The sequence below is a fragment of the Streptococcus infantis SPAR10 genome (assembly GCF_000279535.1).
Classification (GTDB): Bacteria; Bacillota; Bacilli; order Lactobacillales; family Streptococcaceae; genus Streptococcus; species Streptococcus infantis_I.
This window is the reverse complement of the sequence record NZ_ALCH01000004.1, coordinates 409,768-467,438: the sequence shown is the minus strand read 5'-3', so window position 1 is coordinate 467,438 and position 57,671 is coordinate 409,768. Positions and strand designations below refer to the sequence as shown.

Sequence of the window (57,671 nt, the reverse complement as noted above, 5' to 3'; positions counted from 1 at the left end):
ACACCTGTTGGGAATACATATGCTCCATATTCGTTCACTTCATATGAACTGTATACAGGTAAGATAAAGTAAGCTTGGTGTGTGTCGCCCACTTTAATTGCATCATCTCCACTTGTTTTCCACTCGATACCTGAAGCATCATTGAATTCTAACTCAACAGTTGAACCAACTTTCATACCTTCACTTCCACGAACTTGGAATTGTGTAGACGTTTCATATGAGCCATCTGCATTGAACTTAATTGTATTTCCAGAAGGTGTAAAGTTAATTGAATTTGTCTCAGTAGCAAATTGTTCTACTTTCGGAATATCTACTGTACTTGTCACAGAAGAAGATCCCACTTTAATCACTTGGTTTAAAGTGTAGTCTTTATTTGCGATTACAGCTCCATTATAAGCGTTATCTGATTTAATTTGGAACTTGACTTGTTTCAATACATCTGGTTTTTCAGCTTCAATAGCTTTCGTAAATGTAACTTTTAGTGTAGCACGTGTTGATTCTAATTGAGCTTGTTCCATTTGAGCTTTGTCGTTAGAACCTTGACGTGCTTTATTGACGTTTTCAAACGAAACAATTGAAATTTTACCAATTGTCTTACCTTCGTAAGTGACATCCTTACCATTTAATTGATTTAAGATAGCAACGTTTTCTAATGTAACTGTAACATAGTCGCCTTCTTTCACATCATCTTCTGTAATTGAAAAAGAAAGGTCTACATCTGTATAGTATTCATAATATTTAATGTCATGATTTTTAATAGTACCAGTCACTTCTGCAGCTACTTCTCTAGCTTCACGTGCAGGAGTTTCTGTAGTTGTTACAGCTTCGGCAGTAGTTGTTGCTTCAGCACTTGTTGTAGAAATTTGCTCAGCTGTCGTTGCTTCTTCAGCAGTAATAATTTCTTGACTTTGAAGTGCAGCCAAAAGCACTCCAGTAGACAACAAAGTGATCAATAATTTTCCAAACCTTTTCTGGTTTTTCATCCCCATTTACCTCCGTGTAAAATTACACCATTTTAATATGATTTTACTATATTTGTCTATTTAATTCAACTAAAATATATAATTTATTTTATAACTAAAATAAAAAGATTTTTTACTATTAAGTTTGAACTTTTTCCAATTCATAAATAATCATTGAAACATGTAAAATTATTCGGGTCTTAAGAATACAAAAAAGACTAGACAAGTCTAGCCTTTCATTTTAAATTAGAATTTTTTACGTTTACGAGCTGCTTCTGATTTACGTTTACGTTTTACAGAAGGTTTTTCATAGAATTCACGTTTGCGTGTTTCTTGAAGAGTACCAGCTTTAGTAACCGCACGTTTGAAACGACGAAGTGCATCGTCAAGAGATTCATTCTTACGTACTACTGTTTTAGACATTTTTTTCACTCCCTTCAAGTTCAAGATCTATTCTATTTTACATGGATAAGAGCAATTTGTCAAGACCAAAATGCTTTATTCCATGAATTTCCACTATTAATTTCAAACTTGCTATTATCACTTTTTTATAAAAAATAATTTATTAAGTAGGAAGATTTATATACACTCATTAAATTGAAAAGAGAGCCTTTCGGCTCTCTTTAAGATAGTGTAGATTTTCTAAAAATTATTATTTAGTAAATTTACGTTTCATAACAACTGTTCCTGACATGATTACCACACCAGTTAATACAAGTACTAGGCTTGTAGACTCACCAGTAAATGGCAGACTTGGTCGCTCTTCTGTAGTAGTTGTTGTATCTGCAGGTTTTGGAGCTTCAGTCGTTGTTGTATCTGCAGGTTTTGGAGCTTCAGTCGTTTTTGGAGCTTCAGTTGTTGCTGGAGCTTCAGTCGTTGTTGGAGCTTCAGTTGTTGTTGGAGCTTCAGTTGTTGCTGGAGCTTCAGTTGTTGTTGGAGCTTCAGTCGTGGTTGGAGCTTCAGTCGTTGTTGGAGCTTCAGTTGTTGTTGGAGCTTCAGTTGTTGTTGGAGCCTCTGTCGTGGTTGGAGCCTCTGTCGTGGTTGGAGCCTCTGTCGTGGTTGGGGCCTCTGTCGTGGTTGGAGCCTCTGTCGTGGTTGGAGCCTCTGTCGTGGTTGGAGCTTCTGTTGTGGTTGGAGCTTCAGTCGTGGTTGGAGCCTCTGTCGTGGTTGGAGCCTCTGTCGTGGTTGTGGTTTGTTCTTTTGGATTGACAATTGTTTTGGTAACTGACTTATCTGCTCCAAAATCTGTTGCATTTACTTCTGTATCTGCAGCTTTCATAACATAACCTTTTGGAGCTTCAACCTCTGTGAGAATATACTTATCTTTTAAAAGACCAGTTACTGTAATTTTTCCTTCAGCATCTGTAACGTATTCTCCAATAACTTGATTATTAGCTTGTCGTACGACTTTAAACTTAACACCAGCTACTGGTTGATTTTCATCATCAACTTTATGAATATTAATTGTAAATACGTAACCAACCCCTGAACCACCTGCTACTTGAACGACAGTGGATTGCTCAACATATTTAACAGCCTTTCCTTTACCTTTTAATACAGCATCATTATTTAATTTTTCTCCGTCTGCTGGTGAATAATTGGCTTGAACTTTATATTCAATTCGATATTGATCTGACTCTGTGATGTCACCAAGTTGTACAACAAATGATTGTCCATCTTCACTTACTGTAACAGTATGTTGGTCTGTTACATCTGTTCTATCAGTAAATTCCCAAAGTCCTTTAACATAGTCAAATTTACCTTTGATAATACGAATACTATCTTTAATATAAGATGCATTCGAAAACTTCAATGTGTCTTCTACTGTAGCATCTTGAAGACTTTCCTTAGTACGGTTGATTGAAATGGTATAAGAGAGTGTCTTTTGATCTTCACTACTTACCCATCCTGTTTTAGAAAACAACACAGGGTTTCCATCTCCAACACCGGTGAAGTTAACTTTTCCAACTACTTGTGCTTTCCCATTAATCGTTACCTCGACAGGGATTTCTCCTTCTTCAGGGTGTTTTTGGAAATCTACTCGAGTATAAACATAGAAAGAACCTTTGGTATCAGAGTGTTTTTCAACATAATCAGTATAGGTTAAGACGATATGTTTTTTTGTTTCATCAATCTGAGCATTTGCGATAATTTCATTTGTTTTCTCATCACGAATTTCAAAGTTTTGGGATTCTATATATAGAAAATCTGATAAATCAACTGTAGTTGTATCGCCAGCTTTAACATTTTTATCTGTTAAGTCATAATTTGCATTTAGCTTAAATGTAACCCACTGCTGCAAATCTTTATCAAGATTACCACCTTTTTCATTCGTAATATTGAGTGAAGTAATTGTGTCAACAGTCTTACTATTAGACGTAGTAGCCGATGTTTCAGCAGCAGCTTTTGTTAAGCTTAGTGAAACAAATACAGTTAATATACAAACAATGAAAAAGATAAACGATAGTTTTTTCTTATTCATTTTCATGTCTCCTTTAAATTATTAGTTTATTAAAACTAGTACAGTATACCAATATTTACATTCTATGTCTACTTTTATAACTAAAATAAACCAAAAAAATTATCAAGATTACTTTTAGATATTAAATATGTCTTTTAAATCTAATAATAATATAAATCTATTATTGAGAATCGTTTCTTACAACCTTTTCATTTAAAATAGATAATCATTGTTTGTAAATAAAAAGGAGAGAGCAATGCTCTCTCCTCTCTAAAGAAACTTATCTAATATTATTTAGAAAATTTACGTTTCATAACTACAGTTCCTGACATGATTACCACACCAGCCAATACAAGTACTAGGCTTGTAGCTTCACCAGTAAATGGAAGACCTGGTTTGTCTTCTGTTGTTGTAGAACGAGCTGGTTCTGGAGTCGTAGTTGAACGACTTGGTTCTGGTGTTGTAGTAGGACGACCTGGTTCTTCATTAGTCGTTGTTGTTGTAGTTGTTGTAGTGCCGCCGTTACCACCACCGTTTCCTGGGTAATATGGGATTGTCGTAGTTGTTGTAGTTGGTGTTGGGGCTTCAGTTGTTGTTGGAGCCTCAGTTGTTGTTGGAGCTTCAGTTGTTGTTGGAGCTTCAGTTATTGTTGGAGCCTCAGTTGTTGGAGCTTCAGTCGTTGTTGGAGCTTCAGTTGTTGTTGGAGCTTCAGTCGTTATTGGAGCTTCAGTCGTTGTTGGAGCTTCAGTCGTTGTTGGAGCTTCAGTCGTTGTTGGAGCTTCAGTCGTTGTTGGAGCTTCAGTCGTTGTTGGAGCTTCAGTTGTTGTTGGAGCTTCAGTTGTTGTAGTGTAAGTGTTTGTGAACTTACGAGTTGAATCTGCTTCTTTAACAGTTGCAACTAGTTTACCTTCGCCATTATCTACTACTAAGACATGGATTGTATAACTTTCAGTTGAGTATGTAACTCCTTCTTCTGAACCAGCTTTTTCTGTCAACACGTATTCGTGCTCGCCTGCTTCAGTGTATGAAAGTTTGAAGGCTACTTCGTTTGTTGCAACTTCAACACCCTCAACTTGTTTACCATTTGATGATGTTGCGATGACGTTTCCGCCTTCACTCAATTCAAACTCAAATTGTTCTTTAGCAAGTTCTTTACCAACTAATTCTTTAGTTGCTTTGATAACTGCTTCTGTTGGTGATACTTTATAAGTATTTGTAAACTTACGAGTTGAATCTTCTTCTGTTACAGTAGCAACTAGTTTACCTTCTCCATTATCTACTACTGAGACATGGATTGTGTAGCTTTCTTTAGAGTATGTGACTCCTGCTGCTGAACCAGCTTTTTCTGTCAACACGTACTCGTGCTCGCCTGCTTCAGTGTATGAAAGTTTGAAGGCTACTTCGTTTGTTGCAACTTCAACACCCTCAACTTCTTTACCATTTGATGATGTTGCGATGACATTTCCGCCTTCACTCAATTCAAACTCAAATTGTTCTTTAGCAAGTTCTTTACCAACTAATTCTTTAGTTGCTTTGATAACTGCTTCTGTTGGTGATACTTTATATTTGTTTGTAAACTTACGAGTTGAATCTGCTTCCTTAACAGTCGCAACTAGTTTGCCTTCACCGTTATCTGCTACTGAGACATGGATTATGTGGCTTTCAGTTGAGTATTCAACTCCTGCTACTGATCCGGCTTTTTCTGTCAACACGTATTCGTGCTCGCCTGCTTCAGTGTATGAAAGTTTGAAGGCTACTTCGTTTGTTGCAACTTCAACACCCTCAACTTCTTTACCGTTTGATGATGTTGCGATGACATTTCCGCCTTCGCTCAATTCAAACTCAAATTGTTCTTTAGCAAGTTCTTTACCAACTAATTCTTTAGTTGCTTTGATAACAGCTTCTGCTGGAGTTGCTTTATATGTGTTTGTAAACTTACGAGCTTCATCTGCTTCTGTAACAGTAGCTACGAGTTTACCTTCACCGTTATCTACAACTTTAACATGAACTGTATAGCTTTCTTTAGAGTATGTAACTCCTGCTACTGAACCAGCTTTTTCTGTAATGACATATTCGTGCTCTCCAGCTTCAGTGTAAAGAACTGAGAAGACTACTTCATTTGTTGCAGCTTCAACACCATTGACTGTCTTACCATTTGAAGACGTTGCAATGACTTGACCACCTTCGCTCAATTCAAACTCAAATTGTTCGTTAGCAAGTTCTTTACCAACCAATTCTTTAGTTGCTTTGAATGTCGCACGAGCTGGTGATGGCTCATATGTGTTTGTTAAAGTTGGTGCTTGAGTTGTAACCTCAGCTTTAAGTGTTCCACCTTCAGCTTTAACAACCACTGTTACTTCGTATGAGTTTTCATCAAATGTGATTCCTGGAACTTTAGTTTCAGTATTTTCTTTGATGACATAGTTGTAGGTACCAGGACCTTTAGCTTTCAAACCTTCAAATGTGATGCTTCCATCTGCTTTGTTTGTTGTTGAAGCAATTGGAGTAGTCAAGTTGTTTGCATTGTACAAATCAAACTTGAACTCACCATCTTTCAAGGCTACTGGACGATTTCCAGCAATTACTTTCTTAGCAGTAATTGAGAAATCAGCTGCGATTGGTTCGTCTTTAAGGTTAATCTTAGAACCTTCAGCTCCAAGAACTACCTTGTATTCTGTTTCATCAAGATTATATCCAGCAGGAGCTGTTTTTTCTTTGATGATGAATGTCTTACCGACATATTTTTGATCAAACTCATCAGAGATTGCCTCACCTTTTTCATTTGTAGTCAATTCTGTAGAGATAGTTCCGTCTTCTGACTTCACTGTATAAACAGCGCCTGCAACTGGAACCAATGTGAAGGCATTTGTCTTGTTGATCTTAATCTTGAAGGCTGTAGAAGCTTCGATTTGTCCTTTTACAAGAGATACACGTTCAACCGTGAAATCTAATTTTGCACGATTACTACGTTGAGTAAGTGCAGTTCCATCTGCTGTAGTCAACTGGATAACGTTTTGAACTTTGCTACCATCACCTGGTGTTGTTGTATGGTATTCTACCCAGTATGATTTAGAACCATCTGCAAAGATAAGTTTGAACTGAGTATAGTTCTCATTCCAAGCTACAGTATAGTCAGTACCTTCTACCATCTTCTTAGCATCTGATGGGACTTGAGAAGTCCCATCGTTCAATGTTGCAGAAGAATAAACTACCAATGATTCTGGAATATATTGAATAGCAGAAAACTCAGCTGTATTTGGAAGGAAGTCATTAAGAACTAGGTTTTTACCATAGTCTTGTCTTCCTGTATTGACACGGATTCTCCATGGAGAATAAATATCACCTTTTCCAACTGAACCGATAGCTGCTAACTTTTCTGAAGTCCATTCTTTACTTACTACATCGTTACCAACCTTAGCATAGTTTTCGAAACCTTCTTGCTTGCTGTCAACTGTCTTAGATGTAAAGGTATGTGTGATTGTTTTACTAACACCCTTGTTTTCAAAAGTTAGTGGTGTTGCTGTTTGGTCACTCTTGAACAAGAAAGTAATTGCATAATTTCCTTTTACGCCTTTAACGATATCCCCGCCTGTTTTAGCTTGGAACTCATCAAGGTTCTTCAAAGTAACACGTGCCTTACCACCTTGGTTATCACCATTAGCAGTAACAACTACTGTACCGATATTAACTTTTGTTTCTTTATCGTACAATTCAGTAGTCCCGTTATATACGGTTACTGGTGTAGGAATATCTACATCAAAGTAATCGCCATTGGTCAATTTTCCATCATATTGCTTGAGGTCAAATTGAACAAAGAACTGATTTGTACGATTGGTAATAATCTGATAAGTACCGTCACTATTCGGCTCCAATTTTGAATCCGACATGTTGAGGACACTTATATCAGTTACTACACCCGTTAGCTCTTTTCCATCTGCATAAGCGACATTGGTCGATAAGAACAATACGCTCAAGAAGGTCAGAACTGATACAAAAAATATTAATAACGGCTTTTTCTTAGACTTTTTCACCATTAAATATTTCCTTCTTTCCCTATTTTTTTAAATATATTGAATTATTGACTAACTCACCATCATAGTACTATAATATAATCTAAAAGTCAATAAAATCGAGGCTCAGAAGCCTCATTTTTAATAAATTACAAGTATAATTATTTTATTTCTTTACAATTATAAGTTTTAGAATCATAATGTACGTTTTTATTATAATTTTATTTTTTCATATATATTAATTTTCATAAAGTTACAAAAACCATTCGAAAATTTTTGAATGGTTTTCATTTATACGAGAACTATTTTTTCAACAAGCTAAGTGCTCCAGCATCCGCAATAATAGTTACATCTGGATGGTTCTGCAAACTACTTGCTGGAAGACTTTCAGTAACTGGACCTTCAACAGTTCCAGCGATGGCTTCTGCCTTAGATTCACCATAAGCAAAGAGAAGAATAGATTTTGCATCTAGAATATTTTTGATTCCCATTGAGATAGCTTGTGTTGGTACATCTTCAATCTTATCAAAGAAGCGAGCATTTGCTTCAATAGTAGACTGATCAAGATCTACAAGGTGGGTTTGACTATCAAATGGAGTTCCTGGCTCATTAAAGCCAATGTGACCATTTCGACCAATTCCCAAGATTTGTAAATCTACTGGATGATCTGCAAGAATTTGATTATAACGTTCTACTTCTTCTTCTGCATTATCTTTTACACCACGCGGTAAAAAGCTTTCTTTGAATGGCTTTTTATTGAATAGATTTTCTTGCATAAAGTAACGATAAGATTGTGGGTTATCTCCATCAAGTCCTACATATTCGTCCAAGTTAACACTTGTAAGATTTGAAAAATCAAGGTCACTCTTAACGATTTCTCCATAAAACTCAAGTGGACTGCTACCTGTCGCAAGTCCTAATGTTTGAGCACCGTTTGCTAGCTTTTCTTTTAAAATTTCAAAAGCTACTTTTCCACCTTCTTCAGGATTTTTTACTTGAATAACTTTCATAATTGTTCCTCCATATTTCTTTATTTCATTATATGGTATAGACCAATTTTTGTCAAGTGTAAACGGTTTAATATTTTAAGTTTTATAGGATAAAGTTAAGTAAAAAAAGAAGACTAAACTAGTCTTCTCTTTTTAAACTGTCAGAATGAATTAGTCTTCTTTTTTCTTTCTTGACAAAGCATAACCGGCAGTAGCTAAACCAATAAGTGCTGAATAAGTCATGAATGATTGTTCAACTGAACCAGTATTTGGCAATGATTTCTTAGATGATTCTGGTTTTGATTCTGGCTTAGGCTCTGGTTTTGGTTCTGGCTTAGGCTCTGGTTTTGGTTCTGGCTTAGGCTCTGGTTTTGGTTCTGGCTTAGGCTCTGGTTTTGGTTCTGGCTTAGGCTCTGGTTTTGGTTCTGGCTTAGGCTCTGGTTTTGGTTCTGGCTTAGGCTCTGGTTTTGGTTCTGGCTTAGGCTCTGGTTTTGGTTCTGGCTTAGGCTCTGGTTTTGGTTCTGGCTTAGGTTGTGGTTTTTCATTTTCCTTGATAAGCACAACATTTTTATTCCATTCAACAACTGGTTTTTCTGTTTCTTTCTTAACAGGATCCTTCACCAACTCAGGTGCTTCTGGTTTAACCGGTTCACTTGGTAAGACAGGTACAGTTTTATATTCTGGTTCTGTCGGTGGAACTGGTTTTTCTTTAACAGTTGGTACTTCTGTCAATTCTGGTTTTTCAGGTTTAACTGGAGGTGTTGGTTCTGTTGGTTTAACTGGCTCTTCACCTGGATCTTGAGGGAAGCCAACATTTGAGTTGATAGAGAACCAATAGAGAGTTGCTTCGCCTGTTGCGTTAGCACCTTTTGCTGTAAATTCAAGATGACCATCTTTCAAAATAACAGCAGCACCACCATAGTAAAGGTAAGGGCTCTTAGGATCATCCCAACCCTTAGTTTCACTTGAAGAGTCTGCATTAAATGTAGCACCTTGATCCATGTATTGGTTTTGTTCTTTAGCAGATACTTCTTTTGTCGATGAATCTTGGTCTACACTTGAATTTGGAAGTTTAATAAACTCTTTGTCACCAATGTTTACAGACTCAACGTGAGGAGTATCTTGGTGCTTCATTTTTGGTGTGTATCTCAAAACACCAGATGTAGCGTCTACAGTGTAAGAACCGATAACGTCTGATTTATCACCGAATGTGTAATCTTCAGTACCAACTGAGTGACCATTTCCGCCACCAGATGCGTTCACTGTTGTAGCATCAACTGCTGTTTCTCCAGTTACTTTGAAGGCATCATCAACCCATGTTGCTTTTTGAGCAACAATTTTCAAAGGATTATCAGCATTGATATCAACTTCTGCACTACCGAAGTCAGCCTTACCGCTTTTCACAACAACGTCTGCACCATCAAGTTTTGGTTCACTTCCATCTGAATATGGATCCCAAGTTCCACGAACTGTATTGCCTTCGCTATCTTTAGCTTCAACAACTAGAGGACGAGGTTTGTCATTTTCAACATAAGATGCACCATTCCAGTGGTTAAGTGAGTTAAGGGCAAGGATTGCATTGTGTTGTGACAAATCAATCAATTGGTCATTTTCATCATAAAACTCAATGTCAACACCAACTGTAACTGGGTTTTCAGTATCAGTTGAGCTACCAATTGTCATTGTAACCGCTGGATCGTTATAAATTTGAACGATTCCTTTTCCATCTGATGATGGAAGGCTCTTCACATCGTATTTATAAACAACTTTTGCAATACGTTTTTCTTCGCTACCTTTTACAATTTTAGCTTGAGTAAGTCCTGTGTATGTCACATCAAATTTATCTCCGACTTTTACAACTCCCCACTCAATTTCATTATTAGCATATGGGTTTGTAGTTGTCAAATCAGAATCTTGTAGATTCTTTGTTTCATACATTTTAGTAGCTTTACCATCACCGTACATACGAGATTGACCTTCTTTTGTCAAGTAAGTTGTTAATCCAGTTGTTTGGTGTGTGATTTTAGTTGTTTCGCCATCAGCAAGTTCTTCAGAGAGGAATGTCAAATCTTGTTTGTATTTCTCAGGATTTCCACCACGCTCTGCAACCATCTTATTGAAGGCATCTTTAGCATCATCGTATTGTGCTTTTTTCTTGTTGTAAATTTCGAGCTCAATCAAGTAAGCAGCTTGTGCTTCATCATAAGCAGCTTTTTTAGTCTTGTAGTCAGCTAATTTAGCTTCATATCCTGCTTGAGCTAATTTATTACTTTCAGTAGCTTCTTGATTTGCTTTTACAGATGCATTGTATGCTGCAAGTGCTGTGTTATATTCTTCAAGAGCTTTTTCATAAGCAACACGTGCTTCTTCATTACTCTTTTCTACTGCTGTTTTTTCTGCTGATTTTTCAGTCAATTCTTTTTTATAAGAAGTAAGTTTTTCGTTGTAAGCTTCAAGCTCTTTATCGTAGTTTGCTTTTGTAGCAGCATTTTTAGCATCAACTTCAGCTTTTTCTTTTTCGTAAGCTTCTTGATTTGCTGCAACTTCAGCTTTATAATCAGCTACAGTTTTATTAATATCAGTAACTTGTTTTTCGTAATCTTTAGCAGCAGCTTCCTCAGAATCTTGCTTTTTAGTCTCAGTTTCTTTAACTTCAAGACCTTCATTTGTGGCAGCAGTTTTAGCTTCTTCCAACTTCTCTGGAACCGCAACTTCTTTTGTTTCTTCTCCAGCTACTGTTGTAGTTGAAGTAACCGGTGTAGTTACTGATGAAGTTTCATCGGCAGATACAGTCGCAATACCTGCAGCAGCAATCACTGTTGCAACCGCAACAGAACCAAAAGCAATCGATGTTTTTCTCAAGGCATACTTAATCGTTTTATTATTCTTTAACGATGACATGACAAACTCCTTTTTAAATGTTTTTTATATATGCTTCTCAAGCAAAAAGAATTTTTGTTCTTCGAAGTCAGAAAAATCGTAACAAAAATAATTTAAAAAGTCAAGTATTTTTATATGTTTTTTTCAAACTTTTTTCACTTTGTTTTCAGGAGTTTTTCATTTTGATTTCAAAAATTTACGTTTTTGTTGACATTTTCCTATGATATGTCGTATAATTTCAACTAACAAAATTTAATGATTGGGGGATATAATGAAATCTTCAAATAACTTTTCTCAAGAAAAAGGTCACGGCTATTTCCGTAAGCGGAATAAAGTACTTGTATCTATGATTACGGTCTTTGGTTCTTTAATGTTAAGTTCTGTTGCTATGGCAGATGAAGTTGCTTCAACTTCAACTACAACTTCAACTTCAACTACAAACGTAACTACATCAAGTCAACCAGCCACTAGTACTGAGACCACTAGTGAGCAACCTACTACAACAACTAGTGAGGAAACTCCAAAGACTTCTTCAAGTGAAGAGACATCAACTTTGCCTCAAACTTCAAGTACAACTGAACCCACAACGGCTAGTACTTCATCTACAACAAGCACTTATAACACACCAAAAATCCAAAATGATGTAACATTTAACAAAGCTGCATATAAAAGTGGTGAGGATGTTAGCATCTCAATCAACAATCCTAACGTAACTTCGTCTGATTTGACAGTGTCTCATTTAGACAAAGTTATTTATGAGTTGAAAAATGCTCCAGGAAATTCACTTGTCATTCCAAACTCTGTTTTCTCTCCAAATTCTGGTTATCTCATTGACATCATCGGAAAGAATGCTGATGGAAAACAAGAACTTCACAAAGTAGCTGGTCTATCAGTCGAAGATGATTGGACTGTATATCCACGTTATGGTGTTGTTGCAGGTTCAAAAGACAATCACAATTCAATCACAAAAGATCAAGTGGAAGGATATAAAAATAGTATTGACCAATTGGCCAACATGCACGTCAATAACTACTTCTTCTACGACGTTTACAATACTCCTGGTAATCCATTCCCAGCTAATGTTGAACGATTCACTCAAGATTGGGCTACTTTCTTGATTCCGAAAGATGAAACAGATCCCGAAAAACGTAAAACATACTTACCGGTTATTGACACAGAAGCTGTAAAAGAGTTGGTTTCTCATGTCCATTCAACTGGCGCTAAAGCTATGCTTTATAATATGATTTACGCTGTGTCTCTTGATGAAAAAATCCCAGACCAAGTAAAAAGTGCCATCGTACGCAACTTACAAGATCATTTCAACTTTGGAAAGACTGGTGATGTTACAGCGACTGACATCCAACAATTTCTAGATCCAGGAGATCCAAACTGGCAAAACTTTATCATCAATGTGATGTTAAAAGCCATGAAAGAAGGTGGCTTCGATGGTTGGCAAGGAGACACTATGGGGACCAACTTGGTTGAAAAAGTAAACGAACCTGGAAAAGCTTTCTCCTTAAGTGATAACTATCCAAAACTAGCTGCAGCTGCAACAGAGGCCCTCAAAAAAGAAGGCTATGACTTCATGATCAACGATATCTCTACTGGAGATGCTGATCGATTAGGAAAAACAAATGTCTCTGCACCATACGCGGAAGTTTGGGGAGATAGCATCGCCCATGATTCTACCTACCAAGCCTTAACACGCTTGACTGAGCGTATGCGAGATTTATACAACGGAAAATCTCCAATTATCGCTGCTTATACACACCGTGAAAAAAATGCAACAAAACTCAGTAAAGATAATGAATTGCTAACAGATGCAATTATTGCAGCAAGTGGTGGTTATCATATGACCACTGCTGCTCTCAATACATCTCAAGATGAAAAAGGTTTTGGTGTTATTCAGGCTGAATGGTACCTCAATCAAAACTTACCAGTCAATGCTGATTTTGCTAATGCAGAATTCAACTACCAAGAATTTATCGTTGCCTACCAAGAACTCCTTCGTGGACGCGAAACTTTAGCACATGATACTCGCCGTATTGGAGACAATACAAATGTTCTTGTAGATGGTAACTTTATCGGCTCTAATCTTGATAATTCAGACGGTGTTCAACCAGGTACCGTTTATACCATCACAAAAGAAACTAAAACTGGTGACCGAATTGCTCATTTGATTAATTTAGTTGGAATTAATGAAAACAAATGGAATAGTGCTGTTAATTCCACTACGAAACTGAGTAACATCCAAGCTTTTGTACCACTCGGTAGAATTTCAAAAGATCAGGCCGAACATGCGAATATCTATTGGGCTACCCCAGATGCTGTAGAAGGAAAATATAATATTCAACTTCGTGAAACTACTGCCAATGTATATTATGACAGCGGGGCCGGTCAATGGATGGCTGCAATTGATGTTCCTAACCTAGATGTATGGGATATGCTCTATGTCAAACTTAATGAAGTTGCCCGTGTTCTTTATCAAGATGAAACTGGTAAAGAACTGGAACGTTCAAGCGACTTTGTTGGACATACTGATGAAAAGATTGACTACTCAACAAAAGATACGATTGCTAAATACCTAAAACAAGGTTATAAACTAGTTGAGAACGAATTTGATAAAAATGGACCAGCAAAATTTGACCGAGATGCTTCAAACATTAATGGTGATGGCATCCAGGAATTCATCGTTCGCTTTACACCAAAAATTGTAGATTTTTCTGAGACACAACCAATTCAAGTTGGCCAAGTTGTTCCAGGAGATACCGATGGTAGCCTCTATCCAACTCCTAAAGCTCCAAATGGAAAATCTATTAGTGATCTCAATCATTTATCAGAAAAAGTAACTCGTACTATCACCTATGTTACTGAAGATAAGAATGGTAACAATCGTCAAGAAGCTGACATCGTTTCAAAAACAGATAGTTTAAACTTTAGCCGAAAAGGAACTATCAATTTGGTAACTGGAGAAACAACACTTGAAGATTGGGTGTCTAAAGACGGTACTACTTTCGCAGATTATGAAAATCCAGTCAAAAATGGATATGTTGTCGTATCTAAAGAATCAAATGCAACAATCTCTCCTGATCTTAATAAATCTGGAGGTCATACTGGAATCCTAGCTGAATCTGATGACATTTCTGATATTGTTGTCTACCGACCAGTCGGTGTTTATACAATTAGTTATGCATCAGGAAAAGAACCATCAAATGCTATTAAAGAGATTGCATATTTAAATGATCCTTCTAATCCAACTGCTATTTCAGCGCCAACTGCAACTCTACCATATATTGAAGGGTTAGAACCAAAAGATGCAACTGGAAAAATCTTAACCTTTGTAGATCCACTTGATGAAACAAAGGGATACCTTCTTCCTACTGCAACTTCTGCTACTAATGATACAGTAATTACTTATACAATTTCTCAAGGATCAGTGACGGTACAATTCCTCATTATAGGCAGTGATACCGAATTACAAGACTCTCAAACAGTTTCTGAAAACGCAGACTTTGGTACGAACTATACTACAGATGCACCAAAAGTAATTACAAAAGACGGTCTAGTCTATAATTTAGTTGGTCATCGTGAGGGTTCTGCTGATGTTTCAGGAACAGTATCTAAGGGAAATAAAACAGTAATTTATGACTACAAACTTGCTTTAGGAAATGTAATAGCACGATTTGTCCTTCAAAACACCACAACTGAATTGCAACCAGCTATCGTTATTGCTTCAAATGCAGATAACGGTTCTGCCTACATTGCTGTTGCACCGGACGAAATTTCTTATAATGGTCAAACATACGAACGTATTAGCAGTGCACAACAATCAGGCCAAGTCGGAGTAGGAACTACAGATCTGATTTTTGAATACAAAGTCAAAGAATTACCAACTCCTCAACCTCAACCTCAGCCTAAACCTCAACCTCAACCTCAACCTCAGCCTAAACCTCAACCTCAACCTCAACCTCAGCCTAAACCTCAACCTCAGCCTAAACCTCAACCTCAAACTCAAACTCAAGTTCAACCTCAAACTCAAGTTCAAGTTCAAGGTTCTGAACGCCAAAAAGAGTCAATACAATCAGAAAGAACTTTGATTAAACCTGGTAGTCAGCTACCTGCAACAGGAGAGCAAAATTCCCAATTAGCATATCTTGGATTTGCTTTTCTCACTGGATTTGCAGGTCTTGTCGGTTATAAAAAGAAACAAGATTAAACTACTATAATTTTAAAAACCCAAGGAATAAGTCCTCGGGGTTTTTTTAAGAAAATAACAAAGAGGCCTTGCTCTTACGAGCAAAGCCTCTTCATTTTAGAGCTAAAATTGCTATTTCAATACCAAAATATTGATCTTATCTCAATCTTAGTCTTCACGTCTTTTTGGTTTTGCAATTAAACCAAGACCTACTAGACCAAGTGCTGCACCTAGAGCCACTAATCCAACTTTAGATTGCTCACCAGTATTTGGCAACTCACGACCTTTAGGTTTTTCCGGAGTTGGTGGTGCTACCGGCGTTGGCGGCGTTGGTGGTGTTGGCGGTGTTGGCGGTGTTGGCGGCGTTGGCGGTGTTGGCGGTGTTGGCGGCGTTGGCGGCGTTGGCGGCGTTGGCGGTGTTGGTGGTGTTGGTGGTGTTGGTGGTGTTGGTGGTGTTGGTGGTGTTGGTGGTGTTGGTGGTGTTGGTGGTGTTGGTGGTGTTGGTGGTGTTGGTGGTGTTGGTGGTGTTGGTGGTGTTGGTGGTGTTGGTGGTGTTGGTGGTGTTGGTGGTGTTGGTGGTGTTGGTGGTGTTGGTGGTGTTGGTGGTGTTGGTGGTGTTACCTTGTTGTTAAACTCAGTATCTTCAGGCATTTGTGAAGTAAGGGTCAACACTTTACCATCCTTAGTTACAGTAACTCCAACAGTCACTACCATATTGTCATACTCAACTCCAGCCTCTGTACCTTTCACTTCTTCTACATGATAGATATGAGTGCCTTCTTGACCACGTTTGAACTCAAGAGCTGAGAACTTAATCTTACCTTCTGCATCGTTGCTTACAGTTTCAATTACGTTGCCATCTTTGTCTTTCAATACGAAGCTGAATTCTCCAGCTTTCAACGCACGACCTTCCAATTTCTTTGTGAAGTTGAATTCAACTTTTACTGGGATATTAACAACACGTTTTTCAGTTGGTTTTTCTGGTTTTTCAACTGATTTCTTAGTTGGATCATATTGGTGAACAATTTGAGAAGCTGTATTTTCAATATCTACACCTTCCTTAGCAGTTTCCTTGATACGTGCAAGAATATCAAACTTGTAGTAACGTCCAAATGCTAATTTAGCAGTGTCGATTACTTGAGTATTTTCTGCATCTCCAAGAGACATAGTCAAGTCAGCCTTAGATGTAGCAGTAATGACACCATCCACAATTGAAATATCAAACTTAGCTGTTACATCTTCACCAGTTACTGAATCGTAAGCTTTAATATTAGCTACATTAACATCCAAGTTTTCACTGTCATATTTATCTGTAATTCCAACAGATTGAATATTGTGAGCTTCTGTAAATTTAGTTGTATCAAGCCATACTTGGTAAACAACCTTATCACCTTTATGGAGTGTTTGAGTATTGATATTTTGCGCTTCATTATTATCAACTTTGTCCGCATATGGATCTTTGTTGGTATCAGCTACTTTATCAGTTAACTCTTTATCATCATCCAGAAGTTTAGTTCCAGTAATGTCAAATTTCTCTTCTTTAAGAATATATTTTTCTGGGTTAAACTCAGGAGTTTCTGGAGGAGTCACAGTGTTATTGAACTCTTTATCTGGAGCATCAGTTAGTGTCTTCACAAGTGCTTTAGCTGTACCATCGTATTTAACTTCTACTGTGATTTCAGCCTTCATAGAGTCGTAAGTGACTGTCGCATCAGATCCTTTAACTTCTTCTACAGTGTACTTATGAGTTCCAACTTGGGCTTTAGTGAATTCAAGTTTAGCGAATTTCACCTTGCCATCTTTATCGTTCTGAACCGTTTCGATTTCAGTACCTTTAGAGTCTTTCAATACGAAGCTGAACTCACCAGCTTTCAATTCACGGCCTTCCAATTTCTTAGTGAAGTTGAATTCGACTTCAATTGGAACTGAGTTGACACGTTTTTCAGTTGGTTTTTCTGGTTTTTCAACTTTCTTCGTAGATGGGTTGTAGTAGTTTACAATTTGCGCTGCTGTATTTTCGATGTCTACTCCACCTTTAACGTCTGTTTTAACAGTGGCTGGGATATCGAATTTATAGTAGCGACCAAACTCGAATTTAGTTGTGTCGATGATTTGTGTATTGTCTGCGTCTCCAAGTGACTTCGTGAAACCAGCTTTAAGCGTTGCGGTCATAACACCAGCTTCAACTGTGATGTCGAACTTGTCAGTCACATCCGAACCAGTTACTGAATCGTAAGCCTTGATAGCTGAAGAGTCTACATTAACCTTCGTTTCATCGAAGTCATCAGAAATACTTACTGATTGGATGTTATCCTTGTTGTTAGCGTCGAATTTAGTTGTATCAAGCCATACTTGGTAAACCAATTTCGCACCAGGTTTCACAGTCTTAGTATTCAAGTTTTCTGCTTCGTTGTTGTCAGTCTTATCTGCGTATGGATCTTTATTGGTATCTCCGTACTTGTCTGCCAACTCAGAATCATCATCGAGAAGCTTGTTGTCAGTAATTGAGTATTTCTCTTCAGTTACAACGTATTTCTCTGGTTGGAACTTAGGTTCAGTTGGTGGTGTTACCACGTTGTTAAACTCTTTATCAGCGATATCGCCAAGTTTAGCTACTAAAGCTTTAGCTGTTCCGTCATGTTTAACTGTGATGGTTACAGTTGCTTTCATTGTGTCGTATGTCACAGTAGCATCTGTACCTGCAACCTCTTCAACAGTGTAGTTGTGTACGCCTTCTTGACCCTTCTTGAATGTAAGAGCTGAGAATTTCACATTACCATCTTTGTCGTTGGTTACAGTTTCAACTTCTTTACCATTTGAATCTTTCAATACAAAGCTGAATTCGTTCTCTTTCAATTCACGTCCTTCTAGACGTTTAGTGAAGTTGAATTCAATAGAGATTGGTACTGAGTTTACACGTTTTTCAGTTGGTTTGCTTGGTTTTTCAACTTTCTTCGTAGATGGGTTGTAGTAGTTCACTACTTGAGCCGCAGTATTTTCGATGTCTACTCCACCTGCAACGTCTGCTTTAACAGTTGCTGGGATATCAAATTTGTAGTAACGTTCAAATGCAAATTTTGTTGTGTCAATGATTTGAGTTTTTTCTGCATCACCCAATGACTTCGTGAAGCCAGATTTAAGAGTTGCAGTCATCACACCATTTTCAACCTTGATGTCGAATTTGTTTGTTACATCGTCACCAGTTACTGAATCGTAAGCTTTAATTTTAGAAGCAACGACATCAACCTTCGTTTCATCGAAGTCATCAGTGATTCCTACTGATTGAACGTTTTCTTTGTTAGTTGCTGAGAATTTAGTTGTATCCAACCATACTTGATAGTAGATCTTATCTCCGCGGTTAACAGTCTTGGTATTGATGTTTGCTGCTTCGTTGTTTGAAGTTCCATCAACATATGGATCAGTATTTGTTTCACCATATTTATCAGTCAACTCAGAATCATCATCAAGAAGTTTGTTATCAGTGATTGAGTATTTTGCTTCATTCAATACATACTTCTCTGGTTGGAACTTAGGTTCTGTTGGAGGAGTTACTGTATTGTTGAACTCTTTGTCAGTTGGTTCAGTTACGTTAGCAATCAATGCTTTTGCTGTTCCATCGTGTGATACTGTTACAGTTACTTCTGCCTTCATAGTATCGTAAGTGACAGTTGCGTCTGTACCTTTCACCTCTGTTACAGAGTAAGTATAAGTACCTTCTTGACCCTTCTTGTATTTAAGGGCAGTGACTTTTTCACCAGCTTTATTTGTGTACTCTACTGGAGAGAATTTAATCTTACCATCTGCATCGTTGGTTGCAGTCGCAATCACAACATCGTCGCTGTCTTTCAACTCAAATGTAAATTCGCCAGTTTTAAGCTCACGACCTTCCAAACGTTTTGTGAAGTTGAATTCTGCAGTAATTGGTACACTATTCACACGTTTTTGAGTTGGTTTTTCAGGTGTTTCTACAGATTTACTTACTGGGTTGTAAACATGAACGATTTGGTTGGCTTTATTTTCAATATCAGCTCCTGCCTTAACTGTGTCTTTAACAGTGGCTGGGATATCGAATTTATAGTAGCGACCAAACTCGAATTTAGTTGTGTCGATAACTTGAGTATTATCCGCATCACCTAAAGACTTGTTCATAGAAGACTTGGAAGTTGCTGTGATTACAGCATTTTCAACCTTAATGTCAAACTTATCAGTTACATCTTGGCCAGTTACACTGTCATAAGCTTTGATGTCAGCAGCGTTAACTGTTACTTTTTCAGCATCATATGTATCAGAAATACCAACAGATTGGATATTGTTCTTATCTGAGAAGTTTCTAGTATCTAACCATACTTGGTAAACTAATTTATCGCCACGTTCAACTGTCTTAGTATTGATGTTTTCTGCTTCGTTATTAGTAGTTTTATCAGCGTACGGATCAGCATTGGTTTCTGTATACTCATTAGTCAATTCGTTGTCATCATCGACTAATTTAGTACCAGTGATGTCATACTTTTCTTTGTTAAGTACAAATTTTTCTGGTTGGAATACAGGCGTTTCTGGAGGAGTAATCTTGTTGTTGAATACTTTATCTTCACTACCATCAGTTGATGCTCCATTATCGTCCACACCGCCAGCAGAAACTACGTTAGTTACTGTTGTTAATGTGTGACCTTTTTTAGAAACTTCTACAGTAATCGTAGCCTTCATAGAATCGTAAACCATTCCAGCTTCTTTAGCTGCAGGTACAACTTCTTCTACAGTATAGGTATGTGTGCCAACTTTAGAGTTGTCAAACGCTATTTCTGTGAATGTTACAGTTCCATCCTTTTTGTTGGCTACAGTCTCAACTTCTTGACCATCAGAATTTTTAAGAACGAAGTTGAATTCTCCATCTTTAAGATCGCGTCCAGCCAATTTTTTCGTGAAGTCAAATTTAACTTTTACTGGTGCTACAACATAGTTGTTGAAGATTTTATCATCATCACTTGATTTGAATCCACCTTCAGCACTGTATTTAACTGTAGCTCCTAGGTCACCTTTAGAATTCTCAGTTACAGTAACGGTCATGGTAACAGTCATTGCGTCGTAATCAACGTCTGTATCAGAACCCTTTTGTTCAGTGATCTTGTATTTATAAGTACCAGCTTTGTTAAAGGTAAGTTTGCTGAATGTAGCTTTTCCATCCTTGTTGGTAACAGTCTCTTCGTGCTTATCAGGAGTACTTTTCTCTTCTGTTAATTTGAAAGTAAACTCGCCGTCTGTCAAGACACGTCCGTCCAATTGTTTTTCAACTTCAGGAATTACTTCAGCTGGTTCTTGTTTCACGTAATAGTAAATAGGTTGTTTGTACGGTGTCAATGAGTTGAGCAAGTCAACGTTTGTACCGATACCATTTACTCCACGAACCAATTGTTCATTAGGAGAAAGGTGACCAATGTTATCTCCCAAGAATGGAACAAAGACAGTCTTATACGGTGTATATCCTGCAGCTTTTTGGAAGTCAAATGGAATTTCCTTACCATTTGCATAGTTTACACCTTTACTATCTGTGAAAGGAATGGTGTTAAGAGGTGATTTCTTAACATTCAATTCTTGTTTGTTATAATCACCAGGTTTAATCGGTTTCGTTTCTGCTAGCAACATGTAGCCATCAGTGCTCAAGCTACCGTCAGAACGTTTGCTTTGTTGTTTTGGATCTAGAAGATAAACACGAACGACTACTGATCCGTCTTCGTCTACAATTTCTTTAATCCGTTTAATTCCTGCACGCTCAGCGTCCATGAATTTGGTACCAACAGTATAAGGGCGGCTTACATAACCAGATGTTGAATCTGGATCTGCCGTTTGATACAATTTGTAGCCGTCAAATTGACGCTCACCAGATGCTGTGAAGTTTTGTCCTTCCATGGCTTTAGTGGTATATCTAGCCAAATCTTCTTCATTGCCATTTGGAACGTAGTCTTGAACAGTTTTATCTGTTTTATTGGCGTTAAATGTCGCATTGTTTTTGTCAACTACTCGATAGTAAGTTGTTTTATTAACAAAACGTGGGATCTTACTATTAGTATCCGTAATTGTACGACCATTATAAGCTGGTTCTACAACGTTAATAATGTCTGTTGATGTACGAGCAGCATATACAGCATCGTATAATTTTTGCTCATCTGGAGTAAGGTTGTGACCAGAAGCGACTAAAGCTTGGATACTTGCGCCAACTTCATAACCGTATTGCAGGAATGGTTGAGCTGGTTCAGCTTTACTAGCAGGTGTCCCTTTATCATAATCTACTTGATAAGTTAACTCTCCCCTCGATGCAGTCGCAGTAGTTGTAAATTTTTGAATACCACTTGATGCAGTAATCGTTCTAGTTTCTACTACATTACCAGTCGTTTTATCAATCAATTCAACAACTGTATCTGTAGAATCATCAAATCTCTTATAAGCACGAGAGTAATATTTTGTGTTGTAACGTTCGTTGAAGCGAGTAAGGTCTACGATACTATATGTATAGTAATCACCTTCTTTTCTTGCATATCCAGCTGGTACAGTTTGAGACCCAACCGTAGCTCCATTTGGATTTTGTATAGTTGGATCAACTGTTTCACCATCTTTTAGATATGTACTAACACTTACTGGTTTAGTGTTGTGATCTCCAGTAACTGCATCTTCCGTTGTAGCACGACGATTACGTACTCTTGGTTTGTTTGATTCGTCTGTAGCTGGTTTTACTTCAGTTGCTGCTGGTTTTGCTTCTTCTGCTTTTTCAACCGGCTTAGCAGTTTCCTTATTAGCAACCTCAGTCTCAGTTGAAGCAGGTTTTACTTCTTCTGCTTTTTCTGAAGACACTGGTTCAGATTTAGCTTCTTCTGTTTTAACTTCAGAAGCTGCTTTTACTTCTTCAAGCTTATTTGTCTCAACAAGCTCAGTTGTTGCAACATTTTCTACAATATTCTGTTCCTTTTTAGAGGAATCCTCGCTACTTTCCTTTTTCACCAACTCTGTTTTTTCTTCAGAACTTGGTTGTGTAGGAAGTTCAGAAGCTTTTACCGCACCTCCATTTGCTAACATAAAACTAAGAGTTGTTCCCAAAAATACGGATGCAACACCTACCTTATATTTCCTCAAAGAAAAACGTTGTTGTTCCTTTCTTATCATTTTGATAAGTTCTCCTTTTAAATTATTTTACTATCAGCAGAAGAATTATACTATATTTGAATCTAGAATACAATATTTTTCTCTAACTTTAGCCCTTATATCATACCATAAGTCTGACCTAACTTCAAATAATTATGTGCTCCTGAAATCGTTTACTTTATTATATTTTAGGCCATTTTAACACCCTGTGATTTGTTATATATAATTATATGTAAATGTGCACTATCCTATATTATGTCTATCTTTTAAAATTAATTAATTTAAAATTATACTATTTTTATATATTTAATTAGGTCCAGGTTTTGCATTTAATTATTTGTGAAAAATGATAGCAACGCTTTCATAATAAAAAAAGATTCTCAAATGAGAATCTTTTTTTATTAAATCGCTTCTGTAACAAAACTTCTGCTTTCTAGTACTTTTAACATTGCATCTGCTGTATCCAAAGCTGTAAAGAGAGGAACTCCATGTTCAATTGCTGAACGTCTGATTTGCTCACCATCTTCATCAGCTGTCCGTTTGGTACCAACTGTATTGATGATTGCTTGAATTTTTCCTTTGCGGACGTAGCTTGGAATATCGTGTTCATCATCACCAATCTTTCCAACGACTTGTGCCTGCAATCCATGACTTGCAAAGAACTCTGCAGTTCCTTCAGTAGCAAGGATTCCGTAGCCAATATTTTGGAAACGACGAGCCAAATCTAGTGCTTCTTCTTTTGCATCATCTGCGATAGTGAAGACAACATTACCGAAGGTTGGTAAGTGAAGATAAGAAGCTTCAAAGGCCTTGTAGAGAGCTTTTTCAAGAGTGGTATCAGAACCCATGACTTCCCCTGTTGACTTCATTTCAGGTCCGAGCAAGCTATCTACTTTCGCGAGCTTAGTAAAGGAGAAGACTGGCGCCTTGATATGAACACGACTGCTTTCTGGGTAAAGTCCATCTTGGTAACCAAGCTCTTCAAGACTTTGACCAAGAATCAACTTAGTCGCTACCTGTGCCATAGGGATGTTGGTTACTTTTGAAAGGAATGGAACAGTACGGCTGGCACGAGGGTTTACTTCGATAACGTAGACTTTCTCATCCTTGATAACAAACTGAATGTTCATCATACCAAGACAGTTGAGGCCGATTGCTAGGCGTTTGGTGTAGTCTGCAATCGTTTCTTGCACTTTTTGCGACAAGGTTTGAGGAGGATAAACCGCCATGGAGTCACCTGAATGGACACCAGCGCGTTCGATATGCTCCATGATACCAGGAATGAGGACATTTTGTCCGTCTGAAATAGCATCAACTTCGCACTCTTGCCCAACGATATAAGAGTCGACAAGAACTGGGTGGTCTGGACTAGCCTTAACAGCAGTTCGCATGTAAGATCGAAGATCATCTTCATTCTCAACGATTTCCATAGCACGTCCACCCAAGACATATGAAGGGCGAACGAGAACTGGGAAACCAATTTTACGTGCAGCAAGTACTGCTTCTTCTTCATTGGTTGCTGTTTGTCCAGGAGGTTGTGGAATATCCAATTCTTTGAGGGCTTGTTCGAAGAGGTCACGGTCTTCCGCACGATCCAAGTCCGCAACTTGAGTACCAAGGATAGTCACACCAGCTTTTGCTAATGGCTCAGCTAGGTTGATAGCTGTTTGACCACCGAACTGAACAATAACACCTTTTGGTTGCTCTAAGTCGATAACATTCATAACATCTTCGAACGTTAATGGTTCAAAGTAGAGTTTATCAGATACAGAGAAGTCTGTTGACACTGTCTCTGGGTTTGAGTTCATAATGATGGCTTCGTAGCCAGCAGCTTGGATTGCCTTAACAGAGTGAACAGTTGCGTAGTCAAACTCTACCCCTTGACCGATACGGATTGGACCAGAACCTAGGACAAGTACAGATTCCTTATCAGACTTGATTGATTCATTTTCCCAACCATACGTTGAGTAGAAGTACGGAGTTTCTGATTCAAATTCTGCGGCACAAGTATCTACCATCTTGTAAACCGGGACAATCTTGTTTTCTAAACGAAGTTGGCGAACTTGATCAGATGTAGTGTTCCAGAGTTCAGCGATTTTACAATCTGAGAAACCATTGAGTTTTGCTGTTTTTAGAGCTACTAGATCTTGTGGATGAGAACCTAATTCTTGCTCAATCTCAAAGATGTGTAATAGTTTATCCAGATAGAAGATATCAATCTTAGTCAAGTCAGCAATCTCTTCTGGTGTATAACCACGGCGAATAGCTTCTGATACGTAGAAGAGACGGTCATCTTGTGCCTTAACAACTTTTTCAATCAAGGCATCATCAGAAACATCTGAAAGCTCAGGCATTTCATTATGATGGACACCAATTTCTAGAGAGCGACAAGCTTTAAGGAGAGATTCCTCGATATTCCGGCCGATGGCCATAACTTCTCCAGTTGCCTTCATCTGGGTACCAAGACGACGTTCCCCTTTTTCAAACTTGTCAAATGGGAAACGTGGAATCTTAGCTACCACATAGTCAAGGGCTGGTTCAAACATAGCATAGGTTGAACCTGTAACTGGGTTAATAACTTCATCCAAGGTCAACCCTACCGCAATCTTCGCAGCCAATTTGGCGATTGGGTAACCAGTTGCCTTAGAAGCAAGGGCTGAAGAACGAGATACACGAGGATTTACTTCGATGACATAGTACTTAAAACTGTGTGGATCAAGCGCAAGCTGAACGTTACATCCGCCTTCAATCTTGAGAGCGCGGATAATGCTCAAACTAGCATCACGAAGCATTTGGTTTTCATAGTCGGACATGGTTTGCGCAGGGGCAAATACGATGGAGTCCCCTGTGTGAATCCCGACAGGGTCAAAGTTTTCCATGTTACAAACAACAAGGGCATTATCAGCTGAGTCACGCATGACCTCATACTCAATTTCCTTGAAGCCAGCAATGGAACGTTCAATCAAACACTGGGTAACAGGTGACAACTTCAAACCATTTTCAGCAATTTCACGCAATTCTTCCTCATTAGCACACATACCACCACCAGTACCACCTAGAGTAAAGGCTGGACGGACGATAACTGGGTAGCCAATAGTTGCTGCAAAGGAAACTGCTCCCTCAACTGTGTTGACAATTTCTGATTCTGGAATTGGTTGCTTGAGTTCTTCCATCAATTGTTTAAAGAGATCTCGGTCCTCCGCTTGGTCGATGGCAGACAGTTTAGTCCCGAGAAGTTCTACTCCAAGCTCATCCAAGATACCATTTTTTGACAATTCCATGGCCATATTAAGCCCCGTTTGACCTCCAAGTGTTGGAAGCAAGGCATCTGGACGTTCCTTACGGAGAATACGAGTCACAAACTCAAGTGTAATCGGTTCGATGTAGACCTTGTCTGCAATCTCTTTATCCGTCATGATGGTTGCAGGATTTGAGTTAACCAAGACAACCTCATACCCCTCTTCTTTCAAAGACAAGCAGGCCTGGGTTCCAGCATAGTCAAACTCAGCAGCCTGACCAATAATAATCGGACCAGAACCAATCACCATAATTTTTTGAATATCAGTACGTTTAGGCATTTATAAGATATTAAGGGCGTCAAGCGGACAAAGCTAAAATAGGAGTTATGACGAAGAACTGCTAGTTCTAGAAATAACTATCTTTTTAGCACCGTCCGTAGCCCGTATTCAGTTCAGCAAATACGGACCACCCTTCTCCTTTCTATTCGTCGCCTCACAGAGCGACATTAAATAAATTCTCCGACGATTTCTCACTCGTCATTAATTTGTTTGTTTGAATGCTTCCATCATTTCAATGAATTCATCAAATAGATAACTTGCATCGTGCGGACCTGGTGCAGCATCTGGGTGGAATTGCACAGAGAAACCTGGTAGATATCTGTGACGTACCCCTTCAACTGACTTGTCATTGATTTCTTCGTGGGTGATGATTAAGTGCTCTGGTAAATCCTCACGGCTAACTGCGTAACCATGATTTTGACTAGTGAAATCCACGCGCCCAGTTGCAATTTCACGAACAGCATGGTTAAAGCCACGGTGACCAAACTTCATTTTATAGGTCTTAGCACCATTTGCCATCGCAAAGAGCTGGTGACCCATACAGATACCAAAGATTGGAATTTTCCCGAGAATACCACGGATCATCTCAAGAGCTTCTGGTACATCTTCTGGATTCCCCGGACCATTTGACAACATAACTCCGTCAGGGTTTAAATGCAAGATTTCCTCAGCCGTAGTTGTGTATGGAACTACAGTTACGTTACAATCACGTTTAGATAGCTCTCGTAAAATAGAGTGTTTAAGGCCGAAATCTACTAAAACAACGCTCAAGCCAACTCCTGGAGCCGGATAAGCCGTCTTTGTAGAAACTTGTCTGATATTATCAGTCGGTAAGACAGTTGCTTGAAGTTGATCTGCAATGTGATCAATACTATCGCCAGCATGTGTTAGAGTCGCTCTCATGGTACCATGTTTACGAATAATCTTTGTAAGAGCTCGAGTGTCAATGCCTGAAATTCCAGGAATTTTCTTAGCCTTCAAGAATTCGTCCAGCGTCATTTGGTTACGCCAGTTGCTGGCTCTACGAGCCTCTTCGAAAACCACAACTCCCTTACAAGTAGGACTGATAGACTCGTAGTCGTCACGGTTAACTCCATAATTCCCTACTAGTGGATATGTGAAGGTCAAGATTTGTCCATTATAAGATTGGTCTGTAATGGATTCTTGATATCCTGTCATTCCAGTGTTAAAGACTATTTCCCCTGTTACATCAATATCTGCACCGAAGGCCTTACCTTCAAAAACTGTGCCATCTTCTAAAACTAGAAGTCGTTTTGTCATATTTTCACCTCTCGTGGACGCTCACTGGCGTCTTTTAACGTCTTGTGTATTATTTGGCTTTTCTACTTGCCAATACGGATTCTAAGATTGCCATTCGAACAAATACTCCATTGGTCATTTGTTGGACAATGCGTGATTTTGGTGCTTCAACAAGATGATCGGCAATTTCCACATCCCGATTAACAGGAGCCGGATGCATAATGATTGCTTCTTCTTTTAAACGATTATAGCGTTCTTGGTTCAAGCCATGTTGAGCGTGATACTCTTCTTTTGAGAAGACTGCTCCACTTTCGTGGCGTTCATGTTGAACTCGAAGCAACATCAGAACATCCACCTGGTCAACAATCTCGTCAATAGTTACGAACTGACCATAATCTGCAAACTCTTGACTTCTCCATTCCTCAGGTCCTGCAAAGTAAAGTTCAGCACCTAAACGTTTCAAAATCTGCATATTGGACTTGGCAACACGTGAATGGTCCAAGTCACCAGCAATGGCAACCTTGAGCCCTTCAAAACGGCCAAATTCCTCGTAAATTGTCATCAAATCAAGCAGACTCTGACTAGGATGTTGCCCTGAGCCATCACCACCATTGATAATCGATGTCGTAATGGTTGGGCTCGCAATCAATTCCCTGTAGTAATCAACCTCTGGGTGCCGAATAACACAGATATCTACACCAAGTGCAGACAAGGTCAGGATTGTATCATAGAGTGTCTCACCCTTGTTTACCGAGCTTGTATTCACATCAAAGTCAAGTCGTTCCAATCCCAGTTTAATCTCTGCAACTTCGAAGGATTTATGCGTTCTTGTCGAATTTTCAAAGAAAAGGTTGGAAACAATGGGATGGTCTTCGTAGGGCAACTGGGCTCCATTTTTAAACTCAATCCCTCGTTTAATCAATTTTATAACCTGATCTACAGTGAGATCTTCCATGGACACCACATGTTTTATTGCTTGTTGATTTTCTGACATGGCTACTCCTTTAGCTTTTAAGCTTCTTCAGTAATCAAAACTCTATCTTGGCCATCAAGTTCTGTCATCTCAACGATGATTTCTTCAGAACGACTAGTTGGAATATTTTTCCCAACGTAATCTGGACGAATTGGCAATTCTCTATGTCCACGGTCCACTAGTACTGCAAGACTCACACGGGCAGGGCGACCATGTCCGACAATGTTATCGATAGCGGCACGAATTGTACGACCTGTGTAAAGAACATCATCCACCAAGATAACTTCGCGGTCTGTCACATCAACAGAAATTAAGGAAGTATCTTCACCACTTTTGACATCGTCACGGTAAGGTTTGGTATCTAATTCTACAACGGGAACAGAGATATTTTCCAATTGTTCCAAGCGTTCTTGGATGCGGTGGGCGATAAAGACACCGCGTGTTTTAATTCCCGCTAAAATGATTTTGTTCAAATCTTTGTTGCGTTCGATAATCTCATAAGTGATACGCGTAATTGCTCGCTTGACGGTTAATTCGTCTACAACTTCTTTTGTCTTCATGACAAACCTCCAAAAAGAAAAGTCTCCTTAGACAAGGAGACTTGAGAATGTATCATTAAGCGAGCCATACTGGAAACAGCATAGACTTACCCTTCTACTTTATCGAGCTCCTTGCCTGCCTCACGGGACAGGTTTAAAGGAATATTTTATTGTTCTTACTATAACACAAAGCCCAGTTCAAAGCAAGTAAAAACATTCAATGTTTGACCTTATAATGAACTAAAATCATACAATTGTGGATAGTGTTCGCATTCTGGATTTTTCGGATGACAGATAGCACGACCAAAGTAAATCATGGCTTGATGCGCCGCCAACCACTTTTCTGGTGGCAAGACATCCATGACACGTTTTTCAACTTCAAGTGGAGTTGCCGATTTTTTAACAATATCATGGTGTTTGCAAATGCGCTCCACATGAGTATCTACCGCAAAAGCTGGAATTCCAAAGCCCACACTCATGACTACATTAGCTGTTTTACGCCCAACTCCCGCCAAACTTTCTAATTCTTCTCTAGTCTGAGGAACTTGACCATCAAAATCTTCTAATAACTGTTGCGCACATTTTTTAAGAAATTTTGCTTTATTTCGATACAGACCTAAACGAGAAATATGTTTTGCAATGTCCTTCTCACTAGCGTCTGCCATGGCTTGTGGTGTAGGGAAGGCTTCAAAAAGAGCTGGAGTCGCCTTGTTTACTGCCGCATCTGTCGTCTGAGCAGACAACATAACTGCAACTAAGAGTTCAAAATGATTGCGAAAATCTAGACTAGGTTTTGCATCTGGAAAAAGAGCTATGATTTCCTCAATGACATGACGGGCACGTTTCTTGGATAAAACCATCTATTCGTCTCCATCAAACAGCCCTTGTAAACCTGCAAAAGGACTACTTGCTTCTTTTTTGACTGCTTGTTGAGCTTGATATTCTTCCTCAGTCATGATTTGCCAGTCATTTCCAGAAACAAATCCCTGACCTGCTTCTTCTTCTGCCGTTAAGACCTTGATTGGAATGTTTAGCAAGATATTATCCGAAACACTTTCAGCCAGGTCGATTTCACCATTTTCGATAGATAAAACCAAGTCATCATCAAGAACTTCTTGATCCAGTTGATTGGTAGCACCTTCCATAAAGACTTCTGTCACTGGATAAGACTCTGCTAACTCAACAGGTTCCATACTACGACTAGAAGCAAGTACGATGGTATAAGACAGTTGATAATCTAGGAAAAACATACGGTCTTCATACTGAACCTTCCCAACTGCGACAATATCTTTTACGTCTAAAATTTCTTGGTTACGCTCACGTAAGTCAGCTGACATGTCTAGAGTTTGCTCAAAATACAAACCTTCAGGCTGCTTACGAACTTCTTGAATATTTAATTTCATACTTCCTCCATAAAAATTTACTTCCTTGATTATACTATGTAGTATAGATATATTGTACCATAGAACGCGTAAGCTTTATAGGGTTACGACCTCAAAAAGTAATTACATTGCCCTAGGTTCTCAATAATATAACTGTAACAATGTATCAAAGTCATCTCTATCCACTTTCTGACTGTTTTGTTTTATTTGTTTAATAATTTCATTCCTTGTTTTGATATCAAAAGGTAACTCTTGAAATACTTCCTCTTTAACTAAGAATTCCCCGTTTTCTCCTTGAAATTGTCTAGTGATTTTTCTAATATCTGTTTCAAGTTCAATAGATTGAATGATTTCATAATCGACATTATCTTCAATTGCGTCTAGCAACAAACTAATTGATATCTTAATCATCTTTACTCACTTTCGTAAACTTAATCGTAAACATCCTATCATTATATACTACTATCTAGAAGGCTAACAAAAATTTCTCCATTAAAAGGCGCTAATAATTAGTTGAATCATAAGAAATAACAATATTTTTTTTAACTCATTATCCTCTGTCAACGGATAAATGTCAAATATTTTTAAGAATTTTTTACCTCTGCTTCAAAATATTTCTAGACTTTAATTATGCTATCTAGAGAATTATTATTTTTTGATATATTTATTATGACAAATTTATTTTTTGTGCTATACTATAGGCATCAATACATGAGCAAAGGAGGACGCTCATATGGAAGACAAAGCTCTTTTAACAGAAGCCTATCAGCTCGTTTCAAAATTAAACCAAACAATACAAAGCTGTAAACAGGGATTACCTGATGATCTACGCTTACAGCAAAATATAGACGAAATTCTCAGAGCACTTAAAAAAGCTGAGAAAGTAGACAACGCCATCTTAATTGAACTGGAATCTTTTTACCAACGGACTAGTCTTTTGATCGGACTTGGTTCACTGAAATTAAATGACCAAGCCCGCACTGCTTGGAGAAACTATGACAAGTTTCACTACGATCACGTTAAACATACGTTGACACTCTATGGACCTGTTTTTGGGTTTTAAAATAGAGGATTATCTGGCTTAATCTTGACAAATTTTCTCAAAAAGAGTATGATGATTGCAACAATATTCGGAGGTAAGGGAGACATGAACAACTAAGTCTATCAAATAAAGAACCTTTATTTAGTAGATCTTGTTTCTGTCTCTTTTTTGTGTGCTCTTTTTCTGCTGGATTTTCAGCCCTTTTAAAAGAGTTTTTTTGACATAGACGATTGGCTCTACTAGGTAAAGTAGAGCTTTTTGTTATGCAATATGGACATTCTAGAAAGGGCAATAATATGATAAAAATCAATCATCTGACCATCACACAAAACAAAGATTTAAGAGAGCTTGTTTCCGATTTAAACATTACCATCCAAGACGGAGAAAAGATCGCTATTATAGGCGAAGAAGGAAATGGAAAATCAACCTTACTTCGAACTTTAATGGGAGAAAGATTAACTGATTTCTCTATCAGGGGAGAAATCCAATCTGACCTTCAGTCCCTGGCCTATATTCCCCAACATCTTCCTGAAGACCTGAAAAAGAAAACTTTACATGACTACTTCTTTTTAGAGTCTACAGATTTGGACTACAGCATTCTCTATCGCTTGTCTGATGAATTACACTTTGACAGCAGTCGTTTTGCAAGTGATCAAGAAATTGGTAGTCTCTCGGGTGGTGAAGCTTTGAAAATTCAGCTCATCCATGAATTGGCCAAACCCTTTGAGATTTTATTTTTAGATGAACCTTCAAATGACCTGGATATAGAGATGGTTGATTGGCTAAAAAATCAGATTCAAAAAATGAGGCAAACCGTTATTTTCATTTCTCATGATGAAGACTTTCTCTCTCAAACAGCAGACACCATTATCCACTTGCGACTGATCAAGCACCGGAAAGAAGCGGAAACGCTAGTAGAGCATTTAGACTACGATAGCTATAGTAACCAGAGAAAGGCTAATTTTGCCAGACAAAGCCAGCAAGCTGCTAACGACCAGAGAGCCTATGACAAAACCATGGAGAAGCATCGTCGCGTCAAGCAAAATGTAGAAACTGCACTTCGAGCTACCAAAGACAGTACTGCCGGTCGCCTATTAGCTAAAAAGATGAAAAATGTTCTTTCTCAAGAAAAACGTTACGAAAAAGCAGCTCAGTCCATGACCCAAAAGCCACTTGAAGAGGAACAAATCCAACTTTTCTTTTCAGATATAGAGCCATTAGCAGCTTCTAAAGTCTTACTTCGAATGGAAAAGGAGACTTTATCCGTTGACCAGCGAGTTTTGGCTCAGGAGCTACAACTGACTGTCCGCGGCCAAGACAAAATCGGCATCATCGGTTCCAATGGCATTGGCAAATCCACACTTTTAGCAAAGATACATCAACTACTAAGTGATAAAAGAGAAATCTCACTTGGATTTATGCCACAAGATTACCAAGAAACACTGCAATTGGATCTATCCCCAGTAGAATTTCTCAGCCAAACTGGACACAAAGAGGAAATACAGAAAATCCAATCTCACTTAGCCAGTCTTAATTTCAGCTATCCAGAGATGCACCACCAAATCCACTCCTTATCTGGAGGTCAACAGGGGAAACTCCTTCTTTTGAATTTAGTTCTGCGAAAACCAAACTTTCTCCTTCTGGATGAACCCACACGAAATTTTTCTCCAACTTCTCAACCAGAAATCAGAAAACTCTTTGCCAATTATCCTTGTGGCCTCATCACTGTTTCGCATGACAGGCGTTTTTTAAAAGAAGTCTGTAGGAGTATCTATCGTTTGACAAAAAATGGTTTAGAAGTAGTTGATTTACAAGATCTTTAACTTTTTAAAATAAAACATCCAGAGGAAAACCCCTGGATGTTTTTTACATATGTTTCAAACGCTCAATTCGTTCTGAAATAGGTGGATGCGTATAAAATAGTTTTTTCAAGAAACCTGGTTTTTGAGGATCGTTAATATAAAGTGCACTACTAGCATCATCCACATGATGACTCATGGGTTGACTATTTTCTAATTTTTGTAAAGCATTGATCATCCCTTGCGGATTGCGTGTTAATTCCACACTTGAAGCATCCGCTAAAAATTCTCGTTGGCGAGAAATGGCTAACTGTACCAAAGTTGCTGCAAGAGGTGCCAAAACTATGGCTAGGAGAGAAATGACTAACATAATCACTTCAAGTCCTCCACTGTCACGGTCACTATTTCTTCTACTACGTGATGCTCCACCCCACCACATCATACGACCAGCCATACTTGATAACAGTGTAATGGCACTGGCAAGGGCAACCGCAATCGTAGAAATCCGAATATCTAAGTTGCGAATATGACTAACTTCATGCCCGATTACAGATTCTAATTCCTCACGATTCATGATCTCTAGAAGTCCTGATGTCGCTGCTACAGCAGCATTTTGAGGATTCGAACCTGTGGCGAAAGCATTCAAACCCTGGTCATCAATTACATAAACTCGTGGCATAGGAATTTGTGCCACCATTGCCATATCCTCAACAACATGATAGAGAACTGGTTCTTCATTCCTATCAACTTCACGCGCACCATTCATGCTCATGACAATCTCTGTAGATTGAAAAATCATGGTCAAGGCATAGATAAAGCCAAGAATCATGGCTACGGTCACGCCCCAGATACCTGAGTTCATGAAAAGATATCCAACTGCATAACCTACAATAGCTAACAAAAGAAAGAAAACAATTAATAAAACCCAAGTTTTACGTTTATTACTAGCGATTTGTTTGTACAGCATCTTAGTCACCTAAACCACTAAAATCAACTCTAGGAACAGCCTTTTCTTCTTCTGGAGTCTGAAGGAAATCCGCCGCCTTAAAGCCAAAGATAGCCGCAACCAGATTACTTGGAAAAGTTTCTAATTTAACATTGTAGTTGCTAACGACACTGTTATAAAGTTGGCGAGAATATGATATTTTGTTTTCTGTGTTAGTCAGTTCTTCTTGTAAGTGAGCAAAGTTGCCACTAGCCTTCAAGTCAGGATAGTTCTCTGCAACCGCAAAGATACCAGATATCTGACGTGTCAGTGCATCACTGGCCTTCATGGCTTCTGCAGGTGTTGTTGCTGTAGCTACTTGTCTACGGAGTTCAGTCACCTTTTCAAGAGTAGAACTTTCGTATTTAGCGTAACCTTTAACTGTTTCAATTAAATTTGGTAAGAGATCATTTCGACGCTTCAACTGAACATCGATTTGGCTCCAAGCCTCCTTGGTCTGCATACGATTTTTCACCAAACCGTTATAGCTAACAATCACAAAAATAACAATCAGAGCCAAAACTCCAAGAATAATCCAAGTCATAATCTTATTCCTTTCTGCTTTTAGATTAGTACAAGTATATCAAATTTCCATGTTTTTGTGGTAAAATAAGATGATATATAAGAAGGATATAACTATGAAACCAGAAACTTTTTACTCATTACTTGACCAACAGAATATTAATCTTACTGATCAGCAAAAATTTCAATTTGAGCGCTATTTCGAACTCTTAGTTGAATGGAACCAAAAAATCAACCTGACTGCAATTACAGAAAAGGAAGAGGTTTATCTTAAGCACTTTTATGATTCTATCGCTCCTATCCTACAAGGGTTGATAGAAAACCAAGAAATTAAGTTACTGGATATTGGCGCTGGTGCAGGATTCCCAAGTCTTCCTATGAAGATTCTCTACCCGCAGCTAGATGTGACCATCATTGATTCTCTGAACAAGCGCATTAACTTCCTTCAGCTTCTGGCTGAGGAGCTTGATTTAGAAGGGATTCATTTCTACCATGGACGCGCCGAAGACTTTGCCCAAGAAAAGAACTTCCGTGCCCAATTCGACATTGTGACAGCTCGTGCAGTTGCACGCATGCAAGTTCTCTCAGAGTTAACCATTCCCTACCTTAAAGTTGGTGGAAAACTTTTGGCACTTAAAGCCAGTAATGCCCCTGAGGAATTGACAGAAGCCAAAAATGCTCTCAACCTTCTCTTTAGCAAGGTTGAGGACAACCTTAGCTACACACTTCCTAATGGAGACCCTCGCTACATCACCATTGTAGAAAAGAAAAAGGAAACTCCAAACAAATATCCACGTAAGGCTGGTATGCCAAATAAACGCCCGCTTTAGGATATTTTAAATTGATACTCACAAGATTATACCTCGCGTCTTTATTTCCTTGCTCGGGAAAAAATGATTTACAAAATCATGCCTCACTCTCTTGTTTCAAGGCTCGGGAAAAAATGATTTACAAAATCATTTTTTTCTGCTATACTATCACAAGCAAAGGTTTTTAATGTCATCCCGTGAGGTGACGAAGACGCAGATATATATGAAAATTTTTAAATATTGGGATAACCATGTTTTAAAGATGTCTTACTCTGAGAGCCTATTGCTGTAAAATAATGGGCTCTTTTTTGATGCCCAAAAAGTGAGGTATTTATGAAACAAGAATCAACTGTTGATTTGTTACTCGACGTTGACCAACGTCCTTCTTTTGGTAAGGGAATTCTACTCAGCTTCCAGCACGTGTTTGCCATGTTTGGTGCTACCATCTTGGTGCCACTGATTTTGGGAATGCCTGTATCTGTTGCCCTGTTTGCATCAGGTGTCGGAACACTGATTTACATGGTATCTACTGGCTTTAAAGTTCCGGTCTATCTCGGTTCTTCTTTTGCCTTCATCACTGCAATGTCTCTTGCTATGAAGGAAATGGGTGGCGATGTTTCTGCTGCTCAAACAGGGGTTATCTTAACTGGTTTAATCTACGTTCTTGTTTCAACTAGCATCCGCTTTGCTGGTACAAAATGGATTGATAAACTTTTACCACCAATTGTTATCGGACCAATGATTATCGTTATCGGTCTTGGTCTTGCAGGTTCAGCTGTAACAAATGCTGGTCTTGTTGCTGATGGCAACTGGAAAAATGCTCTTGTAGCTGTAGTTACCTTCCTCATCGCTGCCTTTATCAATACAAAAGGAAAAGGATTCCTTCGTATCATTCCTTTCTTGTTTGCCATTATCGGTGGATATATTTTTGCAGTCTTTCTTGGTTTAGTAGACTTCACACCTGTTCTTCAAGCTAACTGGTTCGAAATTCCAGGCTTCTACCTACCATTTAGCACAGGTGGTGCCTTCAAAGAATACAACCTTTACTTCGGCCCAGAGACAATCGCAATCTTACCAATCGCGATCGTAACAATCTCAGAACACATTGGTGACCATACAGTATTGAGCCAAATTTGTGGCCGTCAATTCTTGAAAGAACCAGGTCTTCACCGTACCCTTCTTGGTGACGGTATCGCAACATCTGTATCTGCCTTCCTTGGTGGTCCTGCTAATACAACCTACGGTGAAAATACAGGGGTGATCGGTATGACTCGTATCGCTTCTGTCTCAGTCATCCGTAACGCAGCCTTTATCGCAATTGCCCTTAGCTTCCTTGGTAAATTCACTGCTTTGATTTCTACAATCCCTAGCGCCGTACTTGGTGGTATGTCTATCCTTCTTTATGGGGTTATCGCCAGCAACGGTTTGAAGGTTTTGATCAAGGAACGTGTAGACTTTGGTCAAATGCGTAATCTTATCATCGCAAGTGCAATGCTCGTGCTTGGACTTGGTGGAGCAATCCTTAAACTTGGTCCAGTTACACTTTCAGGTACTGCCCTATCAGCAATGACAGGTATCCTTTTGAACTTGATCTTGCCATACGAAAATAAAGACTAATGTAAAAAAATAAAATCCACTCTCTTGAGTGGATTTTTTATATTCAATACTAACTTTTTGATAAGGTAACATAACATCTACGCTGATTTCTTTCTCTTTTCTAGCATTAAATCCTTTAAAGAAATAATAGTCACAGCCAATAAAATCATTGCCATACCAAGAAAATCTACAGGATAAAAGATATCTCCCATAATCATGAAAGCAAAGAATACCGCAGATATTGGCTCAATAGAGGCCAAGAGACTAGATTTGACTGGTCCAACCATACTTGCTCCCTTAAGAAAGGCCGTGTAGGCAAAAACAGTCCCGATGAGAATAATTCCAGCAAATGCTAAGAAAATATCAAAAGACATAGGTAGACTAGCACCGATAAACCCAGTAAATGGCACTGCTACAAAACCTGAGATGGTCATACCAACACCAATAACCAGAATGCTCCCCCATTTTTGAATGAGTTTAATGGGTGAAATGATATAAAGAGCATAGGTTAAAGCAGAGAACAAGCCCCAAAAGAGACCTGCTGGTGTCATAGAGAGCTGATCCAACTGACCATGAGTCGCAATTAAAAAGGTTCCACCTATTGCTAAAATCATAGAAAGGATTTCGGCTATAGTAGGTGCTACCTTATCCTTTATACATGTGTAAGCCAAGATTCCAACAGGACAGACATACTGAAGCACCGTCGCTGTACCTGCATTTGTCTCCTGAATAGCCGATAAATAAGCCAATTGATTCAGAAAGAGGCCAAATAAAGAAAATAGTAAGAGAGAAAAGAGACTTGATTTATCTTTTAGAAAAGCCAAAAATTGTTCCTTAGACTTTGTATAGGACAAGAGAACTAAGAGCAAACCTGCAACAATTAAACGAATATTGGTTAGGACTAGAGCCGATACCCCATGAGCCATTAGGTACTGACCACTGGTCCCAGACAAGCCCCAAGCAATACCAGCAATTACTGTAAAAAGAGTTCCTTTAAGAGCTTTTGACATACTTCCTCCCTAGTCTGCTTCACGAATTAGGTCCATGACCTGATTACGGTCTATGATCCACTGCGCACGCTCGTCTTTTTCGTAGGTTCTATTGGACAAGAAAATCGCAGCTTCCTGCTTCTTACGATTCCACATGATAAAGGTTCCAGTATAGCCTGTATGGTCTAGCCAATCACCTTCAAGATTCCAGGCCAAGGAGCGTTCCTTATCACTCAAATCTGAAAAATTCTGGCTTAATCCGTCAGCAAAATCATCCTGTAAATAATGCTCAAGGAAGATTTTTAAATCCTTCACAGTTGAAAACAAGCCTGCACTTCCAGCATGTTTACCTAGTAAACGTGCCTTAGGATCATGCACCACTCCTGCTTTCTGTCCCCGAACAGTTGGAACAGCACTGCTAACTGGTCCAAACTGAGTTTCCTTCATCTTCCATGGATCGAAAACTTGCTCTTGTAAAATCTGTTCTAAATCTTTTTCAAAGTAGTTCTCTAGGAGAAAACCGAGCAAGAGAAAGTGCACATCCGAGTAGAGAAAGGCTCTCTTCTCTCGGCGATTCAAATGAAACATAGCTTCTTTCAATTCTTCTGCATTCAACTGGTCTCTATTGATAATAAACGGGTCCAAGTCCGTAGAATGTGTGAGGAGTTGACGAATGGTGATATCTGGATAATCCGCCTCTGGAAGATAGGTCTTTATGGATTGATCGAGCTCAATCTTGCCTTGCTTCCACAAAAAAGTTAAGACAGTCCCAACTCCGACGACCTTGCTCACACTTGCCAAATCATAGACTAAACCTTGACAAGTCTGCTCTCCAATTTCTGGATTTGCTTCTCCGAGGTAGCAATCAAACCATTCACCATCCCGATAATACGCAAAAGAGGCACCAGGATAAATCCCTGCCTCAATTTGTTGCTCTATTTTTTGAATGATTTCTTGTTTCATACTTCTTCAAACCACAATTCGATATTGTTGGCATCCTTGGTTAGGAAAAACTTCTCAGACTTAGGAACAAAGTAACCTGCAGTTTCAAAACGTTGACGCAGACTAGCCAATTCAAGTTCTTTTACTTGGAATTTCAACATAGACAAATCCCAAGTTACATTATTTTCAACAAGCAAATCACTACCTTGAGCTTGTTTAAAAGTTATGCTAGTTTCGATTTCCTCTTTTTCAAGCAGGCTTGTCGTTTCAGCAGGCAAGTTAATTTCTGCTGAAATATCAAATGCTGTTAAATATTGCAGTTTCTCATCTTTTGTGAAAGTAACAGTTTCATCAAACTTTCTCAAATCTTTGATGTCATCTTCCGCATGGATTAGGACAAGATCCCCTTCTGGTGAAAGGATTTCAAAAGCATATCCCTTATTTCCTTTATAGAGTTGAGGAAGTTTTTCCATTCTAGCTAGCAGTGCTTCAACCTCGGATGGATTCGCTACTTTTACAATCAATCTAGCTAATTTTTTGATCCCTTCAACCTTACGGCTTCTCATACTTGGCGATTCTTCTAAAACCAATTTTTCAATGCCTGACTGGTCTCCTAGCGATAAGAAAGCCGACTCTTCAAGCAAGGGTTTCATACCCAAGGTTTGGATATAAAACAATTCATTTAATCTTCTATTATTTATCTTTAGCGTCGGGATCATACGCACAATTTGATTTACATTCATAAATTCCTCCAACACTTTTTATTTTAAAGGATTTTATTTCATTTTACAAGTTATTCAACTAAAAACTTTAACTATATTAACCCCTTGAATAAGGAATCCCCTTCGCATATCCGAAGGGGGACTCATTTTATTTTAGTAAAATTCTTTGTTAGTTCTTCCAAGAAAGTTCTGCTTGAAGACCATAGTGATCACTGACCTGCGGACTTGCTTGGCCATCAAAAACTACCTGTAACTTTTCTACCTGAAGATCTTTTGTCGTAAAGACGTAATCAATTCGAAGCGGTTCTGCATTTCCCTTCCAACCATCAATTTCTGGAGGAACAGTGTAGCTTCCACTTCTCTCTTTTGCAACTTCATAGGCATCCTGTAAGCCTAGCGGACTAGTTAGGATAGCTTGATAGCCTTCCTGACCTGCAGGGTTGTTAAAATCTCCAGCTAGTAATAGAGGTTTATTCAACTCTTTTAGAACTGCTTCAAATCTTGCCCATTCCTCTTGGAATCCTTTATCCCACCAAGAGAGATGCACACTCGCAACTGCAAGCTCTTTACCTTCTACTACTGTTTCTACTAGTGCAACTCGACGAGTGTGATAATCAGTTGGATCATCTACATCTGAAACCAAAATCTCACGCGCCTCAATCGGTGTTTTAGATAGAATTGAAACTCCCTCATGATAACGGTCATATCCGATATGATTATAAGCCCATGTCCAATAATAGTCCAGTCCTTTTTCAGACAACTTCTCTACCAAAAGACGAACATAGTGGTCTTGGTGAATGGGTTCTGCTGAAGGTAACGGATTGTAAAGTGGTCCAGACTCTACTTGAGTTGATGTAATTTCTTGGTTGATTTCTTGAAAACAAATCAAATCATAACTGTTTTCAAGTATATCTTGAAACAAGAGCTGAAATTTTTCTTCAGGATTTTTTTCCATCCAACTATGAGTATTGAGTGTTAAAAACTTCATGTTTTTCTCCTATAAACAAGAGGTTGGAAAACAGCTTCCAACCCCTTAGTGTATTACAATTCTACTTTTGCAACTGCTGTTTTAGCTGCAAGAGAACCGGTTTGTTCTAATTTAACTGACTTGATAGCATCTCCATTTGTAAAGACTACTACAGTTGTAGTTTCACGACCTGCTGCTTGAATAGCACCAAGGTCAGCTTTGACTAAGAGATCACCAGCAGCTACTGCTTGGCCTTCTGAAACCTTCACATCGAATGGTTTTCCTTCAAGGCTTACAGTATCAAGACCGATGTGGACAAGAACTTCAAGACCTGCTTCAGTTACAAGACCAAGAGCATGTTTAGTTGGGAAGATACTTGATACAGTACCTGAAACTGGAGATACAATATTTCCATTTGATGGTTCTACTGCAAATCCATCACCCATCATTTTTTGTGAGAATACTGGATCCTTAACTTGTTCCAATTCAATCACTTGACCATCAGCAACTGAGTACACTTCTTCAGTCACACCTTTGTATACAACAGTATCTTTTTGAGCTGCTGCCATTTGACTTGGAAGAGTTTCAGGAATCACTTCTCCAGAATCAAGAATATCTTGGATATCTGATTTTAAAACGTCAGCTTTAGGTCCGTAAATAGCTTGGACACCTTGTCCTTTCATGACAAGTCCCATAGCTCCTTCAGATTTCCATTGTTCTTCTGTTCCAACTTTTTCTGCATCTTTTACAGTAACGCGAAGACGAGTCATACATGCGTCGACATCAACGATGTTCGCACGTCCACCAAGAAGGTTGATGATGTTAACTGCTTGAGAAGCTTCTGCAACTTTAGTTTCACCGGCAGCTGAAGATTCAGAAGAACCATCTGCATTTTCGTAGTTACCGTTACGTCCTGGAGTTGCATAGTTGAATTTCTTAATCATGAAGTTAGCGATAAAGTACATGATAAATCCAAAGAGCACTGTCACCCAGATAAAGTTAACAATATCCATACCAATACCAGCGTTGATAGCTAGCGGAGTACGAGTCAAGAATTCGATTGAACCGAATGAGTGTACACGAAGGTTCACAATATCAGCCATTGCAAAGGCAGCACCTTGAACAAGAGCGTAAACAAGGTAAAGAGGTGTTGCGATGAACATGAACATGTACTCAATTGGTTCAGTTACCCCTGTCAAGAATGTTGCAAGAGCAGTTGCGATCATCATACCTTTGTATTGGTGTTTCTTATCTGGATCAACGTTACGGTAGATAGCCACAATGACACCCATCAAGATACCAAACGAACCAATCATTTGTCCAACTTTGAAACGAGCTGGATGTACTGTATCTAACAAGTGTTGGTATTGAGCTGCGTCAGTACCTTTAAGGTTTACAAGGTCAGTTACCCATGCAAGCCAAAGTGGATCTTGACCAAATACTTGAGTACCTTTTGCTGCACCAGTCATGACATCATAAGTACCACCAAGAGCTGTATAGTTCATTGGGATAGTCAACATGTGGTGAAGTCCAAATGGCAAGAGTAAGCGTTCCAAAGTACCATACAAGAATGGTGCTAGAACTGGAGCCGTTTCTTGAGAGTTGGCAATCCAGATACCAAAGCTGTTAATACCTGTTTGAACAAGTGGCCAGAAAATTGAAAGAAGGATTGCAGCGATTGCTGAACGAAGGATAACAACAAACGGTACAAATCGTTTTCCGTTAAAGAAAGAAAGTGCATCAGGAAGTTTACGGAAATTGTAGTATTTGTTAAAGGCAGTTGCCCCTACAAAACCAGAAATAATCCCTACAAACACACCCATGTTAAGTGCTGGAGCTTCAAACACGCTGATAAAGTAATCAGAAACTTTGATAGAGTTACCAAAGATTGTTGAAACCATAGCATTAGGATCTTTCAACATATCACCACTAACACTAAAGATAGCACCAGTGATACGGTTAATCAAGATAAAGGCAAGTCCTGCTGCAAAGGCACCACCTGCACGTTCTTTAGCCCAGCTACCACCGATAGCAAGAGCAAACAAGATATGTAGGTTACCGATAACTCCCCAACCAATTTGCTCAAGGATTCCACCTGTAACAACAAGTGGAGCAAAGTTAGGGTTAATCATTGCAAGTGTCTTACCGATTGAAATCATCAATCCAGCCGCTGGCATAACAGCGATAACCACCATTAGAGCCTTACCGAATTTTTGCCAAAACTCGAAAGACAAAACATTTTTGAATGTATCTTTCATCATTCAAATCTCCTTATTTTTATTTTAATGCAAACGATTTACGAAAACGTTTGCACCGTTAACACCTCTATTATACCACTTTATTTTTTTTGTAAAGGATTTATATAAGATTTTTTGATTTTAAAAATTTCTTACTTCTCTTCAATTGTTTACTAACTTTGAGTTTGCTGGGGTTTTCTGATATAATATTAGCTATGAAATCCTATAATACCTTGAATGATTATTATCGAAATTTATTCGGAGAAAAAACTTTCAAAGTTCCTATCGATGCCGGATTTGATTGTCCCAATCGTGATGGTACAGTAGCTCATGGAGGTTGTACTTTCTGTACGGTTTCTGGATCTGGAGATGCTATCGTTGCACCTGACGCTCCAATTCGTGAGCAATTTTATAAAGAAATTGACTTTATGCACCGCAAATGGCCAGATGTAAAAAAATATCTAGTCTATTTCCAAAACTTTACTAATACTCATGAAAAGCTCGAAGTCATTCGCGAACGCTATGAACAAGCCATTAATGAACCCGGTGTGGTTGGAATCAATATCGGTACACGACCAGATTGCCTGCCTGATGAGACTATCGAATACTTGGCAGAGCTCTCTGAACGAATGCATGTTACTGTAGAGTTAGGTTTACAAACAACCTATGAGGAAACTTCTGAATTGATTAACCGTGCCCACTCCTATGAACTTTACGTGGAGACGGTTAAGCGCTTGAGAAAATATCCCAAGATTGAGATTGTAGCCCATTTGATTAACGGCTTGCCAGGTGAAACTCATGACATGATGGTGGAAAATGTTCGTCGCTGTGTGACTGATAATGATATTCAAGGGATTAAACTTCACCTACTTCACCTTATGACAAATACTCGGATGCAACGTGATTATCACGAGGGTAGACTGCAGCTTATGAGTCAAGATGACTATGTGAAAGTTATCTGTGACCAACTAGAAATTATTCCTAAACATATAGTCATCCATAGGATTACGGGTGATGCGCCTAGAGATATGCTGATTGGTCCTATGTGGAGTCTCAATAAATGGGAAGTTCTAAATAGCATAGAAGCTGAAATGAGACGTCGAGGTAGTGTCCAAGGATGCAAGGCTGTAAAACAGGAGTTTATGAATGAAAAAACCACTTGAAATGGCACATGATTTTCTTGCCGAAGTCATCACAAAAGATGATGTTGTTGTAGATGCAACAATGGGAAATGGACATGATACACTTTTCCTTGGCAAATTAGCTAAACAAGTCTACGCTTTTGATATACAAGAACAAGCTCTTGAAAAAACAAGTCAACGTCTACAAGAATCCGGATTGACCAATGTCAAGTTACTTCTACAAGGTCATGAAACCGTAGATCAGTTTGTAACTGAGGCGAAAGCAGCCATCTTTAATCTGGGTTATCTTCCTTCTGCCGATAAGTCTATCATTACTAAACCTCACACAACCATTGAGGCACTTGAAAAACTCTGTCAGATGCTCGTTAAAGGCGGACGAATAGCCATCATGATTTATTACGGGCATGAAGGCGGAGATATAGAACGGGATGCAGTTATGGATTATGTTAGTCAGTTACCACAACAAGAATATACTGCCACTATCTATCGCACCCTCAACCAAATTAACAATCCACCATTTTTAGTTATGATTGAAAAATTAGAAAGGTATCGCCATGGATAAACAATACCTACGAGATAAAATCGAAGCTCTTCGTCACAACTTTGTCGAGTCAACCCAACATGAACGTGCAGTTGGTATTTTGGATGAAGCACATATGAGTAAAAAAATGCTGAAAATCAAGAAGAAAATGATTTCACTTGAAATGGAGCGTTGTCAGAAAAAAATAGAACATAAGGACTGCTCAAAGATCGATCAAAAAATCCAAGAACAAAAGGAACTTTTTGAAAATTGTCGTAACCAAAAATAGGGAGGTGGAAAATGAATTTACTTTTTTATCTCTTGGTATTTTTACTGGTTCTTATTGTTTCTAGTACGACCAATAAACTTCTTCCCTTTTTACCCATGCCTCTGATTCAAATTTTGTTAGGGATTGGAATTGGACTTTGTTTACCCAACAACCAATATCATTTAGATACTGAGTTATTCCTAGCTTTAGTCATTGGCCCACTACTCTTTCGCGAAGCTCAAGAAGCAGACATTACTTCTATCCTAAAACACTGGCGGATTGTCCTCTACTTGATTTTTCCAGTTATCTTTATCTCAGCCTTGAGCATGGGGGGAGTCGCTCATGTCCTTTGGGCTAGCCTACCATTAGCCGCCTGTGTAGCAGTTGGTGCCGCCTTAGGGCCAACAGACCTAGTCGCCTTCGCATCTCTTTCTCAACGCTTTTCCTTCCCAAAGCGGGTCTCTAATATCCTAAAAGGGGAAGGTCTTCTGAATGATGCTTCTGGACTAGTAGCCTTTCGTATGGCTCTCATCGCTTGGACAACAGGAACATTCTCCCTTACCCAAGCCGGAACTTCATTAGCCATTTCCATCGTTGGAGGATTTACAGTCGGCTTAATAACGGCCTTAATCAATCGCTTCCTTCATACCTTTCTACTCAGTGTCCGTGCAACAGATATCGCAAATGAGCTCTTATTGGAACTTAGTTTACCTCTCTTGACTTTTTTCATAGCCGAAGAAATTCATGTTTCAGGCATCATCGCCGTTGTTGTTGCTGGGATTCTGAAAGCCAGTCGTTTCAAGAAAATAAATCTCCTGGAAGCGCAAGTTGATACAGTTACTGAGACTGTTTGGCAGACTGTAACCTTTATGCTCAATGGTTCAGTCTTTGTCATTCTTGGGATGGAACTGGAAATGATCGCGGAACCAATTCTTAAGAGTGCATTCTACAACAAAGTACTTCTCTTACTCAGCGTTTTCCTCTTGACCTTCCTGCTTTTTGCTATCCGCTTTGTCATGATCTATGGATTTTACGCATTTCGGATTAAGAAGCTTCATAAAAGTTTAGACAAGTATGTCAAAGACATGCTCCTCCTTACCTTTTCTGGTGTTAAGGGAACTGTATCCATTGCCACTATCCTTTTGATACCGTCTAATCTGGAACAAGAATACCCTCTTCTTCTCTTCCTCGTAGCTGGTGTAACCCTGGTCAGTTTCCTGACGGGATTACTAGTACTCCCGCACCTTTCTGAAGAGAAAGAACCATCTAAGGATCAGCTCATGCACATCGCTATCTTAAACGATGTTGCCATGGAATTAGAGAAGGATTTAGAGAACACAAAAAACAAGGTTCCACTCTATGCGGCTATTGACAATTATCATGGACGTATTGAAAATCTTATTCTTAGTCAGGAGAACAAGGAGATTCAGGAAGACTGGGAAGCTCTTAAACTCTTGATTCTCAGTGTTGAAAGCGATGGCTTGGAACAAGCCTATGAAGAAGGAAAGATTGGAGATCGTGCTTATCGTGTCTACCAACGCTATTTGAAAAGCATGGAGAAAAATATTAAGCGAAACTTTGCTTCTCGACTAACCTACTACTTCCTTGTCTCCATACGCATTCTTCGTTTTCTACTTCATGAATTGCTCACATTTGGGAAAACATTCCGTTCGTGGAAAGACAAGGAAAAACAGAGACTTCTTGCCATTGATTATGACCAGATTGCTGAACTCTACCTAGCCAACACTGAAATTATTATCGAGAGTTTGGAAAACCTCAAAGGGATTTATAAGAGTTCTCTGATCAGCTTTATGCAGGAATCTCGTCTTCGCGAAACCAGTCATATTACGAGTGGTGCCTTTGTGGAACGGGTTATCAATCGTATCAAACCCAATAACATTGATGAAATGCTTAGAGGATACTACCTTGAGCGTAAGTGTATCTTTGAATACGAAGCTCAAAAACTCATCTCAGCTCAATATGCCAAAAAGCTACGCCAAAATGTCAATAATTTAGAAACTTATTCCTTAAAAGAATCTGCTAATACCTTACCTTATGATATGATGGAATTAGTTCGAAGAAATTAAAGTCTATAGAAAACAAGAGAAAAACTGGAGGATTGTAACATGAAAAAGTTGTGGAAACAGCTGACTGATAGACCCTTATTAAAAGCTTTTTTGCACTACTATCAAGCCTCCGATAGTGAGTTAACTAGCGTTGCTGTTGCATACTATTGGTTGATTTCAATCTTCCCTTTACTTATGATAGTGGTCAATATCTTACCCTACTTTCAAATTCCCATCTCAAACTTTCTATTAACAATCAAGGAATTTTTACCAGATACAATCTATGAAGTTGTTGCAAAAATTGTCAGAGAAGTTCTGACTCAACCATCAACAGGTTTACTAAGTTTTGCTATCTTATCAGCTCTTTGGACTTTCTCCAAATCCATGGATTTTCTTCAGAAGGCCTTTAATAAAGCCTATGGAGTTGCAAAAAATAGAGGAATTATCTCACACCAGCTGATGAGTCTCTTGGTTAGCTTTGGCCTTCAAATTCTCTTTGCCCTTGCCTTATTCCTCAGTATGTTCGGCCATATGTTATTGGACCTGCTTAAAAACTACTGGAAATCCGAGAGTGCTCTGTTTTCTTATCTACAGGATTTTACAGGACCGCTGATCTATGCCTTTCTTTTTGCTACCGTGATTATGCTCTACTATTTCCTACCAAATGTTAAAGTAAGTCGGATTCGATACGTCATACCTGGAAGTCTCTTTGTACTAGTTAACACTATTGCATTATTAAACATCTTTGCAGCTTATTTCAACAATTATGTCAATTATCTCGTTGACGTCAGATTTTTCAGTTCTATCGTCGTTGTTGTGATGATGTTCTGGTTCATTATCATTGCCAAGATATTGATCATCGGTGCTGTCATCAATGCCAGTGTTCAAAGCCTAAAAGACCCCGACTTTAAAGCAAATCAATAATTTTTTATCGATTAATACTCAATGAAAATCAAAGAGCAAACTAAGAAGCGAGCCGCAGGTTGCTCAAAACACCGTTTTGAGGTTGTGAATAGAACTGACGAAGGCAGCTCAAAATACTATTTTGAGGTTGCAGATGGAAGCTGACGTGGTTTGAAGAGATTTTCGAAGAGTATAAACAAATTAATCCCCCAGTCATTCTCTACTGGGGGATTTTTGAATTTGCTACTTTATTGTCCACTCGTTAGGGCTTGCAATTCTGTTTTTAGATATTGAGCCAAATGTTGGTGAGCAAAAATATTAGCATTTTTTTCTGCGGTAGGATTGTAGTTGGTGTTGGTATTTACATCATAAACATAAATATCACCACTCTCTGACTGAACCCATTCAATCGCCGCAACTTCAATCTGAGCATTTTTCAAGAAATTCTCATAAGCTTCTCTCCGGTCATCTGGTAGAGGTTCTGTAATCTGGAATTTTTCAGACGTTTCTAGTTGCTCTGGTCTCTTGCCGATTTGGCAACCATCTGCTGGACACAGTTGGAATCCATCTGAAGAATCGATCGAAACAGTATAGAGGAATTTTTGATTGATAAACTCTGAACGACGGATACGTCCATCACTTGGCTTGATGTAGGCTTGTAACAAGGTAATCCCGTCCACTGAAGGTTCAAAGAGGGGGCTATTGACATAAGCTGCCAGTTCTTCTTCATTTTGGAAGAGCTGAACGCCTAAACCCTTACCTGCTCGATTATGCTTGGTAATCAAAGGATAAATGTTTAATTTTCTTGCTGCTTCAATAATGTTCTCTTGACCCAAAACCGCAACTGTTGCAGGAGTCTCGATACCAGATTCATTTAACTTCAAATATTGTTTGATTTTACTAATTTCAAGGTTGATAGCACCGGTACCATTCACAACTTTGCGTCCGTGTGTTTCTAACCAAGTAATCACTTGCTCTGTAAATTCTGGCGCATAACGATGTCCTCTTGTATGTGAAGAGGCAGACATACGATTGTAAAAGATACCTTGCGGCGGTGGGCTTTGCAAATCTAAAATCCCACTAGACAAATCCCATAGTTCATAAGGGACTTCTAATTCTTCCAACCATTTGACCAAATGCTGGGTCCATTCTAGATTCTCATGAATCACATAAACTTTTGCTTCACTCATTACTTATAAACTCCTTAAGAAAAGCTGACTGATAATTGGCTTTCCTTTTCTTCTTCTAAAATATAGCCTTCTGTTTTTTCGATAACGCTAACTGTTAAGATTTGACCCAAAACATTGATCATGGTACGGCCAGCATTGACAAAGAAATCAACTGCAAAAATCAAGGCCACTCCTTCAACTGGCAAACCCAATTGAGGTGCTGCAGCTAATAGAACTACGATAGCTCCTGATGGCACAGTTGCTGCAGTTTTTCCAATCAAAGTCAACAATAAAACAGTAAACAAGAGACTTGATAAAGAAAATTGAATACCATAGGCGTGGGCGATAAAAATTGTCGCTACTGAGAAATAAACCGCTGCTCCTTCTAAGTTAAAAGTATATCCTAAAGGAACAACTAAATCAATTGTATGCTCGTCATGCCCCTGTTTTTTCAAATCTTTAAGAAGTGATGGCAAGACCACACTAGAACTTCCAGTAACAAAAGCCAGAGTCAAGAGACTCCAATTTTCACGAAAGGCTGACAAATACGGCACCTTAAAGAATACAGCAATCAAAGGGAAAATAAGGAGAACCAATATAGCATAAGCCAGATAAGTTCCAATTACAAACTGACCAAGCCCAATCAACTTGTCGACACCCGTAGTTGCAACATCTTTAGCGATAAATCCAAAAATACCAATCGGTGATAGTTTGATAATTACTGCAACAATCTTGTAAATGGCTTCAATCCAGATTTGGAAACCTTCGATAATCTTCTGAGATTTATCAGACTTAAGATTCCCAATTCCGTAACCAAGAAAGATGGCAAAAACGATAATTGGCAATAGAGCGCCATCTGAAAGAGATTTAACGATATTTGATGGAATGAAACCAAGCAAAAATTCGCTGAACTTGACATTGTTAGCAATCCCATCAAGGTTTCCACCAGTTTGACCGATATTCACTCCTTGACCAAAGCCTAAATAGTAACTAGCAAATACAAACAAAAGAGTAATGGCAGTTGTTACGGCAAAAAAGTAAACCAAGCTCTTGGTCAAGATTTTTCCGAAAGATTTTTTTCCGATAACTCCAGCTACTGCAACAACGATGGTTGGGAAGATTAGCGGAATGATAACCATATTGATCAATTTAATAAAAGCTTGACCTAAAAATTGATAAAAGCCTGCAAATTGTGGCCAGATAAGGGCAGCGATAACACCCAAGACCAAAGCCACCAATAATTGAATGCCTAGTGAGAGTTTTGACCATAAAGTAACTAATTTCATAAGAAACTCCTTTGTTTTATTTGCTACTCATTCTACTACTATTCTTCTCTCCTGACTAATATATATTTTTTATTGTCACCATAAAAAAGATTTATCATGAAGGTTCAAACTACTCCAACTTTACAAAGTAAATCAAATTGATGTTTGATATAGTATAAAAAATCAGTTTCTAATCAAAAATTTTTAGAAAAACACTGTTAAATCAAGGAATATACTTTTCTTTTATTCAAGTTTTATGATACAATATTGTTATGATTTTAATGAAACTCGCTTCCGTCTTGCTTTTGGTACTAACCTTGGCTTTGGCTATTATCTTTAGTAGATTTTTTAAGTTAAAGAAAAAGGGGATTAACTTTGCAGATTTGGCTTTTCCTTTTCTGATTTTTGAATACTATTTAATCAGTGCAAAGGTTTTTACCCATAATCAACTTCCCATTTTGGGGGCAGCCCTATCTTTGTTGGCAATCATTTTAACTTTTTTCTTCCTGAGCAAAAAACGTAGCTTTTATTATCCAAAATTCCTTAAATTCTTTTGGAGAGCTGGATTTCTACTCACATTGCTCATCTATATCATCATGATTATTCAAATCTTTATGATGAAATAACTACTATAAAATTTGCCAGCACCTCAATAGTTGGCAACTAGTTCTTCCACATGAGGTGCTTTTCTAATGACATTTCAAAAAGAGATTATTAAAAAAATAGGAGATCAAACAAGTGAAAAAAACGCTCTTGGCAAGTGCCATCACGCTTACTTTTCTAGGATTAGCAACAAATCCAGCTTTTGCTGAAGAAAATAACCTACAAACTACTACAGCAGAAACAACGCAACAGCCTACAACAGCTAACAAGGTTGAAACGAAGGATGCAGCTCCTTCTACTGAAACAAGTTCAAGCGTACCAACAACTTCTACAACAAATCCAAGTGAAACTCCAGCTAAGAAAGAGGAAGACAAGGCTCCAGAAGTCAAAAAAGAAGGTTGGGTATTAGAGGAAAACCACTGGCGTTTCTATGAAAACAATGCCCCTGTTCTTAACTGGAAAAAAATTCAAGGAAAATGGTACTACTTCGATAAGAACGGTATCATGCTCAGTGATACGATTTATGATGGATACATCCTGACTAGTAGCGGGGCTATGGTAGATAGTGGCTGGGGTAAAATCAAAGATAAATGGTATTATGCAAAGCCATCTGGTAAAATCTCTCAGCAAAAATGGGAAAAAGTTGGTGGTGTATGGTACTACTTTGACAAAGATGGAATCATGCTCAGCAACACCATTTTTGATGGTTATATCTTTACCAATAGTGGGGCTATGGCTGAGAGCGCTTGGGTCAAACAAGATGGTAAATGGTACTATGCCCAAACTTCTGGACAATTAAGTAAAAATAAGTGGGATAAAATTGGTGGTACTTGGTACTACTTTAATAAAGATGCCACTATGGCAAGTAACCAATGGCAAGGGATCTACTACCTAAAAGCTAGCGGTGCCATGGCTGAGAAAGAGTGGATTTTCGATAAAAACTATAATAGCTGGTTCTATTTAAAATCAGGTGGTGCTTATGCAGCGCGTGAATGGATTGGCTCATACTACCTCAAGTCAGGTGGTTACATGGCTAAGAGTGAATGGATTGATGACAGCTACTACAATGCTCGTTACTATGTAGATGAAAATGGTGTCTATGTCACAGGAACTCGTAAAATCGATGGAAAAGCACATCAGTTCCAAAGTAATGGAAAATGGATAGGTGAAGTTCCAGTAAGTCGTGGATTTGAAAAAGGAAAATACACATATACCGTTTTCTTAGACCCAGGACACGGCGGTAAAGATCCTGGTGCTGTTTATTATAACACGAATGAAAAAGACCTCACCATGCAAGTTTATCAAAAACTACGCAAGGAACTTGAAGGACTTGGCTATACTGTTCTTTCTTCTAGAGATAGTGATGTCTATGTCGACTTTGTCACTGAACGTTCAAGAATGGTTAATAAGACTGATTCAGATATCTTTATTAGTATTCACTTCAATGCTAGTGGCAGCCCTGCTTCTAACCGTTCTGGTATTCAGACCTATTCTTACGAAGAAGCTGCTGGTTATCCTTCTAAGATTAATCCATACTGGCATAACCATCCCGACCGTATCAGTGAAAGCAATCGCCTAGCTGCAGATATCCACTCTTCACTCCTAGCTGAAACAGGTGCTAAGGATGCAGGTCTTCTCCAAAGTAGCTTTGCTGTCCTTCGAGAAACCGATAAACCAGCAGTTCTATTGGAGCTTGGTTACATTGACAATTTCAACGAAAACCAACAAATTCGTAGCGATGCTTACCAAAATAGATTGGTAGCAGGGATTGTCAAAGGTATTCAAAAATATTACGCAGGTAAATAAAGTAAAAGCCTCGAGAAATCTCGAGGCTTTTTGTGTATAAGAATTCTGAATGAAAATATTTTTTTAAAAAATATAAATACTTGACAATATATACATATATGATACAATAAAGACAATAAGGTTCGCCTTAGAAATATAATGAAAAATTAAAGAGGAGATAAAACAATGAAAAAAGTTTTATTAACAAGTGTATTGGGATTATCAGCGATTGCTAGCGTTTCTTATGCAGCTACTGAAGTTCCTTCTATCCCAGGAGTAACTGCTTCAACTGCTGGGACAGTTACAGTAGCAAATGCTAAGAATAACCATAACAACCGTTTTGGTTATGCTGTTTCTCCATTAAGAAAAGAAAAAGCTATTAATTTTGCAGGTGCTAAGACTTATCCAGCTAAACCATATCCAGGAACAGACGGCAAACCATTGGATGATTCAACTCGTGAGTTTGGTAACAACACTCGCTTTGGTGCAGGATTTAACGCTGCTAAATCAGCTACTCCAGCTCCAGCTCCAGCTAAACCAGCTACTCCAGCTCCAGCTACTCCAGCTCCAGCTAAACCAGCTACTCCAGCTCCAGCTACTCCAGCTCCAGCTAAACCAGCTACTCCAGCTCCAGCTACTCCAGATCCAAAAGCAATTCCAGGTGTAACACGTCCAACTACAGAAATTGTTACTGAAGCAAATGCTGCTAACAACCACAACAACCGTTTTGGTTATGCTGTTTCACCACAATATAAAGATGCTTACAGTGTATCAGGTGCTGAAACTTATAATACATCTGCTCCAATTGAAGGAACAGATGGTAAACCTTTGAATGATTCAACTCGTGAACTTGGAGATAACACTCGCTTTGGTGCAGGTTTTTCAAAATAATCTAAGGAATTTATCATTTTATTTAACTTTTAAATAAGTTAAATAAATATAGGAGAAAACCAAGTTGGTTTTCTCCTTTTTCTTTTTTTGAAAAATGTTTAACTTTTTCATAATTTTGGCTTTTACTTTAGTGATATTATTTTTTCATATTCAGGTTAAATTACCTTGCTTTAATATTTTTTTCTGGAAATAGAAATCCAATCCCCACACAAGCCAGAACACCAGCACCGATTACCAACCCACTTGAAAGTGGCAAAATATCAAGAATAGCATTTGCAATAATAAAAGCAATAATCAAGCACATGAGACTAGCTTTATAATCTTTTTTAACCAAATTCTCAAGAGTAAAGAATAAGAATAGACCTACTGGAAAAAGTGCCCAGATGTTAACATCCAAACTTGGCCATCCAACTAAACCAAAATACAAAACTGCTGCTGCAACGACTATAAATCCGATACCTAATACTTTTTTCATGATATAACCTCATTTTCTATTTTGTTAGGAAGCTTAATCTCCCTTTGACAATTACTACTATAACAGAAATAAAAATCGCAAACAATAGGTTTTGCCTATGTGGTAGTCATGATAGACTATGTGGTCAGAATTTAATAAAAAGGAAAAAGAATCCTGTCCTGAGACAAGGCTTTATTTATTTTTAAGAACCCGCACTTTCGTAGGCATCCAATCCCCTGTCCCAAAGTTTGAGGGAAATAACAAAAAAAACAAGGGAAATCAGAATCAAACCACCAATATTAAAGAAGACATCCTTATCCTGCAAGAAATAGCTGGCAGGATAGTAGGCCGTAAAGGCGAAAGGCACAATAAAGCTAATTAACCAACGAAGGAGCGAATTGTAAATGGAAATCGGGTATTTGGCAAAATCATTAAACATATAGAAAATGTAAATCATGGCACCTGACTGCTTGGTCCAAAAAGCGATGCTGGCTGTCGCAATTTTCAAGGAAGTATAAATCAAGGTCGCAAAAGGAATACAAACTAGGAAAATCAGGAATTTGGGAAGAGTCCAAGCAATGCTAGTCGCCGTTGTCGCTAGTAAGATTCCACCGACCAAAAGTTCACCCAATGCATCAATCTGAAAGGTCTCAACAAGGATGTGAAAGAGAGGATTGATAGGACGAGTCAGATACTTGTCAAACTCCCCTTTTCGAACTAGTCGTTGACCTAAAGCCCAGAGATTGTCAAAAAAGAGATGATCTAATCCCTTTGGAATTAAGGAAAATCCATAGATAAAGGCAATCTCTTGAAAGGTCCAACCTTCTAGCGAGGGGATGTGTTGAAAAATGACATTGAGAAACAAGAGGTTTAGGCCTTGAGTTAGAAAGACTCCCAAGACACCTACCACAAAATCCACCTTGTATTCCATGATTTGCTTGATGTATTGTCTAATAAAAATCAGATGCATGCGCTGATATTTTTTCATCCTAACCTCCCTGAATGGTGATAAATGACTGGACTCGTTTCCAGATCAACTGAGACAAGCCCACCATCACTATAAGCCAGAAAAACTGAAGCAAAAGTGCTTTAAGAATCTGACTGGTATCGTATTTCCCAACAATAATCATGACCGGAGTGTAAATCAAGGATGAAAATGGCAAGAAGGATAGAATATCTGAAACGATTTTCGGAAAGAAAGCCAAGGGAATTAAACTTCCAGACATAAAGGCCACTATTGAAGTCTTGAGTAGGTTGGAACCCCATAGATTTTTAAACACAAAAGCTGAAAATCCAAAGCAGATATTAAAGAAAAAGTTAATCAGATAAGCCAGAGTTAAGCTAAAGAGATAAAGGACAGTTAATCCCAGCACTTCTACAATACCTTGCCCAGATAAGATTTTCATCAAAACAATGACACTTAAAAATGGCAGTCCAACAGAGATAAAAATCAACCACTTGGAGCCAAGTTCGGTGAAAAGATAAGAGGCCGCAAAATGCACTGGTCGCAACAAACGCATGATAATGGAACCATCCTTGACCTCCTCCCCAATCATAAAGGAGCTATCAGACCTGGTCAAAAGATTGGTCACAAAACTCATGATGATGTAGAGGGTGATATCCGCCATACTGAAGCCCTGAATCAAGGACTCTTGCGACGAATCAAAGACTGCCTTCCAAAGATAAAAGGCCACAAAAGCCCCCATGACATCACCAATCCGATAGAGAATAAAGTTGACTCGATAGGTAATCAACTCCTGAATCCCCGCATTGATAAAGGGTTTATAACGTCTCCACAATTTGACCATCTTAGAGCTCCTTTCGATAGAAGCGACGGATAATATCTTCAATATCCGTATCTACCATCTTCAAATCACGGACTTCAAAATCAGATAAGGTTTGCTTGATAATATCAGCTGATTGGTAGCGGGAACTATTGAATTCAATTATTAGGTTATTTCCTTGTCTATCAATGGATATATCAGACAAGCCTTCATAATGAGAGACGAGTTGACTTTGACCTGGCGTCAGCTCAAAGGAAAGAGTCTTCATCTTGCCAAAGGTCTCCTTGAGCTGGCCAACCGTCCCATCAAAAATCTCCTGCCCCTTATCAATCATAAAAATCCGATCACAGAGTTGCTCAATGTCACTCAGATCGTGAGTGGTCAAGAGAATAGTTGTTTCTTCCTCCTGATTAATCTGGGTGATAGCACGTCGAATGTTGTCCTTAACCGAAACGTCCAAGCCAATGGTCGGCTCATCTAGAAAGAGAACCTTGGGATTGTGAAGCAAGGAGGCCGCAATATCCGCCCGCATCCGTTGACCCAATGAAAGAGTCCGCACAGGATCCTTGATAAATTCTTTCAAATCCAAAACTTCATTCAAAAAGTCCATGCGATTATGGAAAAGCGAGTCTGGCACATCGTAAATCTCCTTCAAGACCGTGTAGGTCTCTTGCAGTGCCAAATCCCACCATAGCTGGGTACGTTGTCCGAAAACGACTCCAATATCCTTGACATAATCTTGGCGATTGTCCTGGGGAATCTTGCCGTTAATCCGACAAAAACCAGATGTCGGTTTTAAAATCCCTGTCAGCATTTTGATGGTGGTTGACTTCCCAGCACCATTTGCCCCTATAAATCCTAAAATCTGCCCTTTTGGAACCTCAAAAGTTAAATCCTTGACCGCTTCAAAGGTCTGCTTTTCAGGATGAATAAAGGATCGCAAAGCTCCCTTTAACCCCGGCTCCTTAACTGTCTTCACAAAATTTTTCTGAAGATGTTGCACTTCTATCATTGCCATATCTATCTCCCTATCGTAAGAAACAACATTGTATTTTTGACTACAAATATTCTAAATCCTTACTTTCTACACCTTCTCAATATTATTACAGAAGGATTTATACCAACCTATTATAATCCAATAAAAAAAGAATGCAAGCGTTTGCTTATAGATTATAAAATTAGAAATTTCTCTCTTAAAATAATGCTTTTGAATCAGAAATTCTGGTTTAATAGTTCCTTAAAACACCAAAAAACCTGCCATTAGGGGCAGGTTTTTTGTTAAGAAAAAGAATTTTTTAATTGAAAAAATTAACGATTCTACTGTTAATCCTTCAGCATTTAATTATTGTCATCAGTCTAAAATTAAAATGATCTCTAAACCATCAATGACTCTTTAAAAAATCTTCAATCTGAGAAACTATTTCATGACTTTGATAATGATAAAGTTCGTGAGGCGCATCCATATAGATGACTTGAACATTAGACTGGTCACTAGAAAATTTCTCTGCATAATGCTGCCATTCGGATTGGCTAAAGGTCGTGCCTTCACCGTTAGAAACAAGGAGTATGGCTGGAATTTTCGGATTGATGCTAGAGGGAACTTTTTTGGCATTTTCCTTTACCAAACGGGATTCATGAAGCATGGCTTGTGACATCAATTGCTTATATGCTAGTAATTTATATTGTTGTCGTTCAGTTTCAGTCAGAGTTGGATTTTTTATATAAAAGGACTCAGGGAAATAGCGTAATAAGCCAATCTTACTGCTCCAATAAGCCACAGTAAGCAAGGCTTGATTATCCTTTAAATCCTCATAACTAGCTGGTAAGGCCCAATCCAGACCAACCAAGGCT

41 protein-coding genes (2 of these 41 only partly in view) are annotated in these 57,671 nt (G+C 38.5%); 13 read left to right on the top strand and 28 right to left on the bottom strand.

What is annotated here, in order from left to right; translation table 11 throughout:
* From SPAR10_RS07450 to SPAR10_RS07425, 6 genes are all read right to left on the bottom strand, one after another.
* Positions 1–983, bottom strand: the 5' portion of a protein-coding gene (locus tag SPAR10_RS07450) for an LPXTG cell wall anchor domain-containing protein (protein ID WP_025170556.1). The gene continues 850 nt to the left of window position 1, outside the view; 983 of the gene's 1,833 nt are visible here — the first part of the coding sequence; the start codon lies at positions 981–983; the stop codon falls past the left edge of the window.
* Positions 984–1,208: 225 nt separating this feature from the next.
* A complete protein-coding gene (rpsU, locus tag SPAR10_RS07445; RefSeq protein WP_000048054.1) occupies positions 1,209–1,385 on the bottom strand; it encodes a 30S ribosomal protein S21 in 177 nt (58 codons plus the stop codon).
* Between the two features lie 229 nt (positions 1,386–1,614).
* Complete coding sequence (locus tag SPAR10_RS07440; protein ID WP_004252526.1) at positions 1,615–3,444, bottom strand: Ig-like domain-containing protein; 1,830 nt, start codon at positions 3,442–3,444, stop codon at positions 1,615–1,617.
* Positions 3,445–3,713: 269 nt separating this feature from the next.
* Positions 3,714–7,457 carry a Spy0128 family protein gene (locus SPAR10_RS10840; protein ID WP_004252524.1) on the bottom strand — a complete coding sequence of 1,248 codons (3,744 nt, stop codon included), beginning with the start codon at positions 7,455–7,457 and terminating at the stop codon, positions 3,714–3,716.
* 278 nt (positions 7,458–7,735) lie between these two features.
* Complete coding sequence (locus tag SPAR10_RS07430) at positions 7,736–8,443, bottom strand: glucosamine-6-phosphate deaminase (RefSeq protein WP_004252523.1); 708 nt, start codon at positions 8,441–8,443, stop codon at positions 7,736–7,738.
* A gap of 150 nt (positions 8,444–8,593) precedes the next feature.
* The gene (locus tag SPAR10_RS07425) at positions 8,594–11,323 is read right to left on the bottom strand and encodes a GbpC/Spa domain-containing protein (protein ID WP_004252521.1); all 2,730 of its coding nucleotides are present in this window, start codon (positions 11,321–11,323) and stop codon (positions 8,594–8,596) included.
* Between the two features lie 250 nt (positions 11,324–11,573).
* On the opposite strand from SPAR10_RS07425, the gene SPAR10_RS07420 reads away from it, so the two are divergent.
* Positions 11,574–15,518, top strand: coding sequence for a glycoside hydrolase family 66 protein (locus tag SPAR10_RS07420; protein ID WP_004252519.1), 3,945 nt, complete (start codon positions 11,574–11,576; stop codon positions 15,516–15,518).
* Positions 15,519–15,665: 147 nt separating this feature from the next.
* Here SPAR10_RS07420 and SPAR10_RS07415 read toward each other — a convergent pair whose 3' ends face one another.
* The 8 genes from SPAR10_RS07415 to SPAR10_RS07380 form a co-directional block, all read right to left on the bottom strand.
* A complete protein-coding gene (locus SPAR10_RS07415; RefSeq protein WP_004252517.1) occupies positions 15,666–22,649 on the bottom strand; it encodes an SspB-related isopeptide-forming adhesin in 6,984 nt (2,327 codons plus the stop codon).
* 380 nt (positions 22,650–23,029) lie between these two features.
* Positions 23,030–26,206, bottom strand: a complete 3,177-nt coding sequence (gene carB, locus SPAR10_RS07410) for a carbamoyl-phosphate synthase large subunit (RefSeq protein ID WP_004252514.1) — start codon at positions 26,204–26,206, stop codon at positions 23,030–23,032.
* Between the two features lie 201 nt (positions 26,207–26,407).
* A complete protein-coding gene (locus SPAR10_RS07405) occupies positions 26,408–27,487 on the bottom strand; it encodes a carbamoyl phosphate synthase small subunit (protein WP_004252513.1) in 1,080 nt (359 codons plus the stop codon).
* Positions 27,488–27,536: 49 nt separating this feature from the next.
* Positions 27,537–28,460, bottom strand: coding sequence for an aspartate carbamoyltransferase catalytic subunit (locus tag SPAR10_RS07400; RefSeq protein WP_004252511.1), 924 nt, complete (start codon positions 28,458–28,460; stop codon positions 27,537–27,539).
* Positions 28,461–28,477: 17 nt separating this feature from the next.
* Entirely contained in the window at positions 28,478–28,999 is a 522-nt protein-coding gene (gene pyrR / locus SPAR10_RS07395; protein ID WP_004252509.1) for a bifunctional pyr operon transcriptional regulator/uracil phosphoribosyltransferase PyrR, read from the bottom strand.
* A gap of 209 nt (positions 29,000–29,208) precedes the next feature.
* The gene (gene nth, locus SPAR10_RS07390; RefSeq protein ID WP_004252508.1) at positions 29,209–29,838 is read right to left on the bottom strand and encodes an endonuclease III; all 630 of its coding nucleotides are present in this window, start codon (positions 29,836–29,838) and stop codon (positions 29,209–29,211) included.
* The gene (locus SPAR10_RS07385) at positions 29,839–30,381 is read right to left on the bottom strand and encodes a YceD family protein (protein ID WP_004252506.1); all 543 of its coding nucleotides are present in this window, start codon (positions 30,379–30,381) and stop codon (positions 29,839–29,841) included.
* Between the two features lie 120 nt (positions 30,382–30,501).
* Positions 30,502–30,771: a hypothetical protein gene (locus SPAR10_RS07380; RefSeq protein ID WP_004252503.1), complete on the bottom strand. Its 270-nt coding sequence runs from the start codon at positions 30,769–30,771 to the stop codon at positions 30,502–30,504.
* A gap of 322 nt (positions 30,772–31,093) precedes the next feature.
* On the opposite strand from SPAR10_RS07380, the gene SPAR10_RS07375 reads away from it, so the two are divergent.
* Positions 31,094–31,423, top strand: coding sequence for a hypothetical protein (locus tag SPAR10_RS07375; protein ID WP_004252501.1), 330 nt, complete (start codon positions 31,094–31,096; stop codon positions 31,421–31,423).
* Positions 31,424–31,665: 242 nt separating this feature from the next.
* The gene (locus tag SPAR10_RS07370; RefSeq protein WP_004252500.1) at positions 31,666–33,225 is read left to right on the top strand and encodes an ATP-binding cassette domain-containing protein; all 1,560 of its coding nucleotides are present in this window, start codon (positions 31,666–31,668) and stop codon (positions 33,223–33,225) included.
* Positions 33,226–33,268: 43 nt separating this feature from the next.
* Here SPAR10_RS07370 and htpX read toward each other — a convergent pair whose 3' ends face one another.
* Entirely contained in the window at positions 33,269–34,168 is a 900-nt protein-coding gene (gene htpX, locus SPAR10_RS07365) for a zinc metalloprotease HtpX (protein WP_004252497.1), read from the bottom strand.
* A gap of 1 nt (position 34,169) precedes the next feature.
* Positions 34,170–34,730 carry a LemA family protein gene (locus tag SPAR10_RS07360; protein ID WP_004252496.1) on the bottom strand — a complete coding sequence of 187 codons (561 nt, stop codon included), beginning with the start codon at positions 34,728–34,730 and terminating at the stop codon, positions 34,170–34,172.
* A 94-nt stretch (positions 34,731–34,824) separates the two neighbouring features.
* On the opposite strand from SPAR10_RS07360, the gene rsmG reads away from it, so the two are divergent.
* Together rsmG and SPAR10_RS07350 are read left to right on the top strand one after the other, a co-directional pair.
* Positions 34,825–35,538 (top strand): 16S rRNA (guanine(527)-N(7))-methyltransferase RsmG, encoded by a 714-nt coding sequence (gene rsmG, locus SPAR10_RS07355; protein ID WP_004252494.1) that lies wholly within the window; start codon positions 34,825–34,827, stop codon positions 35,536–35,538.
* A gap of 312 nt (positions 35,539–35,850) precedes the next feature.
* The gene (locus SPAR10_RS07350; protein ID WP_004252492.1) at positions 35,851–37,134 is read left to right on the top strand and encodes a uracil-xanthine permease family protein; all 1,284 of its coding nucleotides are present in this window, start codon (positions 35,851–35,853) and stop codon (positions 37,132–37,134) included.
* Positions 37,135–37,211: 77 nt separating this feature from the next.
* Here the strand turns inward: SPAR10_RS07350 and SPAR10_RS07345 are convergent, their stop codons facing one another.
* The 5 genes from SPAR10_RS07345 to SPAR10_RS07325 all read right to left on the bottom strand — a co-directional run bounded on the left by SPAR10_RS07345 (position 37,212) and on the right by SPAR10_RS07325 (position 42,994).
* On the bottom strand, positions 37,212–38,123 hold the full coding sequence (locus SPAR10_RS07345; RefSeq protein ID WP_004252490.1) for a DMT family transporter: 912 nt from the start codon (positions 38,121–38,123) through the stop codon (positions 37,212–37,214).
* Positions 38,124–38,132: 9 nt separating this feature from the next.
* A complete protein-coding gene (locus SPAR10_RS07340; RefSeq protein ID WP_004252488.1) occupies positions 38,133–39,065 on the bottom strand; it encodes a serine hydrolase domain-containing protein in 933 nt (310 codons plus the stop codon).
* Positions 39,062–39,787 carry a CppA N-terminal domain-containing protein gene (locus tag SPAR10_RS07335; protein ID WP_004252486.1) on the bottom strand — a complete coding sequence of 242 codons (726 nt, stop codon included), beginning with the start codon at positions 39,785–39,787 and terminating at the stop codon, positions 39,062–39,064. Before SPAR10_RS07335 ends, SPAR10_RS07340 begins: the two co-directional genes overlap by 4 nt.
* A 148-nt stretch (positions 39,788–39,935) precedes the next feature.
* Positions 39,936–40,754, bottom strand: a complete 819-nt coding sequence (locus SPAR10_RS07330; protein WP_004252485.1) for an endonuclease/exonuclease/phosphatase family protein — start codon at positions 40,752–40,754, stop codon at positions 39,936–39,938.
* Positions 40,755–40,807: 53 nt separating this feature from the next.
* Entirely contained in the window at positions 40,808–42,994 is a 2,187-nt protein-coding gene (locus SPAR10_RS07325; protein ID WP_100249488.1) for a PTS transporter subunit IIBC, read from the bottom strand.
* A 191-nt stretch (positions 42,995–43,185) separates the two neighbouring features.
* On the opposite strand from SPAR10_RS07325, the gene mnmL reads away from it, so the two are divergent.
* From mnmL to SPAR10_RS07300, 5 genes are read left to right on the top strand one after another with little or no spacing between them, the layout of a single operon-like run.
* Positions 43,186–44,133 carry a tRNA modification radical SAM protein MnmL/YtqA gene (gene mnmL, locus SPAR10_RS07320; protein ID WP_004252482.1) on the top strand — a complete coding sequence of 316 codons (948 nt, stop codon included), beginning with the start codon at positions 43,186–43,188 and terminating at the stop codon, positions 44,131–44,133.
* Positions 44,117–44,674: a tRNA 5-(aminomethyl)-2-thiouridylate-methyltransferase MnmM gene (gene mnmM, locus SPAR10_RS07315; RefSeq protein ID WP_004252480.1), complete on the top strand. Its 558-nt coding sequence runs from the start codon at positions 44,117–44,119 to the stop codon at positions 44,672–44,674. Before mnmL ends, mnmM begins: the two co-directional genes overlap by 17 nt.
* Positions 44,667–44,921 (top strand): hypothetical protein, encoded by a 255-nt coding sequence (locus SPAR10_RS07310; RefSeq protein WP_004252478.1) that lies wholly within the window; start codon positions 44,667–44,669, stop codon positions 44,919–44,921. Before mnmM ends, SPAR10_RS07310 begins: the two co-directional genes overlap by 8 nt.
* A gap of 11 nt (positions 44,922–44,932) precedes the next feature.
* Positions 44,933–46,987 carry a cation:proton antiporter gene (locus SPAR10_RS07305; protein ID WP_004252477.1) on the top strand — a complete coding sequence of 685 codons (2,055 nt, stop codon included), beginning with the start codon at positions 44,933–44,935 and terminating at the stop codon, positions 46,985–46,987.
* Between the two features lie 39 nt (positions 46,988–47,026).
* The gene (locus tag SPAR10_RS07300; protein ID WP_004252475.1) at positions 47,027–47,890 is read left to right on the top strand and encodes a YihY/virulence factor BrkB family protein; all 864 of its coding nucleotides are present in this window, start codon (positions 47,027–47,029) and stop codon (positions 47,888–47,890) included.
* Positions 47,891–48,117: 227 nt separating this feature from the next.
* On the opposite strand, the gene SPAR10_RS07295 is transcribed toward SPAR10_RS07300, so the two are convergent.
* Positions 48,118–49,059, bottom strand: coding sequence for an ATP-grasp domain-containing protein (locus tag SPAR10_RS07295; RefSeq protein ID WP_004252473.1), 942 nt, complete (start codon positions 49,057–49,059; stop codon positions 48,118–48,120).
* A 14-nt stretch (positions 49,060–49,073) separates the two neighbouring features.
* A complete protein-coding gene (locus SPAR10_RS07290; protein WP_004252471.1) occupies positions 49,074–50,324 on the bottom strand; it encodes a dicarboxylate/amino acid:cation symporter in 1,251 nt (416 codons plus the stop codon).
* 245 nt (positions 50,325–50,569) lie between these two features.
* Here SPAR10_RS07290 and SPAR10_RS07285 point away from each other — a divergent pair, with 245 nt between their 5' ends.
* The 3 genes from SPAR10_RS07285 (at position 50,570) to SPAR10_RS07275 (ending at position 53,582) form a co-directional block, all read left to right on the top strand.
* The gene (locus SPAR10_RS07285; protein WP_025170554.1) at positions 50,570–50,929 is read left to right on the top strand and encodes a DUF3397 family protein; all 360 of its coding nucleotides are present in this window, start codon (positions 50,570–50,572) and stop codon (positions 50,927–50,929) included.
* Between the two features lie 112 nt (positions 50,930–51,041).
* On the top strand, positions 51,042–52,712 hold the full coding sequence (locus SPAR10_RS07280; protein WP_004252466.1) for an N-acetylmuramoyl-L-alanine amidase: 1,671 nt from the start codon (positions 51,042–51,044) through the stop codon (positions 52,710–52,712).
* A 165-nt stretch (positions 52,713–52,877) separates the two neighbouring features.
* The gene (locus SPAR10_RS07275) at positions 52,878–53,582 is read left to right on the top strand and encodes a hypothetical protein (RefSeq protein ID WP_004252463.1); all 705 of its coding nucleotides are present in this window, start codon (positions 52,878–52,880) and stop codon (positions 53,580–53,582) included.
* A 160-nt stretch (positions 53,583–53,742) separates the two neighbouring features.
* Here the strand turns inward: SPAR10_RS07275 and SPAR10_RS07270 are convergent, their stop codons facing one another.
* The 5 genes from SPAR10_RS07270 to SPAR10_RS07250 form a co-directional block, all read right to left on the bottom strand.
* Entirely contained in the window at positions 53,743–54,057 is a 315-nt protein-coding gene (locus SPAR10_RS07270) for a hypothetical protein (protein ID WP_004252462.1), read from the bottom strand.
* A 181-nt stretch (positions 54,058–54,238) separates the two neighbouring features.
* A complete protein-coding gene (locus SPAR10_RS07265) occupies positions 54,239–55,024 on the bottom strand; it encodes an ABC transporter permease (protein ID WP_004252460.1) in 786 nt (261 codons plus the stop codon).
* Between the two features lies 1 nt (position 55,025).
* Positions 55,026–55,844, bottom strand: coding sequence for an ABC transporter permease (locus tag SPAR10_RS07260; protein ID WP_004252458.1), 819 nt, complete (start codon positions 55,842–55,844; stop codon positions 55,026–55,028).
* 1 nt (position 55,845) lies between these two features.
* On the bottom strand, positions 55,846–56,838 hold the full coding sequence (locus tag SPAR10_RS07255; protein ID WP_004252457.1) for an ABC transporter ATP-binding protein: 993 nt from the start codon (positions 56,836–56,838) through the stop codon (positions 55,846–55,848).
* Between the two features lie 364 nt (positions 56,839–57,202).
* Positions 57,203–57,671 carry the 3' portion of an alpha/beta fold hydrolase gene (locus tag SPAR10_RS07250; protein WP_004252456.1) on the bottom strand. The gene runs 464 nt beyond the window's last position, so the window shows 469 of its 933 coding nt (coding positions 465–933); its start codon lies off the right edge, out of view; the stop codon is at positions 57,203–57,205.

Excerpts from the sequence above, each read along its gene's own strand:
- rpsU (WP_000048054.1), bottom strand. The coding sequence starts at position 1,385 with ATGTCTAAAACAGTAGTACGTAAGAATGAATCTCTTGACGATGCACTT.
- SPAR10_RS07440 (WP_004252526.1), bottom strand. The coding sequence starts at position 3,444 with ATGAATAAGAAAAAACTATCGTTTATCTTTTTCATTGTTTGTATATTA.
- SPAR10_RS10840 (WP_004252524.1), bottom strand. The coding sequence starts at position 7,457 with ATGGTGAAAAAGTCTAAGAAAAAGCCGTTATTAATATTTTTTGTATCA.
- SPAR10_RS07430 (WP_004252523.1), bottom strand. The coding sequence starts at position 8,443 with ATGAAAGTTATTCAAGTAAAAAATCCTGAAGAAGGTGGAAAAGTAGCT.
- SPAR10_RS07425 (WP_004252521.1), bottom strand. The coding sequence starts at position 11,323 with ATGTCATCGTTAAAGAATAATAAAACGATTAAGTATGCCTTGAGAAAA.
- SPAR10_RS07420 (WP_004252519.1), top strand. The coding sequence starts at position 11,574 with ATGAAATCTTCAAATAACTTTTCTCAAGAAAAAGGTCACGGCTATTTC.
- SPAR10_RS07415 (WP_004252517.1), bottom strand. The coding sequence starts at position 22,649 with ATGATAAGAAAGGAACAACAACGTTTTTCTTTGAGGAAATATAAGGTA.
- carB (WP_004252514.1), bottom strand. The coding sequence starts at position 26,206 with ATGCCTAAACGTACTGATATTCAAAAAATTATGGTGATTGGTTCTGGT.
- SPAR10_RS07405 (WP_004252513.1), bottom strand. The coding sequence starts at position 27,487 with ATGACAAAACGACTTCTAGTTTTAGAAGATGGCACAGTTTTTGAAGGT.
- SPAR10_RS07400 (WP_004252511.1), bottom strand. The coding sequence starts at position 28,460 with ATGTCAGAAAATCAACAAGCAATAAAACATGTGGTGTCCATGGAAGAT.
- pyrR (WP_004252509.1), bottom strand. The coding sequence starts at position 28,999 with ATGAAGACAAAAGAAGTTGTAGACGAATTAACCGTCAAGCGAGCAATT.
- nth (WP_004252508.1), bottom strand. The coding sequence starts at position 29,838 with ATGGTTTTATCCAAGAAACGTGCCCGTCATGTCATTGAGGAAATCATA.
- SPAR10_RS07385 (WP_004252506.1), bottom strand. The coding sequence starts at position 30,381 with ATGAAATTAAATATTCAAGAAGTTCGTAAGCAGCCTGAAGGTTTGTAT.
- SPAR10_RS07380 (WP_004252503.1), bottom strand. The coding sequence starts at position 30,771 with ATGATTAAGATATCAATTAGTTTGTTGCTAGACGCAATTGAAGATAAT.
- SPAR10_RS07375 (WP_004252501.1), top strand. The coding sequence starts at position 31,094 with ATGGAAGACAAAGCTCTTTTAACAGAAGCCTATCAGCTCGTTTCAAAA.
- SPAR10_RS07370 (WP_004252500.1), top strand. The coding sequence starts at position 31,666 with ATGCAATATGGACATTCTAGAAAGGGCAATAATATGATAAAAATCAAT.
- htpX (WP_004252497.1), bottom strand. The coding sequence starts at position 34,168 with ATGCTGTACAAACAAATCGCTAGTAATAAACGTAAAACTTGGGTTTTA.
- SPAR10_RS07360 (WP_004252496.1), bottom strand. The coding sequence starts at position 34,730 with ATGACTTGGATTATTCTTGGAGTTTTGGCTCTGATTGTTATTTTTGTG.
- rsmG (WP_004252494.1), top strand. The coding sequence starts at position 34,825 with ATGAAACCAGAAACTTTTTACTCATTACTTGACCAACAGAATATTAAT.
- SPAR10_RS07350 (WP_004252492.1), top strand. The coding sequence starts at position 35,851 with ATGAAACAAGAATCAACTGTTGATTTGTTACTCGACGTTGACCAACGT.
- SPAR10_RS07345 (WP_004252490.1), bottom strand. The coding sequence starts at position 38,123 with ATGTCAAAAGCTCTTAAAGGAACTCTTTTTACAGTAATTGCTGGTATT.
- SPAR10_RS07340 (WP_004252488.1), bottom strand. The coding sequence starts at position 39,065 with ATGAAACAAGAAATCATTCAAAAAATAGAGCAACAAATTGAGGCAGGG.
- SPAR10_RS07335 (WP_004252486.1), bottom strand. The coding sequence starts at position 39,787 with ATGAATGTAAATCAAATTGTGCGTATGATCCCGACGCTAAAGATAAAT.
- SPAR10_RS07330 (WP_004252485.1), bottom strand. The coding sequence starts at position 40,754 with ATGAAGTTTTTAACACTCAATACTCATAGTTGGATGGAAAAAAATCCT.
- SPAR10_RS07325 (WP_100249488.1), bottom strand. The coding sequence starts at position 42,994 with ATGATGAAAGATACATTCAAAAATGTTTTGTCTTTCGAGTTTTGGCAA.
- mnmL (WP_004252482.1), top strand. The coding sequence starts at position 43,186 with ATGAAATCCTATAATACCTTGAATGATTATTATCGAAATTTATTCGGA.
- mnmM (WP_004252480.1), top strand. The coding sequence starts at position 44,117 with ATGAAAAAACCACTTGAAATGGCACATGATTTTCTTGCCGAAGTCATC.
- SPAR10_RS07310 (WP_004252478.1), top strand. The coding sequence starts at position 44,667 with ATGGATAAACAATACCTACGAGATAAAATCGAAGCTCTTCGTCACAAC.
- SPAR10_RS07305 (WP_004252477.1), top strand. The coding sequence starts at position 44,933 with ATGAATTTACTTTTTTATCTCTTGGTATTTTTACTGGTTCTTATTGTT.
- SPAR10_RS07300 (WP_004252475.1), top strand. The coding sequence starts at position 47,027 with ATGAAAAAGTTGTGGAAACAGCTGACTGATAGACCCTTATTAAAAGCT.
- SPAR10_RS07295 (WP_004252473.1), bottom strand. The coding sequence starts at position 49,059 with ATGAGTGAAGCAAAAGTTTATGTGATTCATGAGAATCTAGAATGGACC.
- SPAR10_RS07290 (WP_004252471.1), bottom strand. The coding sequence starts at position 50,324 with ATGAAATTAGTTACTTTATGGTCAAAACTCTCACTAGGCATTCAATTA.
- SPAR10_RS07275 (WP_004252463.1), top strand. The coding sequence starts at position 52,878 with ATGAAAAAAGTTTTATTAACAAGTGTATTGGGATTATCAGCGATTGCT.
- SPAR10_RS07270 (WP_004252462.1), bottom strand. The coding sequence starts at position 54,057 with ATGAAAAAAGTATTAGGTATCGGATTTATAGTCGTTGCAGCAGCAGTT.
- SPAR10_RS07265 (WP_004252460.1), bottom strand. The coding sequence starts at position 55,024 with ATGAAAAAATATCAGCGCATGCATCTGATTTTTATTAGACAATACATC.
- SPAR10_RS07260 (WP_004252458.1), bottom strand. The coding sequence starts at position 55,844 with ATGGTCAAATTGTGGAGACGTTATAAACCCTTTATCAATGCGGGGATT.
- SPAR10_RS07255 (WP_004252457.1), bottom strand. The coding sequence starts at position 56,838 with ATGGCAATGATAGAAGTGCAACATCTTCAGAAAAATTTTGTGAAGACA.